Raw genomic sequence first — 57,671 nt, 5'->3', positions numbered from 1 at the left:
AATTATCTAGAATCCGAAGGGCAAGGATTTGCCTTTTCCCAAGCCCAAGATATTAGCGATCGCAAAAACCATGAAGAATACCTTGAACGCACCAATGCAGAACTGATTCGCGCCACCCGCCTGAAGGATGAGTTTCTCGCTACCATGAGCCATGAACTCCGTACGCCCCTCAATGCCATTTTGGGAATGACAGAGGGTTTACAAGAAGAAATTTTTGGAGATATTAATCCTAAGCAGCTTAAAGCTCTGAACACGATTAATCAGAGTGGTACTCACCTACTCACTCTGATCAACGATATCCTTGATCTTTCCAAAATTACAGCAGACAAACTCGAACTTACCCTAGCACCTACAAATATTGTCCAGCTTTGTTATGCCAGTTTGCAAATGCTTCAACCACAGGCGCAGAAAAAACGGATTCAGTTTCAAACTAGTCTTCCCAATCAACTGCCATCTCTGCTGATGGATACCAATCGGATCAAGCAAGTCCTTATCAATCTGTTGAGCAATGCTGTCAAATTTACGCCAGATGGTGGACAGGTTTCTCTCTGTATCGATGGGCAATCCTTACCCGATCCAACAATGAATTGTCCTCAAGGCTTCCTTCGCATTACCATCAAAGATACTGGCATCGGCATTTTACCTGAAAATCTCGATAAAATCTTCCAACCCTTTACCCAAATAGACAGTGCGCTCAATCGCAGGTACGAAGGGACGGGTTTAGGCTTGGCTCTGGTTAAAAAAATTGTAGAACTTCACAAAGGCTTTGTGCAGGTTAATAGTGAAGTTGGTGCTGGTAGTTCTTTTATCATCAATCTACCTTGGCTGACCGAAATCCCTTCTTCAGTGGAGGAACTGCATTCCCAATCAGATCAAACAGATCAACTCTCTGCTCCCTTAATTCTACTGGTTGAGGATGATGCAGCAAATGTGATGACCATCTCAACATATCTTGAGGCAAAAGGCTACCGTCTAGCTTTCGCCGAAAATGGTCAAGAGGCGATCGCTTTGGTTCAATCACTCCGCCCTAATGTCATCTTAATGGATATTCAAATGCCAATTATGGATGGTATCGAAGCGACCAAGCGGATTCGTCAAGACTTGGGGATTGGGGATATTCCCATTATTGCTTTGACTGCCTTAGCAATGAAAGATGATCATGAGCGTTGCTTAAAAGCTGGTGCTGATGAGTATCTCAGCAAACCTGTGAGATTAAGTCTTCTAACAGAGATGATTCAAAAATATCTGTGAGCGATAATTTGAAATTAAGTAGGGTGTGTTTGCGTAGCGTAACGCACTCAAACATTTAGTATTAGAACATTGCATTAAAGTACTCTAAGCGATCTAAGGAAAATTTTTGTAGAATCCTTCGCGACTCTCTATTTTGAGGATTTCAATAACTTCTCCATCCCAGAAAATTCCAATACGATAGCTATAATCGAACCTAATGCGATAGTATCCCGAAAATCCTTTTAGTGGCTCAAGATCGGGAATTTCGGACAGTGTTTGAGAAGTTGCAATTGATTCAATACATTTTCTAACTTTTGCAAGAATTTTGCGATCATTGATTTTGTCTAAATCTTTTTTGAAGCGTTTAGCGATTTGATATTTCATTGAGGCAAACTCTCCAAGAGAGATTGTGACTCTAACTCAGATAAAAAGCCTTCATTGCGGGAGTTTTCACAAGCTAAATATAGGATAGAGTCCTCTAATTCGGCGGAATTATTTTGAAATAAAAGCTGTAGAAAGCCTTGTCGGATTTCTAATGGTAAGGTTTGAAATAGGCTATAAAAGCCTTTGCTAGTTAGCAAAGATTCTGTAATTTCTGCTTGGCTCACAATATTTGTTTCCTTCTCTATACATCCATATATAAATTATATAGCCATTAATCTTTCAAAGAAAATCAGCGATCGCACCACAAGATCGGTGATCACACTGTAATATCGGATTTCTCAATGACATTAGCAAGAATCTGATCTTCTAACCAGTCAGAAAAATCTTCTGGAGAAGTAATGTTTTGGAATCTAGGGTCAATACATAAACGTTGAATACAACGTATGGATATAAATTTCATAGAATTTAGCTCTAGGTCAGTTATCTCATACTTTCCATCATGAACGAGCTTTGAGCGTAGATTGTAAAGTTCTCTTACAGCATTCACTACTTCTTTTCGATTCTTTGGGTTACTTGTAATCAGATGAGCAATTCGTATCCGCAAACGATAACTCAACTCAGCTTTTTCGTTGTCTACTAATACAATACTTTCAAGTGCAATAGCGTAAAAGAGAAATGCATCCTCTCGTCTATTAGCGATAACGGCTCTTCCTATCCACTGTATAGCGGTAATCAAAGCTTGTTCAAATTTATTTAGATTGTTTTTCTTTAGAAGATTGTTAATATGACTAAAGCCAATATTGTCTTTTTCATCTGATTCTATAATTCTTAGGATTTCAAGTTTCTGTAACGAACCGAGCCGCTTTCTACCAATATTTAAACTGACTCCATCATCTTCATTTAGTATAATTGTTTCAAACAAATGTGATCCTGAGTCTCCCGACAAGTATGCCCAAGCATCAGGATTGTATGGAACTAATGCGCTAAAAAAATTAAGTATGTCTAGAATTTTTCGTGTTTTTTTGATTGCGATTACTTGTGCTGATTCATAATCTTTTGCTTCTACAGTGACTACACTAAATACTTTTTCATAGAAACTCGTATCAATATTATTTTTAAGCGTTTTCCATTTATCTTCTTTTTGAATTGGATGTTTTGCCACTATTTCTTGGAAATGATTGACAAGAAGATCGTCAAAAACAATAAATTCAATTTGTCCTATTGATAAAGGTAGACCTCTCTCACTTATTCCGCATATTGGAATATAGCAACGGTATGTAATTCGTTTAGCAGTAATTTTTTGCTTCAAATTTTGTAGGATTTCACTAATTCTTAAATCTTCAGAAATAGAACTAGTATTCACGCATAGTGCTTTTAATAAAGTCTCTTGAAAAGCATTTTCTACCTTCTTTAGGCTTAAGTCATTGTCTTTAACTGAATTTTTTATTAGATTCCTTAGGCACTTATGATAACGTGAAGCCTCTTCATAATCTAAGTGCAAGCTGCCTAGTTCGTGACGTTCAAAATATAGTGAAAGTATTTTTTCCGTAGGAGCTTCAGTTCTCGATTTCAAAAAATCAATTAGTGATCTTATCTCCTGAAAAGATTCATCGATTTTACTCTGTGCCATATTGTTTTTAGTATTCTTCATTTAGTGTTGCGATTCAGTTTTATTGCCACTAAATCTATGAGTTAAGCCTTTGCCGACTGACGTTTCACTAATTGCAATGTGGAAGATCTAAATCTGTCAGCATAGATTTAGATCTTCCACATTGCAATTAATTCATTAACAAGCACTTGCAATTGTTTTGTAGGTTCATCAAGATTAGGCATTAGATAGCCATGTATGAAGCGATCACGTACAGTTTGAATTACTCTTACTTGATCAAAATGTTCCATCGAAAGCTCGCCTTGAGAATACAAATGATTAATCAAAGAGTTAGCAGGAAAGCGTTCTATCGGAATTGCAACTTGCCTAGCTTGACGACGCATGGCAGCTTCCAAAACTCCCCATAAATACAAAAAGGCAACTTCCATTTCTCCGATCGCTAAAAACTTTTGAGCCTGTTCTTGGCGTTGCAACATCTGTTCCCAAGTCATCAATTCACTATCATTTTGGGGATCTTCCGAAGAGACATCTTCTCCAGTGATCAATAAAAATCTCCAACCGTGATGCTGAGCAACTATTTCGGCAATTTCTCGATAGCGATCGACTGAGATTTTAGCAATTGAGTTTTTAAATTCAATTATATAACCTTCATCCGATCCCTTTCTTGCAATAAGATCTGGACGATAATTTCCTAAGTTAAAAGGAATCAAGGTTTTAGACGGCTCGATTACAACTTCAAATCCTTGCAATCTATACTTTTCTGCAATTCCTTGCAATCTATCTTTTTCTGAAAATTTAGTGCCTAAACCCTTTTCCACTAATTGAGAATCAACAGTCATAAGTAGTCCTCCAATGGTTTAGATTCAGAAACTCTAACATATACACATTCTATGCCTGATATTATGCCTTGAACAAGAGGAGTTGGGCATAGGGTTAGGTCAAACACTCCATATAGTGAACGACGGTGGGCTTCTACATCTGTAATCAGTAAATCATCTGCGTAAATCAGCCCAATCAATGCGTCTTGGATTGGTTTAATGATGTTGTCAGTATCAACAGGATCGCTATCATAAAGATAAATCAATTTTAGGTAAACATCTTGATTCGCAAAAATTTGACCTGTCCAAGTTTTTGCAGCTTCGGTGCGAACATATTGTTTCCATGCTTGTAAATTTGCGGTTTTTCTTGTTTGCAAAGATACGGGGCGTTTAGGAATAAGGAAGTCGAAATACATAGCTATATAAGCTCATTGATCCTTCTTGCTACTAAATTTCTGAGTCAAGCCTTCACCTACTAGCGATAAACCGATCGCCATAAAAGTAATCGCCAAACCAGGGAAAACCGTTGTCCACCAGATATTTTCGCCAGTCGAGAGCGCATCGAGAGCTTGCTTGAGATCGTGACCCCATTCAGGGACATCTTCGGGAATGCCTAAACCTAAAAATCCTAAACCTGCCAGAGTCAGAATTGCATCAGCAGCATTGAGAGTGAAAATTACGGGTAAGCTTTGGATCACATTAGGCGCGAGATATTTGATCAAGATCGTTTTCGTGTCCGCACCGATCGCTTGAGCAGCTTCGATATACACCTCGGTTTTCGTACTTACGGTTTGATTGCGGATTACTCGAAAATACTGAGGGATATAGGCAACACTGAGAGCGATCGCGGCATTCCAGACACCCGCACCGACTACAAAGGCGATCGTCAGCGACAGCAATAAACTGGGCAAGGTGTACAGCGCATCCATGAGAAAGACTAACCCGCGATCCAGCCAGCCTCCTTTGTAGCCGCTTAGCATCCCCAAGGGCACGCCGATCGCTAAGCTAATTACCGTTGAGGCGATCGTTACTTGCCATGCCACACCAGCACCAGCTATCGTCCTTGTAAATACATCATGCCCCTGTAAATCTGTGCCAAACCAATGTTGTGGTGATGGTGGCTGATGGATCGGATTGCTGAGAAATTCACTGGGATTAGTTAACACCCCTATGGCTTGCAGGAACGGCGCAAGAATCGCCATCAGCAAAAAAACAACGCTAATCACGATACCAATAGACATTAACTGTTGCGATACTGACTGCTTAGGCGATTTCATAGGGGACAGATTTTGAGTTTGGCAAATATTTAGATAAAAACTGAACAAAAACCAATTTATCGGTTTCTCGCCATAGACGAAACCAGTTTTTGACTGCGCGGCTCCGCTGCGCCATCAAAAACTGGTTCCTGATCTTACGGTAAAGCCATAAATTTGTTTTTCCTAGATTTGTACTATACCGCGATCGCTAAATCTAGCTAAAATAAGCTTCTGGGATCGTAGGTAAAAATTATGGATGTAATTCCCGCAATTGATATTTTAGATGGACGCTGCGTTAGGCTCTATCAGGGGGATTATCAACAATCAGAAGTATTTGGTGAAGACCCTGTAGAGGTTGCCCAACGCTGGTACAGTCAAGGCGCTAAGTATTTGCATGTAGTTGATTTGGATGGTGCAAAGGAAGGCAAGCCCAAAAACTTGAAGGTAATCGAGGCGATCGCCCGTTCAATTCCAATGCGTGTGCAGATGGGTGGTGGCTTACGCGATCGCGCAAGTATCGTTTCAGTGCTGAACTCTGGCGTGAGTCGAGTGATCTTAGGAACGGCAGCGGTGGAGAGTTCGCAATTGATTGCCGAGATTTGTGCAGAATTTCCTGAGCAAATCATGATTGGCATTGATGCCCGTGATGGCAAGGTGGCGACCAGAGGCTGGCTGGAAACCTCAGAGATAATGGCAGTGGATCTTGCCAAACGGATGACTTCTGTGGGTATCGCAGGAATTATTTACACGGATATTCATCGCGATGGCACGATGCAAGGACCCAATATCGAAGCACTGCGTCAACTTGCCGAAAATGTTGATGTGCCTGTGATTGCGTCAGGTGGGGTTAGCTCGATTACGGATTTACTAAATTTGGTATCCCTAGAGTCTGTGGGTGTGACAGGGGCGATCGTTGGTAAAGCGATTTATACGGGTGATATTCAACTTAAAGAAGCGATTCGGGCTGTTGGTAACGGACGTTGGCAAGATGTAATCGATGGATCGGCGATCGCCTAATTAAAAGGAGTCGCAAAGCGACTCCTTTTAATTAGCGGGGCAAAATGAAATGCGCCCAGACATCGCCATCAACACCACACATGTCGCGCATGTAAACATAGGGATAGCGCAAACTTTTCCCCTCAGTCTGGCGATAGCCTGTGAGGGCGTTGCCATAGGGATCGTGGACAATGTAGCCAAATTCATCGAAGCCAATAATACAAATGATATGTCCGCCGTGGGTGAAGTAGCCACCGATCACAACGGGGCGATTTTCGATGAGTTCTTGTTTGATTTGTGACCATGTGCGAGTTGTACTAAAGCCCCCACCAAAGCCATAGGCTTGATACAGCTTTTGCATAACTGAATTGTCAGTACGCGCTTGTCTACCGTAGCGATCGATGATCCATTGATATAACTCATCCTCTAGTTGTTGGCGGGGATTGCGCGATCGCCTGCCATGAAAAGCTAACACCATCGCGATCGAAGTAACATTGCAAGTTACAAAAGGATCACGGGGATTATCTAATTGCGAAAAATAGGGAACACCTAAAACCTTGCGCTTGGGCGTAAACTCGATCGCCCTATTGCCTTGCCTGAGATTGACATGCCCCGCAAATACAAATCCAGACTTTCCTAGGGGTGGTACGTCTTCATTTAAAGTGACTTGAAAATGGATGTCGGTGAGACTATAGCTATCTACCCCAAAAACATCGCTTGCGGTGAGAGGTGCTAACTCACTAGCTGTTAACTGGCGCGAATCGATGGGGCGTTTTTTGAGTACCGTATTTTGTCTAATGGTCAGCGTTTTCATATCTGGATCAAAGGCGATCGCTTTGCCATTTTTGGTAATGCTGACATGTCGCGCATAGAAAAAGCCCACATCGCCAATGGGCGCGACATCTGAAGTAAACTTCACGCGAAAATGACCATTAACCGCAGCATAGCCACTAATCGGATAGGTCGTACCCGCCTTGACCATGATTTTTTGCGAGTTGGAGAGTCTACTTGCATCCTGTGAAGATGCTTTCAAAAAAGTGTCAGTGATCACCGTGGCGATCGCGCCCTTGATCTGAATATTGCTAACATCCTCAGGATCAGCAAAATCGAGGGATTCACCTAGTTTTGATAATTCGACATGGGGCAGAAAAAAGAACCCATCCTGTCCAACGGGGGCTAGCGGTTGCGCTAGTTTGACTCGAATATGGTTATCTGCGATCGTGTAATCCCCATTTAACAAAAACTCTGTGCCTGCTTTTACCTCGACTTTTTGAGTAAAGGGCAAAGCTTGTGAAGCTGCTGTAGAAATCTTGAAAATCGTGTTTTGCTTGACTGTGAGCGTAATTGGCGCAATCAAATCCACATGCAGTCCATAGAAATAACCAAATTCTCCGACAGGGGCGATCGGCTGCTTGAGCAAAACCTTAATATGTCCATCAACAGCACCATAACGCAACACTTCAAAGGTTTGCCCAGCCATCACTTCGACCTTTGCATTGGGTGGTAAGGTCGAAGAATCCGCAGGTGAGGTTTTGAAGAGAGTCCCTTGCTTGGTGACCAGTGAAATTGTCGGCAGCTTGACTAAAATATTGACGATTAACTCTGCCAAAAGTTGATTGTTTGCGCCTATAGCCCTTACCCGTAAGTATGTCGCTGAGGCATTGGGCAAACCCGCCGCAATTTTTGCTTGCCAAGTTCCTGTTGTGGTATTAAGTTGCACCGCAACGGTAGCCTCGTTGGGTAAGGTGACCAGAATCTGTGAAACTTGCGAAAAATCTGCTGTTCCTGCGATCGCAATTTCACGATTGATCAGCACTTCGTCAGGTGCTTGGGTAACAGCGATCGCTGCCTTAACTACAACATCAACAGGTAAATCAACAGGTGAATTATTAGAAGCGTCTGTCATTGTTGTTCACTGTTTACTACTGTCTTTATTATCTAACAGCGCTTCGCGCTCAGACCCAAACCAAGAAAATTTTTGAAAGTGTTGCTTTGCAACACTTTCAAAAATTTTCTTGTGGTTCGTTTGCTCGTTAATTGCAAGAGTTAGCAAAACCCAAGAAGCGAGTGGCGGCGCTTCGCGCCGCCACTCGCTTCTTGGGTTTTGGGTTGTAAGAAAAACTTGCTTTGCTATATAAGTTAAAGCCATTTTAGTTAAGCCCTAAAAAGTAAAGGCGGCGCATCGCACCGCCTTTACTTTTTAGGTTTTGTCTCCCCTTTGCATGAGAAAATAGCACAAACGTCTCTAGAATTAACTAGATAAGAGTATTGTTATGGGCTTTGCTGATTATTCGATCACTGAGATCGCGGAAGACTACAAACTCACCGTTGAGTCTGTTTTTAAATTATGCGATCGCCTTGGGATTGCATACCAAGATGCCGAAACCAAACTCGCTTTGGAAGACGCAAAAGCCGTAATCATGGCATCCGAAGCCCAAAATTCTAAAATCTCTTCCAAAAATCCCTAAAAAATCTAAAGAGTAATCGCGATCGCAAAATCGCAATAAATCTTTGAGATTAGGTTAAATTCTTTTAGATAAACTTAGATAAATTAAGTTATGTCCGTAATTATGAACAAAAATTCTTTTAAATATTTAGCGGTGGCGATCGCATTCGTAATGCTAGCCTTCCAGCTTTTTACTTCCAGTGTCAGCGCCGCCGATATTCCCATCGAACTGCGGACTGTTCCCCTTAACGAAACTACCAATATTGTCTTGACTCAAAAAGACATTTCTAAGGGCAAGAAATTATTCTCTAATGCCTGTGCTACTTGTCACCTTGGCGGTGCAACTTTTACCAATCCTAACGTTAACCTTTCTCCCGAATCCTTGGCTGGAGCTAATCCTGTCCGTAACAACGTTCTCGGTTTGGTGGATTTCATGAAGAAGCCTACTACCTATGATGGCGTAACTGAAATCTATGACGTTCACCCAAGTCTCAAGAGTACCGATCTTTTCCCCACCATGCGTGGACTTACCGACAATGACCTCAAGCTAATTGCAGGTTATATCCTCTACGAACCTAAGGTCAAAGGTATCGGCTGGGGCGGCGGCAAGGTATATTATTAAACTAGAAATCTGTGCTTTTAGTCGAGTCACGGTCTAGTTAAATAAAAAGCTAATTTTATTAGCTTTTTCTCTACGTGTTTTAGTTGCTTTAGTTCGAGTCGAGTCGAATTAGTGCAGGTCAAGTTGAATTTTAGTCGGTAGTTAATTATGAATATTTCTTCCTTTGCGAAAAAGCTAGGTCTAGCGATCGCTAGCCTTTTGTTTGTTGTTGGTAGCTTGTTCATCACTGCTTCTCCTGCGTCGGCGGATACCGTCACTGTGAAGATGGGTTCTGATGGTGGTCAGCTAGTATTTGATCCTAAGGTAGTCACAATCAAAGTTGGCGACACTGTTAAATGGGTTAATAACAAAGCTTTCCCTCACAACATTGTGTTTGATGGTCATGAAGAACTTTCTCACAAGAAGTTAGCTCAAAAGCCTAAGGCTGAGCTAGAGTCCACCTTCAATGAAGCTGGTGAATTTGCTTACTACTGCTCTCCTCACCGTGGTGCTGGTATGGCAGGCAAAGTGGTTGTCCAATAGTCCAATTAATAACTGAGCTTATTTGACAAAAAAGAGGAGCAAACATTGTTTGCTCCTCTTTTTTGTTTGAGTTTATTTGTACACGAGCGATCGCTTTGAGGTAATCGATGTGGACTATCATCCTATCTAAATGTCATAATTATCAAAGGTAGCTTTCCAGAAAATTTCATTCAGCATGATTAACTGTCTTTGTCTTGCTTGCGATCGCTTAAACCCAATAACAACCAAATTTTGTACTCAATGCGGCGCTAAGTTACAAATTCAAGAGCGTTATCGCGCTTTGAAGGTAATTGGACAGGGGGGATTTGGTAAGACTTTCTTGGCTCAGGATGAGTCGAAGCCATCACAGCCGCGTTGTGTGATTAAGCAATTTGCTTTTGAAACGATTAATCCTAATGCGAGTCAAGGAACTTTGGATGTCGCAGTCAGGTTATTTGAGCAGGAGGCAAAGCGGCTCGATGATTTGGGTAAGCATCCCCAAATTCCTGAACTTCTATCTTTTACAATTCATGAGGGGAAGCAGTACCTCATCCAAGAGTTTATCGATGGTGAGACTTTGGAGCAGGAACTAGCGCGAGTTGGTGCTTTTAGTGAGCAGCAGGTGCGGGATGTGTTGGTGGAGGTGCTGCAAATTTTGGAGTTTGTGCATGGCAAGTCGGTAATTCATCGCGATATTTCGCCAGACAATATTATTCGGCGGCGCAGTGATCAAAAGTTGGTGCTGGTAGATTTTGGGGCGGCAAAGCACGCAACGGCGACGTTATTGGCAAAGACGGGGACGGGCATCGGAAAGCCGAGTTATGGCGCTCCTGAGCAAATGTTGGGTAAGTCGGTGTTTCAGAGTGATTTGTTTGGGTTGGGCGTGACTTGTTTGCATTTGCTCACGAATGTGGAACCGTTTACGCTCTATGACGTTTTGGAAAATGAATATCAATGGCAACAGTTTTTGCATGGAAGAACCGTTAGCGATAATTTTGGGAAGTTATTGGATCGACTTACTGCTTATAGGGTAAAGGAAAGACCAACTTCTGCTACAGAGATTTTGCAGGAATTAGGTATTAGACAGGTGGTCTCAATTACTGGCAATACTTCTGGCTTCTATAGTTTTAAAGCGTCAGAATTAAAAACACAGAATCGAGTATCAATTTCTACTACTCCAAATCAACAAACAGCAAAAACAATATCTTCTAATAATCTTGGAACAAGACAAATAATTTGTCTGGAAAATTCTTGGAAAGAGACAGAACGCTGTATATCTGGAATTGACATTAAAACTGGTAAATGGGTACGTCCCGTATGTGATGATTTGTACCCTGAAGATGGTCGAGTTTCACGAGAAATTAGACTTATACAAGGAAGAGAACCAGAGTTACTAGACATATTAGAAATTCCTCTAGCTAATACAGGCAAAGACTTTGGATTTCAATCAGAAAACATTTCAATCTCATCTGGTAAATGGAAATTATTAGGAAAAGCAAGTCCAAGCGATCTACTTGCTTATTATAAAGACTTTCCTTATATACTTCATAACTCTTTAAAATATGTTAGTCCTTCTGAGATAAAAGCTTTGCCAGCAGAGAAACGTCATACTGTACAACTAGTTCAGCCTAAAAAATTTTCTGTGTTCTCTAGTGGAAATAGTAACCGAAAATGGAAAGGTTCAATTGAACTTGCTAATGGTCAAACATCAGAAAATATGACCATTACAGATCCAGTTTTTATTAAGAAGCTAGATGAAGGTTATTTACCCAATGAAAACTGTCTTGTAGTCGTAAGTTTAAATATGCCTTGGGCAGCTCCAGACTGGAAAGGCGAGAAGCGTTGCTGGAAATTAATTGCAAGCGTAATTGATCTAACAAATAATAAGTCTTCGCCTAAGTCCTCACCAAATCCAATTAATGCTACTCCAACAATAAAACAAACTATTCCTAAATGGCTGAAAATAGGTAGCTTTGTATCTATTCCAGATTACGCTCAAGGTATTGGACAGATTATTGATATGGATGACCAACGACTGATTGCAAGGTTTGATGGATATTCGATACCTATACAAGTCACTGATTGGCAAAAAATATTACAAGATGGAAGAATATTTTCAGTTGTACAAACTAAAGTAAATCAGTCTAATAATATACCTGCTAAAAATAATAGAGTAAGTTCAATATCTTCTACAGTAAATTCTAATCAAACAATTTTACAAAAAGAAAACTATAGAATTTACCCTGCTACTCGCCCCAATGCTGGACATATCCCAACAGTTAAATTTTGGAATCACATTTTTCCATCAATTTTATTGGTGTCTATAGATATATTTGTTGGCAGTAATTTCATTGTTTATGTTGCGGCTTTGTGGATAGGTGTTTGGATACGCCATAAGTTGTTTTATAAAAAATTTAGTATGTCTATTGTTTGTCGTGCTAAAGGCTGGCAAATTAGTAAAGGCAGAGAAATTAAAATTAATAGTCACTTGATAGGAGCAGGAGAGGATGAGCTATATAACAAAATTTTAAATTCGGAGCTAGAAGTATTACGTCAAGTTAAAATTGACAAATACTATAAGGCTGATTTCATATGTTTCAATCATGAATCTAAAAAATTATGCGTTGTAGAAGTAGACGGGCATCAACATTTTAATGATCAGGAACAAATTGATAAAGATAATCTTAGAATGAGTCAAATTGCTAATCTTGGAGTTCCTACTATTCGATTTTTTAATGAATATGCAAAGAAGAATCCAATGGTTTGTACTAAATTAATTGCTGATCTCCTTAAATAAATGATTTTACTTTAAGCGATCGCGATTTTTATGGAGAGATTAGCGATCGCCATGAATATTATTTAGACTAAACACGGTGAAGAGCGATAACAACAATGGCAGCAAAAGCGACCAGACGACATTACCCACTTTGCTAAAATAAAGACAACCAATGCTTTTAACTTCCATGCAAGAAGCTATCACTCTAAACTTACCAGCCGATGTCAGAGATTCACTCGAAGCGCGATCGCAGATTGAAGCAATCTCATCTCTCGAACTCATCGAACGCGCAGTTCGCGAATATCTTTTAGTGCGTAGATTGCAAACATTACGCGAAAAAATGCTTAAACAAGCTGACCTGCAAGGTGGATTTACTGATGAAGATATCTTTGAAATGGTGTCATGAGAATAGTTCTTGATACCAATGTTTTAATAGCATCACTGATCTCTAGAGGTAAATGTTATGCACTTGTAGAAAACTCGCTCAAAGTTCATGAAATTATTTCCTCCAAATTTATACTGGATGAACTCGCAGAAAAACTCCAAAAGAAATTCAAGTATAAGACAGAAGATATAAATGAAGCTTTATCAATATTTTGCTCAAAGATGGAAATAGTTATCCCATCTCCATTAGAGCAGCAAGTATGTCGAGATATTGATGATGATTGGATTTTGGCAACAGCTTTGGCAGGTAAAGCTCAATGTATCGTTACGGGAGATAAAGATTTGTTAGCGATTGCCCGATTCGAGAATATTGATATTATTGCCCCTGTAGATTTTCAAGCCTATGAAGAAAGTTCACGGATTTAGGGAAAATTTTTGGGCAAGCACTCATCAAGCAGCACTTTCATAATCATGTGCCAAATAATATTTGATTGATAAATTCAAAAACTTCACTACTTTTTCTTTCTGCACAGTTGGGAAGTCATCTAAAAATTCTTCCAGAGAGTCTCCTGCTTCCAGATAATCAACCAAGTTCTTTACAGGAACTCTAGTTCCCTTAAATATAGGTATTCCAGAGAGAATTTCAGGATCTCTTACAATTAATTGATTTTCCATTTTGTTACCTCAATGTTAGATCTCTCATAATTTAGATCTTACAATGAAAATATGAAATCATGAATATTGTGATTGTGTGGGATTTATTTCTTAGCGATCGCCTTTTTCGTGGAGAGATTTGCGATCGCTAAATAACTTAGCCTTATCTTCGCGCAACCCATTCCCAATATAAAATTTTAGCAACGCATCTATCGACATATCTCGACTTGCCGCAACCATCGCTTAACCTACGCCAGCAATAACCTGTCCAATATCTTGAGGAGTCGCACCAGTCGCCAACATTGCCCTAATCAATAACTCAATAGAAACAGAAGCATCACCATTTTCAGCTTTAGCGATCCGAGGCTGACTAGAACTCATCTTAGAAGCAAGTTCACTTTGAGTCATCAGCTTTTGCCGACGCTCCTTCAAGCTTTGACTAAGAGCCAACTTAATTTCTACCAAAACAGATTCTTCAGGTGTTAACTCTAAAAAATCTGAAACTGTACCGACCTTCCAGCCCTTAGACTCCAAACGTGCTCTTTTATCTAAATCCATCGCATTAATCCTGCTAGTCAGCATCGTATTTACTAAGGCGTTTTTTGCAAACTTCAATCACATTCTTGGGAGTCGCTCTCGTTGATTTGTTAAAAACCTCCACAATTAGAATTGCATCATCATCAATTCGATAAATGATTCTCCAGTTTTTATCAGCATCTCTAATGCGTAACTCATGACAGCCTTCTCCGAATACTTGGCATAGGACGAGAATGAGGTAATCCGAGAGACAATCCTTGCTGCAATTGCCTAAGTAGAACACCTGTTTCTACCCGTATTTCTTGACTGAAAGGCGGAGTCTTAACTTCTCCATGCAGCCACACTAAAGGTTTACTTTGATTGTCCATATTGCTTTATATCACATTTGATATATTAACATGGATTAGCCTTGCACTAAATTCTGAATAACCCCTACTCATCCTAATTTGCTGCACTACTTTGCAGGACTTGCGGAAACAACTGCCTATATTCGCGATCGCCTAGCCAAAATCCCACACCTAAAAAACTCTAGAGGTAGCGATCGCGATAACATGAAAAAAGCCATGTTATACAAAGTCAAGTTAGAAATTAAGTTATGTCGAATATTTGGGAGTTAGATTTTTATTCCCGTCCCTTACTGGATAGCAATAATAAAAAAGTTTGGGAATTGCTGATCTGCGATCGAGATCGCCAGGTTGAATGGGTGCGCGAATGCCCCTCCACAGAAGTGAACTCCGAATGGTTAGCCAAGCAACTCACCGACTGCGTAAACAGCACAGGACAAACTCCGATTAAGATCCGCTTTTTCCGTCCCAGCATGACGAATATTATTATGCGTGGTTGTAAGCTCGCAGGAATCACTGGACAAGCCACTCGTCGCGTATTTACGATGTCAGCTTGGTTAGTGGAGAGAATGGCGAGCATTTATCCTAACCGTGATGGATTTCAAGCCGTTGATCCTAATCCGTTGCCATTGAAAGTATTAGCAGCCCAAGATCCTAAGCCTGTTCCCGACGCACTGACGGGCGAACGGTGGATCTTGGTGTCGCTGAAGGCAGGGGATTTTGCCGAAGCAAAGGAATGGTCGATGGACTTTAGCGAACTGCTTGATATTAGCCATCTTGATCCTGACACAATTATTTCAGGGATTATTATTATTTCGTCAAGGGCGACGGCTCTAGCAGCTTGGATGTCAGGTGTTGATCCTGTATTTATCAAATTTGAGCGCAACTTACTAGGCGATCGCACCCAGATGCAATTAGAAGCAAGTGCTGATGCCCAATGGGTTTTGGCTAATTTGCTAGCACCCAAGGATAAAGAAGCGATCGCCCAAGGAGCCACCTTTGAGAAAGCTAAACAAAATTCTCAGGGATTTCATTTCTTAGCAGTCCAAAAAAATCCTGATGAAGAACATTTTGCGGGATTTTGGATGCTAAAAGAGGTGGTTTAGGCTGTAAAATAAGAAAAGCCTGATAGTTTTACAGGATATTGCATGAAAGGCAATTGGCTATTGCAGAGGGGAATCGCTCAATATATTATTCTGAATCTGTTAGTAGCAATTGCCTATGCTTATGGGGTAAGGATTAGTCATGACTTTGCGACTTTGCCTGGTACAGTCGCTTCTGTTTGGTTTCCTTCAGGGATGACTTTAGCCCTAGTTTATTTACTAGGCGATCGCGTCATTTTAGGCATTATTGGTGGCTCTACCTATGCCCTGACATCAGGTTTACTAAAAATCCCTTCCTTATCGTTTTTTAATCTCGTATTAATTCTGATTGCTTGTGCTTGTGGAAATGTTCTACAGCCCATGATTGCCACCTATCTAATTAAAAGGTTTTCACCCCACAAACAAATCTTTAGTCATGTGAATACAGTTGTCCTATATATTATGGCAGCAGTTTTTGCACCAACTATATCGGCATCGTTTGGGATTACTAGTCTCTGCATATCAGGAATCATCCCATGGACGAGTTATGGCATTAGCTGGATGACTTGGTGGCTCGGTAGTGCACTGCCACATTTAATCTTTACCCCGACTATATTGCTATGGCAAAACCTTTCTTACAAAGAGATCTGGACTAAATCTTGGGAAATAGGTCTGGGACTGAGTATATTTTTAGGTGTTAGTTGGATTGCTTTTGAGAGCGGCTATCCCTTAGCTTATCTATTTCTGCCAATTCTGATTTTCATAGTGTTTCGGTATGGTAGTTTTTTTGCAAGTTTATTAGTGAGTATCGTTTCCCTAATTGCAATTTTAGCTACGGCAAAAAATCATGGACTCTATATTCCCAATGAACCCAATGCATCTTTATTACTATTGCAATCTTTTATGGCAGTGCTGGCTTTGACATCGTTAATCCTTTCGGCAGTCATAGATGAAAAAAATGCAGCCCAGCTATCTCTCAAGCAAGCAATGGAGAATCTTGAATTACAAGTAATTGAGAGAACTACAGAATTACAACGCAGTGAAGATCTTCTCAAACAAGCAAATTTAGAATTAGAAAAGTTGGTGAATATTGATGGATTGACCCAAGTGGGTAACCGTCGCTGTTTTGATGATCGCCTAAAAATGGAATGGGAAAGACTGAGCCGAGATTTACAACCAATCTCTTTGATCTTATTTGATATTGATTATTTCAAACTCTATAACGATCTCTATGGACATCAAATGGGTGATGATTGTCTAACGGCGATCGCCCAAACAGCTAGACAAGTTTTATCTCGTCCTGCCGATTTGGTGGCACGCTATGGAGGTGAGGAGTTTGGAGTGATTTTACCTAATACTGATCTCAAAGGAGCGTTTGTAGTTTCAGAGCAGATTCGCATTGCGATTACCAATCTAGAGTTGGCTCACCAAAATTCGGATATCAACGATATAGTTACGGTTAGTCTTGGCGTGGCTAGTATGTTACCAAGTCTGCATCAAGAGCGATCAGTACTGATTAAGCAAGCCGATATTGCCCTTTATCGTGCTAAACAGCAGGGGCGCAATCAATCTGTAGTTTTCTCTGATGGCGCTTAGCACTCAAGCCTAAGTTAGAGTATTTGAAAGTCTTGCTTCGCAAGACTTTCAAATACTCTAACTTAGCTATAGATCTAGGATTATGTGGTGATTTGCCCTGCCGATTCTAAAACCCTAACCTCGTAAATTGCTATGTCACATCTTCGCCAAAACGTGATTACTAAAGACTGGGTGATTTTTGCCACAGAGAGATCGAAGCGTCCCCATGAATTTGTGCGATCGCATGATGATATTCCTCCAGAATTGCCGATTTATAGACATAGCTGTCCTTTTTGTAAGGGCAATGAAAACCCATCGGAAACCGAATATTTTCGCGTAGAAGATGAACGCGGTTGGCGAGTAAGGATTATCCCTAATAAATATCCTGCGCTTTCTCCCATAGGCGATCGCATTCGTCATAGTGAAGGTATTCATCGCTCGATTACAGGTGTCGGCTATCACGAAGTCTTGATCGAACATCCCGATCACAATGCCACGATCGCCTTAATGGAAATTGATGATGTGATCAATATCCTCAGTGCTTATCGTCAGCGCTATAACGTTATTAGTGAAGATAAGCGCATTGAGAGCATTATCATTTTTAAAAATCATGGTGAGAGTGCAGGGACATCTTTAGAGCATCCCCATTCACAAATTACCGCCACGCCCGTTGTGCCTTCCCAGATTCGCTATCGGATGGTCGAAGCAACTAGTTATTTTGATGATATGGGCGAATGTTTATTCTGCTATACGCTCCGAGACGAGCTAAAGGCAAAGGAGCGAATTGTTTTAGAAACAGAGCATTTTGTCACTTTCATTCCCTATGCGGCACTTTCGCCTTTCCATCTATGGGTATTTCCTCGGAAACATGTTTCCTGCTTTGGTGACATTTCCGAAGCCGAATTAGTGGATCTTGCCTATAGTCTAAAAACAGTTCTAGCTAAGCTTTACTATGGTTTAAATAATCCTGCGTACAATTATACAATTCGCTCTATGCCTACCGATGAGAGGCAATCTGACTATTTCCATTGGTATTTAGCGATCGTGCCGCGTGTAACTAAAGCCGCAGGATTTGAGTTAGGTAGTGGCATGTATATTAATCCAGCGATGCCAGAGGATAGCGCTAAATTCTTACGAGAGATCGATGTATCTTCTCAAATTTAAAAACCTGTGCTGTCTGCTGAAAGTGTGTTTGAGAAGTCAATGTACACACATTTTTGAGCTAAAGCCAATGTTTTAGCCCCCTAAATCCCCCAATTCTGGGGGACTTTAATCTGGTTCCCCCCAGAATTGGGGGGCTAGGGGGGCTAAAGTAAAACTTCTCAAACACGCTTTTCTCTAAAACCGAAAAGAGAAAAGGCGGCGCGAAGCGCCGCCCTTTCTCTTTTCGGTTTTAGAATTTGATTTGATAGTTGGTAATACCTGTAGTTCTGGCTACGGTCAAAAGTGCAACCGATGGACGCTGAGCTAGATAATCAACAATTTGTTTAGCATCGCTGAGCGGTGTGCCATTTAATCCAATCAAGCGATCGCCACGTTTTAAACCCATAAGACTAGCCAGAGAGTTAGGGCGCACTTCATAAACAGTGAGGCTCGCTGGATTGAGAATCACTCCTAATTGAGGTCGTTCCGCCAATGTCGTAGATGGTGGAGCTGAGGCGATCGCTGGAGCCTTGGTCTGGGGAGATAGGGCAGGTGCTGGTTTCGTCTGAGAACTAGGAAGACTGGCGACAGGATTCGGCTTGATGAGCGCCGCGCTACGGGTGAGAAATTCTTTGGCGATGGGGGCGCTTATGGCAAAGCCAATTCCTGTATTGGAGCGTCCATCGGGGCTAAGAATCGCTTTATTTACACCAATCATTTCACCACGAGAGTTGAGCAAGGGTCCCCCAGAATTCCCAGGATTGAGTCTAGCATCGGTTTGTAGATCGCCATTGGTTGCGACACGGCTGAGAATGCCTGTGGTGAGCGTACCTGACAATCCAAAGGGACTACCGATCGCAAATACTCTTTGACCAACCAGAATATTTTCGCGATCGGCAAATGCTAAGGTCGGAAAGCGATCGCTAGAGTTAATCCGCACTAAAGCCAAATCATTTTTGCGATCAACCGTAAGAACCTGTCCGTTATAGGTTTTTCCTTCAGTATTAATAATTTTGACCAGCCCATTTTTTGCGTCACGAATGACATGCTCATTAGTAATTACTAAGCCTTCAGGGGTAATGATGCTGCCTGAGCCAGTGCTATTCGCGGCTTTGATGGTTACTACCGCAGGATTTGCTGACCGATAGACTTCCATTGTGATTTTTTCTTCAGGCTCAAAATCCTTGGGTGCGGCGGATAAGGAGGCGACCCTGCCAAAGCTGGGAATGCTAACTAGTAAGGCGGTTATCACGCTCAAGGCGATCGCTCTGGTTTTCATTGGCTTCTCTGCTGTCCGTATAATTCCTGTTCTGCCAATTTTGACGCGAGTTGCGATCGCACAGTTCCGATTAATGTTTAAGCCATTTGTCGCAGATTACAGCGCTTGGCGCTGTAATCCCAAATTGTGAAGGTGGCGCGAAGCGTCGCCCTCTGTTGTGAATTTAAAGGAGTAGAATATAGATACAAGCAACTTCCTATTAGGAGGTGATGCAATTGTGTTTGGCAAGAACAATCTCCTCAAGTTCTGTGGCGTGATTTTGATAGCTGTCTCTATGGGTTTATTCCTCTCTAATGACAAAGCTAATTCTCAAAATGCGATCGCCACGCTATCAAATGGCAACTATCAGTTTTGTAGTCAACCGAAACCTAATGATTGGCGCAGTGGTGCGGGAGTCTGTTTTAATTTTGTCAAAACAGGCGATCGCGTGGATGGATATTATGGCTACCCCCATACGGATGATTTGATCTGTGTTCGCGGTGAAGTGAGAGGTAGTCTGGTTACAGGCGAAGCTCTAGCAATGTCTTGGGGTGGTAGTCAATGGATGAGTATTCCAAACACTGAATTTAACTGGGATCAAGAAGGGCGCTTGTCTCTCCAAGATGGCAAAATCATTCGTACTGCTATGGATCGAGGTGGAAAGACAGAATGGATTTTGTTTAATGATGCAAAGCTGAATACTGAGGGGTTTTATCAATATCAGCAGTCACTCATGACTTCTCCCACACAACTGTGTAAATGGAAATAATTTACAGCAATTTTCATGACCTAATTAACTCCAAGATTTTGTTGTCATCAAGCGATGTGATGAGTCGATCGCGTAGTTAACTTTTGTAATGACATTAACAGCATTCTCTTGGGAACTTGTAGGTAAATCTATAATGGAATAGAAAGATAAATTGATTTTAATCTTTCGCAAAAAATTTGGAGATTAAAGCAATGTATGTAGAATGGCAGGGCTTTACGGAAGGCAGTTGGACAAGAGAAATTAACGTTAGGGATTTTATCCAAAAGAATTACACTCCCTATGAAGGATCTGCCGAATTTCTAGTTGCGCCAACCGCAAGAACACAGCAGCTTTGGCAGGAAGTCTTGGAACTAATGAAGCTAGAGCGCGAAAAAGGGGTATTGGATGTTGATACAAAGATTCCTACGGCGATCGCGGCACATGATGCTGGATATATTGATCGTGAACTAGAACAAATTGTGGGTTTACAAACTGATAAACCTCTAAAACGCGCCATCATGCCCTATGGCGGTATTCGTGTGGTTAAGGCGGGACTGGAAGCCTATGGTTATCAACTTGATCCCCAAACGGAAGAAGTTTTTACTAAATATCGCAAAACCCATAATGATGGTGTGTTTGACGCTTATACCAGTGAAATGCGAAAGGCAAGGAAATCAGGGATCATCACTGGTTTACCTGATGCCTATGGACGGGGACGGATCATTGGTGACTATCGCCGTGTAGCTTTATACGGGGTCGATCGCCTGATTGATGACAAAAAGACTCAGAAAGAATCTCTCGAATTAGATGTAATGGACGAAGAAACCATTCGTCTGCGTGAAGAACTATCCGAACAAATTCGCGCTTTGTTTGAGCTAAAGGAAATGGCGGCTAAGTATGGCTTTGATATTGGTCGCCCTGCATTGACCGCAAAAGAAGCTGTGCAATGGCTGTATTTTGGCTATCTAGGTGCGGTCAAAGAACAAAATGGGGCTGCGATGTCCCTCGGTCGAGTTTCAACGTTTTTAGACATATATTTCGAGCGAGATTTAAGGAATGGTCTAACCACAGAAATTGAATTGCAAGAACTGATTGACCATTTCGTAATGAAGTTACGCATGGTACGTTTCTTGCGTACTCCTGACTACAACGACTTATTCTCAGGCGATCCCACATGGGTAACCGAAGCGATCGGTGGTATGAGTGCCGATGGTCGGACTTTGGTTACCAAATCTAGTTATCGATTTTTGCATACGCTCTCAAATTTGGGTGCGGCTCCTGAGCCTAACTTAACGGTGCTTTGGTCAGAACATTTGCCTGAAAACTTCAAACAGTTCTGCGCCAAGATTTCCAGCGACACAAGTTCCATTCAGTATGAAAACGATGATCTGATGCGCCCCATCTATGGTGATGACTATGCGATCGCCTGCTGTGTGTCAGTAATGCGAATTGGCAAACAGATGCAATTCTTTGGGGCGAGGGTTAACCTTGCGAAGACTTTGCTCTATGCGATTAACGGTGGTAAAGATGAGAAGTCTGGGGAGCAAGTTGCTCCTAACTTTGCCCCGATCACGGCTGAATATCTCGATTACCAAGAAGTCAATGAACGCTTGCAGCAAATGATGGGCTGGCTTGCTAAGGCGTACATCAATACGCTCAATGTCATTCACTATATGCATGACAGGTATTGCTACGAGCGGATCGAAATGGCGCTACACGATCGCGATGTCTATCGAACGATGGCTTGTGGAATCGCTGGTTTATCTGTGGTGACGGACTCGCTCTCGGCTATTAAACATGCCAAGGTGAAAGTGATTCGCAATGAGCAAGGCTTGGCAGTAGATTACGAAACCGAAGGCGAATATCCTAAATATGGCAATAATGATGATCGCGTAGATAATATGGCGATCGACATCGTGGCAAGGTTCATGAATGAAATTCGCAAACATCCTACCTATCGCCATGCAGTGCCTACTCAATCCGTGCTGACCATTACTTCCAATGTGGTCTATGGCAAGAAAACGGGTAACACTCCCGATGGACGTAGGGCTGGCGAACCCTTTGCTCCTGGAGCTAATCCGATGCATGGACGCGATAGTTGCGGCGCGATCGCCTCGCTTTCATCGGTTGCCAAACTGCCCTACAGCGATTGTCAGGATGGTATCTCGAATACTTTCTCGATTGTGCCAATGGCTCTGGGTAGACAGGAAAGCGATCGCACCAATAATCTGGTTGGTTTGTTAGATGGCTATTTCCATGATGGTGGACATCATATTAATGTGAATGCTCTGGATCGCAATACTTTACTGGATGCGATGGATCACCCTGAGAACTATCCACAACTGACGATTCGGGTTTCAGGCTATGCGGTGAACTTCATTAAGCTCACCCGTGAGCAGCAATTGGATGTGATTAAGCGCACGTTCCACGAACGTGTCTAATCTATAAAGAGTGCTGCAAAGCAGCACTCTTTATAAAAATTACTTAGGAAATTCTATGTCGGGAATTGGACGCATTCACTCAATCGAAACCTTCGGTACAGTGGACGGCCCTGGAATCAGATTTATTGTCTTTACTCAAGGCTGTCCCCTACGCTGTCTCTACTGTCATAATCCAGACTGTCGCAGCGCCCATGATGGCAAAGAAGTCACCGTTGATTATCTAATTGACGAGATCAAAAAATGTAAATCTTTCATTCGCAAAGGTGGCGTAACCGTCAGTGGCGGCGAACCTTTGATGCAGCCTGAATTTACAAGGGAAATATTTAAGCGTTGTCACGAGCTAGGTTTGGATACTGCCCTTGATACATCAGGTTACTGTGCGATCGAGGCAGCAAAATCAGTTCTCGAAGAAACCGACTTGGTTCTGCTGGATATCAAATCCTATATTCCTGAACTCTATTACAAAGTTACCAATGTTTCTATTGAGCCGACGCTAGCTCTAGCAAAGCATCTCAGCGAAATTGGTAAACCAGCATGGATTCGGTTTGTATTAGTGCCACATCTTACAGACAATGAGGAAAACATCACGCAACTTGCTGATTTCATAGCTACTTTGAAAAATATAGAAAGATTGGAAGTGCTGCCATTTCATAAAATGGGGGAATACAAATGGGAGCAGCTAGGCTTGCCCTATTCCCTCAAAGACACACCACCAGCAACACCTGAACTCGTAAAACAGACGGTTGATATATTTCGCGATCGCGGAATTAATGCACTGGGGGCAGTGGGGCTTTAGCTTTTGGCTTTTGGCTTTTTAGTCTGGTAATGGGTAATGGGTGATTGGTGATTGGTAGCGGATTTTTAAGTCTAGTGTGGCTAACAGCTAACGGCTAAAAGCTAAAAAATAAAAAATAAAAATGAGGAGTATTTACAAATGAAAGTCACAAATGTCGAAGAATTGGAATTGTTGATTCAGCGGGTGAAAGTTGCTCAAGCTGAGTTTGCTGCTTTTACCCAAGAGCAGGTCGATCGCATTTTCAAGCAGGCGGCGCTGGCAGCAAATGCTGCGCGAATTCCTCTGGCGAAGGCGGCGGTCAAAGAATCGGGCATGGGTGTGATTGAAGATAAAGCAATCAAGAATCACTTTGCTTCGGAGATGATTTACAACAAGTATAAGAATGATAAAACTTGTGGTGTGATTGAGTCGGACAAGCATTTTGGCTATGAACGTATTGCTGAACCTGTGGGGCTGTTAGCGGGAATTGTGCCTGTCACTAATCCCACTTCTACCACCATCTTTAAGTCTTTGATTGCGCTGAAAACCCGCAACGGAATCATCTTCTCGCCGCATCCCCATGCTAAGGACTGCACGATCGCTGCGGCAAAAATTGTTCTTGATGCAGCCGTAGCCGCAGGTGCGCCTCCCGATATTATTGGCTGGATTGATGAGCCGACCGTACCGCTATCTCAGGCTTTGATGCAAAATCCGAATATCAAATTGATTTTGGCTACGGGGGGACCGGGGATGGTCAAGGCTGCCTATTCTTCAGGACATCCTTCCATCGGTGTTGGTGCGGGAAATACGCCTGCGATCATTGATGAAACCGCGCATATTCAGATGGCAGTAAGTTCGATTATTCTGAGCAAAACCTTTGACAATGGCACGATTTGCGCTTCTGAACAATCAGTAGTAGTAGTTGATGCGATTTATGATGCGGTGAGAGAGGAATTTATCAAGCGTGGTGCATATTTCCTCAATGAAGTAGAGCGTGACCAAATTCGCCAAGTAATTATCAAGGATGGCAGACTGAATGCCGCGATTGTAGGACAGCCAGTGCTAAAGATTGCCGAGGTGGCAGGATTTGAGATTCCTGCAAATACCAGAGTATTGATTGGTGAAGTGGAGAAGATTTCTCAGGATGAACCCTTTGCCTTTGAGAAATTGTCGCCGATCCTTGCGATGTATCGTGCTGAAGATTTCCATGAAGCGGTGGATAAGGCAGAAGCATTGGTTATATTTGGTGGACATGGGCATACTTCGGTGTTGTATACCGCGCCTAATAATCAAGAGCATATTCGCTATTTTGAGAATAAGTTAGAAACTTCGCGAGTGTTAATTAATACACCATCTTCTCAGGGTGCGATCGGTGATCTCTATAACTTCCGACTCGATCCTTCGCTGACACTGGGCTGTGGTAGTTGGGGCGGTAACTCGATTTCCGCAAACGTGACTCCCCATCATTTACTGAATATCAAAACCGCCGCCGAACGACGCGAAAATATGCTCTGGTTTCGCATCCCACCAAAAATTTACTTCAAAGCTGGCTGCTTGCCTGTCGCTTTGCGGGATCTCATGGGTCGAAAACGCGCGTTGATTGTTACCGATCGCCCTTTGTTTGAACTGGGCTTAACTAAAGAAGTCACCGATAGCTTAGAAGAAATCGGTATCGCCCACTATACTTTTTATGATGTCGAACCCGATCCTTCGCTTGCCACAGTCCGCAAAGGTTTAGCGATCTGTAACAGCTTCCACCCTGATGTGATTATTGCCTTTGGTGGTGGTTCGCCAATGGATGCCGCCAAAATCATGTGGCTGATGTACGAACATCCCGATATCGAATTTGAAGGCTTGGCGATGCGATTTATGGATATTCGCAAACGGGTGTATGAACTTCCTCCTTTAGGCGCAAAAGCGATGATGGTGGCAGTTCCCACCACATCGGGAACTGGTTCTGAAGTTACTCCTTTTGCAGTTGTCACCGATGAGAAAACTGGCATTAAGTATCCTCTCGCGGACTATGCCCTAACCCCTAATATGGCGATCGTCGATCCTGAATTGACGATGAATATTCCCAAACGCTTAACGGCTTATGGCGGTATTGATGCCCTCACCCATGCGATCGAGTCTTACGTTTCCGTACTTGCTTCAGAATATACCAATGGCTTAGCCCTCGAAGCGATTCGTTTGTTGTTCAAATATCTACCCAGCGCTTATAACAATGGAGCCAAAGATCCTAAAGCGAGAGAAAAAGTGCATTATGCTGCCACGATCGCAGGGATGGCTTTTGCTAATGCCTTCTTAGGTGTATGTCACTCGATCGCTCACCAATTAGGCGGCACTTGTCATATTGCTCACGGGCTAGCTAACGCGCTGATGATCTCCCATGTGATCCGTTACAACGCCACCGATACGCCCTTTAAGCAAGCGATTTTCTCTCAAAACAAGTATCCCAATAGTAAATGGCGCTATGCCCAGATTGCTAACTATCTAAACTTGGGTGGTGATACCGATGATGAGAAGGTGGAATTATTGATTGCGGCGATCGAAGATCTCAAACGTCAAGTGGATATTCCTGCCACGATTAAAGATGCTCTCTTAGAGCAGGGTACGGGTGAAGAATTTTTCATGACCCATGTAGAAGATATGGCTGATCAGGCGTTTGATGATCAATGTACGGGTGCGAATCCTCGTTATCCCTTAATAGCCGATCTCAAGCAGTTAATGATCCAAGCCTATTACGGCTAATACCAACTCACAAAAGTGTTGTCACACTTTTGTGAGTTGAAAACCAAACCCAGCAAGGGATTAAAGCAAAACTCAAAATGGTGTAGCCATTTTGAGTTTTGCTTTAATCCCGATCTTCTTCGATGCGACTTGCACCTTTTTCATAGAGCTTACAAATACCGCGACGACTATTCTTGATGAAACTACAAAATAATTGAATATCAGGATTATTGGCAAATTCGGGAGCTGACTCTAGAAATTCGATCGCTTGAGTACGATTGCGATCGGACTTATAGATCACCTCATAGGCAGAGAGAATAGAACGGCGGCGATCGTGGCTAAACCCATTGCGACGTAGACCAAGGCGATTGAGGCCAAACACCATATTTGTATCCACAGCCATGCAATAGGGTGGTACATCCATGCCAAGGCGAGTTTGACCACGAATCATCGCATAGGAACCAATGCGCGTGAATTGATGTACTACTGAGTCCCCACCCATAAAGGCATAGTCATGTACTTCCACATAACCCGCTAGCAACACATTATTTACTAAAATTACGCGATCGCCGATCGCACAATTATGAGCTACATGAGCACCTGTAAAAAATAAATTATCATTGCCAATGGTTGTCGCTGAGCCTTCCTTAGTGCCACGATTGACCGTCACATATTCACGCAACACATTGCGATCGCCGATTTCTACAAAACTAACTGCGCCTTTGTAAGAGGTATCCTGAGGCTCCGAGCCAACGATTGCGCCATAGCCAATTTGGTTGTCATTGCCGATCTTAGTATGCCCTGTAATGATTGCTCTAGCGCGAATCTCGCAGCGATCGCCAATCTCCACAAATTCGTCAATAATGACATCGGCTCCGATGGATGTACCCTCACCAATTTTGGCATGGGGATGAACGATGGCGCGAGGATGGATCGTGATATTAGGATTTGGTTTGGTGTTTGGCATTGAAATAGCGGTCTATATGCTGGGGCGCTAGAAAACAATCAATAGTCTATCGCAATCATTGGCAAAGTACCCAGAATTTGAAGGATTCGCCACGCCTACGGCGCGGCGAATGTTGTCAAGACTCCCAATTTATAGAGTCTTTGGACAATTTCTTCTAGCAGTTGAGCGTAACTATAATTAGTCTTTTGCAGGATTTTTTGGAATGATCCACTTAGACGAATGCAGTCTGCATTCGTTAAATCTTTAGCGGTGATAATAATAACTGGAATTGGTGGAGTGTTATATCGCAACCTTAGTAAATGAATTAATTCAAAGCCATCGACATTGGGCATCATCAAATCAAGCAGAATTAACTGCGGCATATGCTTTGTCATTACTTCTAAGGCTTCATGTCCGTCTTGAGCTTCAGAGACAATACAACCCTCTTTTTCTAGCATCCGTTTCAACATTGCTCTAGTATTGAGGTCATCTTCAATTACTAATACTGAAAGCTCAGACTTTTGCTCATTGCGGTATTTATCAATGATCGTAAGCAGGCGATCGCGATCAATCGGCTTAAACAAATAATCATTTGCTCCAATCTCACAGCCTTGATAGATCTCGTCATTATCATTGATTGTCAGCAAAATAATCGGAATTCCAGAAGTTAAAGGTTGTGACTTTAATTCCTTAAGCATTTCCCATCCACTCATAGAGGGAGTTTGCATATCTAAAATAATCGCATCAGGTAAAATTTGGTAGACTAATTTCATGCCATTCTCTCCACTTAGGGATGAGTAGATGGAAACTCCCAAATGATTAAGAGAAGCATGGGTACTTTGATGGATCAACGGATCGTCTGCAATCACTAAAATCGAAGGATGTTTTTGCTGTGGATTATCTGTCTCCTGTGGTAGGGATTGAGGCAACTTTGATAAATTGGGCAAGGAATTTTGTGCATTTTTTTGCGAGTTTTTGGCTACACTTTCGCAATCGACAGGTAAGCAAATCGTGAAAGTCGAACCTATTCCTAATTGACTAGTTACCGTAATATCTCCACTCATCATTTGGCAAAGACGATGACTAATGGCTAGCCCTAGCCCTGTTCCTCCATATTGTCTGGTCGTGGAGCTATCAGCTTGGTTGAAGGGTTGAAACAGTTTTTGCAGATTTTCGGGACTAATGCCTATGCCTGTGTCACTAATCGTGAAGCAGAAAAATTCGCCTTGAATATAATTTTGGCGATTTACCTGAATTTTAATTTCACCTGATTTCGTGAATTTACAGGCATTACTTAAAATGTTTAAGAGAACTTGGCGTAGGCGCGTCATATCGGCGCGAATCTCTCCAAGTTGGAGATCACATTCTATCTCTAGATGATTATTGTTTTTGAGCAACAATGGCTGAATTGTTCTACTGGTATCGAATACCAGCATTGGCACATCAAAATCATCGTAATAAATTTCCAATTTACCAGCTTCAATTTTGGTCATATCCAAAATGTCGTTAATCAAATCTAGGAGATGCTTTCCAGAGCGATGAATTTTTTGGAGATCATCTTCAAAATCATCTAATCCCAATAAAGCTGCATCTTCCTGCAACATCTCGCTATAGCCGATAATCGCATTGAGAGGGGTGCGTAATTCATGGCTCATATTAGCGACAAAGGTGCTTTTAGTGCGATTTGCTTCTAGGGCGCGATCGCGTGCTAGGGCAAGTTCTTCATTCATCAAGCGGAGTGTTTCTTCATCTCGCTTACGGCGCATCAATACCCCCAACTGCATGGCGATCGCCCCAATTAAGCCCACTAATTGCTGATCGCGATCGTTGGGAGATCTGGTAAAAAAAACCATGATGGCGACCACATTAGTGTCGGCACTGACGGGAATTGCCAAACCCGATCGCAAACCACATTCTAAAGCAGGATATTTGCGTAAGAAGTGGGACTCTGCCTCCAGAGAAATGTCCCAAATCCATTCTGGGCGCTGGTTTCCCCAAACTCTTCCTGGAAAACCAATTCCCATGGGGAAAGAGATTCTCTCACTCACCCGACGAAAATCTTCTAAACCCTCAATACTGCTGTACCATGCAGGGCTACATGTCAAAGATTCTTCCCCCGCTGGTATCCATGCTTCGCCATAGTCCCATCCCGTAAATTGACAAATTTTGGTAAGGACTACTTCTAGCGCCGTTTGAAAATCATTAGCAGCACTAATTTCTAAGGTCAAGCATTGTAATAATTGTGATTCTTCTTCAGCCCGCTTGCGCTGGGAAATATCCTGTACAGTACCTTCAAATCCGATTAGATTGCCATCAAAATCCCTGACTGCACGCACATTTTCTGAAATCCAGATTTTTGTGCCATCGCGGCGATAAACCTGCGACTCAAAATTAGAAACCGTGTCATGGGTACGCAAAACATTAATAAATTCTTGACGACGTAATGGGTTGACATAAATCTGATTGGCTATATTCGTGACATTACTAATCAGAGACTCCGTAGAAGGATATCCATAAATCTGGGCAAGCATGGAATTAGCGATCAGATAACGTCCATCAATTGTCGTCTGAAAAATCCCCTCGATCGCATTCTCAAAAATGCTTTGATACCTAGCTTCGGCATTTTCAAGATCGTTACGCAGTTTGGAAGTTCTTAATTGCAATAATTTATAGATTTCGGTCGCCTGTTGGACAACTTCCTCTAATTCTTCTATTTTGTAAGGCTTAGTAATGTATTTAAAAACTTTGGATTGGTTGATTGCTTCCACCAAATCATGCACATCGGTATGAGCGGTCAGAATGATCCGCAATGTGTCAGGATAACGCTCGGCAACTTGACTTAAAAACTCCGTCCCCGACATCATGGGCATTCGCTGATCGGAGACGATCACGGCAATATCTGGCTCCTTGGCTAAGATTGCCAAAGCCTCAAACCCATTCTTAGCCCGCAGGATTAGATGACTTCGATGAAAAATACGTTGAAGTAAGTCTAAGTTGTCTTCTTCATCATCAACGATCAACAGTTTGTTGCGAGACTTTTGGCTTTGTTTATTTTCTGGTGAACTATGCATGTATGTGGTTACGAAGATGTTTTCACATTAAAATAAGCGACTAGTCTTGGGCTGATGTCTCTAGTAATCTAAACAAAAATATATGATGAAGATTGTATTAACGGGTGCTACTGGGTTTGTTGGTGTGAAATTAGTTGAGCGATTACATGCTTTAGGTAATCGCATTGTCGTCTTAGCTCGTAATTCTCAAAAAGCAATCCGTCAATTTCCCCAAGATACTTTTCCCAATGTTGAAGTAATTAGCTACACGCCTTTTAAATTGGGTGATTGGGCGAAGGTGATATCTGGTAGTGATGCGGTAATTAATCTGGCTGGCGAACCCCTCGCTGGTGTGCGTTGGACTGATAAACGTAAGCAAGAAATCCGTGATAGTCGTATTTTAACTACAAAAGTGTTAGTTGAGGCGATCGCCCAAGCCGATGTGAAACCACAGTTATTAATTAGTGGTTCAGCGATCGGTTATTACGGTACAAGTCTAGATAAATCCTTTGACGAATATAGTAATGCAGGTGATGACTTCTTAGCGAATGTTTGCAAGGAGTGGGAAGCTGCTGCCGATGTTGTTACTGGCTTAGGCGTGCGCCTAGTCAAGCTAAGAACGGGAATTGTGTTAGGTATGGGTGGGGCGATCGCCAAAATGTTACCGATTTTTCAAGTTGGTGGTGGCGGCAAAATTGGTACTGGCAAGCAATGGTTTTCATGGATTCATCGCGACGATCTGGTGGAGCTAATCATTTATGCTTTGAGTAATAATCAGATTACAGGCGCACTCAATGGGACTGCTCCTAAAGCTGTCACCAATGAAGATTTTACGGTTGCCTTTGCTAGGGCAATTAAACGTCCTGCCTTTTTGCCTGTTCCTGCGGCGGCGTTGATCTTGGTATTTGGCGAAGGTGCAACGGTATTGCTAGATGGTCAGAGAGTTGTGCCACACAAAGCTGAGATTAATAAATTTGCTTTCCAATATCCAGATATTGATAAAGCACTCGCGCAAATCTTTGCTTAAGACACAAAATGGCTACGCCATTTTGTGTCTACCTGTATCAGCACAAATCAAAACCCAAATAGTGTGAGGCGGCGCTTCGCGCCGCCTCACACTATTTGGGTTTTATGTCCTAACAAGAAAGGCGACAGCTATAGCAAAAAAAGAGTTAGCTAGTACAAACCAAAACCCAAGAATCAAGTGGCGGCGCGAAGCGCCGCCACTTGATTCTTGGGTTTTATGTCCTAAGCAAAACTTGCTTTGCTATATATAAGAGATTTCCTATAAAAAAGGAAAATCGGCACATCGTGCCGATTTTCCTTTTTTATTCGTCGTCATCTGGTTCAGGTTGATTGTTGATCAGTAAGTCTAAAATGCGACGATTTTCGGTTTGTAATCCTTTAAGAATGCGTTGATGTCGGTCTAGTTGTTTTTGTTGCTTAGCAATCATCTCTAAAACTGCATTGCGCTCTTCTCGATCCATTGCCATCTGCTGCAACATAGCCTCTACCGCACGAGCATTTGAGTTAGCGATCGCTTCAGTTTTTTTAGCTTTTTCTGAGATGTCAAGCAAGATATTTTCAATTCTGTCTAGTCTGTCTGTCATAGGTTTAATCCTGATTGGCTAGCCATTTTTTAAATATTGCCTAAAAAAAAAGGCGGTAATAATGGTCATTGATGGTCTTTGACCATTATTAACCAGCATACCAGCCGTTTTTTATTTAGATGGGCCGAGATGGATTTGAACCAACGTAGCTTACGCAGCGGATTTACAGTCCGCCCCCATTAACCACTCGGGCATCGACCCTTTGCTTAGTTGTTTTCCAAGCGAATCTAATCATATACATTTATTGCACTACTTGCAATAGGAATTTTCATAAAAAATAAAAAGAGGCTTAGCCTCTTTTTATTTTTTATGAAAGCCGATCGCGATCGCACTTAAAAAAATAATTCCCATCACACCTGCGATCGGGTTGCCACTAATACCCGTTACCCACTCAGGCACAACGCCTGTTGGTTTTAGCCAATGGGTCGTATTGACAATGTAATAACACCAAACTAAGCCACCATGTAAGCCCACTGAGATCCCTAATCTGCCATCACATCTGCGTCGAGCTAGGACTAGGGCAACACTGAGCATCACTAAACCGAGAAATTGGCTCCATGTTTCGAGAATTACATTTAGGGGCTTGATAAAGTGCAAAATCGCAAATACGAGACTGCAACCCAGTAAAGCTGTATTTTTGGAATAATCACGCTCTAGCTCCGATAGCACCCAACCACGAAATAACATTTCCTCTGCAAATCCCACACCAACAGAAGTCAACAGCCCAGGTAATATAGCCCCTTGCCAATCGACAAAATACACGCCGATCGCTGGTAAGAGATTATCTGGTAAGGGCTGCTGCCAAGTGACAGTTTGTACTGCTAGCCAACCCAGACTTACCTGTAGTCCAAAGAAAATAATCAGGGTCACACAGCCTAGTCCCAAGCCAAACAAAAAATCGCTGCCATTTTTGCGAGTAAATGACAAACCGTAATAGCGATAGGGATGCGAATATTTAGCAATTTTGCGTCCCCAGAACCAAATTAATCCCAAAAATCCGCAATACAACAAAATTGTCAGGGCTACCCCAACCGTCTCCCCCCAAATTAAATACATTGGTGCGGCGATCGGTAGCCATAGCACCAACAAAGTTAGTAAAAATAGAATGATGCGGGCTGGTGCTGGATAGGAATTTAAGCGATCGAGATTCACAATAAAAGAACAGGTAGGATTTTGTTAATAACAATCCTACCTGTTCTCTACATTTAGCGTTTGGTAATGCGATCGCAAAAAAGGAGTGCTAAGCGCTCCTTTTTTACTTATGATTCAGGCTCAATGGTGCTAGTTAAACCTTTACTTTGTAGTCCTTCACAATAAAATTCGGCATGTTCTTGCACGCAGGTAATTACTAAGGCACAACCACTCGCATGAGCTGCCATCATAATATCGACAGCTTGCGGCTGCGTAAGCCCATTTACGACTTGCATTAAGGTTTCAACAACATATTCCATTGAGTTGTAATCGTCGTTATGTAACAAAACCCGATATCTTGGTGCAATTTTGCGTATGGTTTCGGGACGTTGAATAGTTTCGGTAGACATATTATTAGGTAGCCTCCAACAAAGGTTTGCAAGCAGGAGAATTTATGTTTTTAGATAATTGCGGTATTTAGTTTGGAGTATTAAGTAAGATGAAAGTTTGGGCAGATCTACTTTGTAGATAATACCAAAACACAAAATGGCGTAGCTATTTTGCGAATTAAAACCCTTAATGGGTTTGGTTTTTAATTCACAGAAGTGTCTTCACACTTTTGTGAATTGGTAGTAAGACAGTAATAATACTTAATGCTCACTTACATTATAAGTACGAACCCAAAAAATGTGAAGTGGACGGCTTTTGTCCAAAAAAGAGAGGGGAGCGCGTTGCGCCCCCCTCTCTTTTTTGGGATCGGTTTTGGGTCGTTTTTTAATCTGTAAGTCGATCGCTATAATATACGCCACTGCCTGAGTCAGGGACAAATATACAAGCCTTTTGAGAAGTAAAGAAGGATTTCCAGATTGGCACGTTGGAAACTCGGTAATAGGAGCCTAAAACTGGTTTGATCGCTTCAGTAGCAGTCTTAAGATGATAGTGAGGAATGCCAATAAAGATGTGGTGGGCAACATGAGTGCCAATATTGTGATGGATATCGTTGAAGATTCCATAATCACGATCAATAGTGGAAAGCGCTCCCTTCAAAAAGTACCAATCTTTACCGCGATACCAAGGAATATCAGCTTCGGTATGGTGTAAGTAGGTGACAAGATCAAGCCACACTACAAAGATCAGATAGGGAACGATGTAAAACTTAAACAGAAATAGGAAACCATAGGTAAAACCCAACCATCCTAAAAACCCAACCATCACTGTAAAGAGGATGCTGCTGGTGAGAATATCATTAGTCTCAGATTCACGGAAAAGATCATTGTTGGGAACGAAATGCGAGGCTGTGGGACGCGCAGGCGATCGCTTAAATAAATACAAAGGATAAGCAAACAACAGGGCATCAAAGCGGATGAATTTCCCAATCCAGTCCATCGCCTTGTATTGACTTTCAGTAACTGGATACCAACTTTCATCGGTGTCAATATTACCTGTGTTTTGGTGATGAGTGCGATGGCTGATGCGCCAGCCATGATATGGCACGAGGATCGGAATATGGGTCAAGTGTCCGATTAAGTTATTTAGCCATTTAATGCGTGAGAAAGAGCCATGTCCGCAGTCATGACCGACCACGAAGAAAGCCCAAAACATTGTCCCCATAGCAAACCAAAAAATTGGATAAAACCACCATGCATCTAAGTAAGCAGCAGTGGCGTACAAACCCACAATAATTGCCGCATCGGCAAAAAAATAGGCGAGCGATCGCCATACATTAGGAGCAAAACATTCAGCAGGAATCGCAGATTTTACATCTTGGAAGGTAAACGGAAGCTCAGTTTGAGATGTCGAAGATGTATCGGTAAGCGGATTGTCAAGATTGATCCGATGAATAGTCGAAGACGACACGTATATTTCCCTGTTGTTAAGAAAAATTAAGTTAGCTCTTAGATCTTAGCAGTAACTTGGATTCTTCCTCAAAACCAAAGTTATCAAGTAAAAAAGCCCAGCGATCGCCTTTTACACGGCTATAAGCTTGCATTTGAGAAACTTTGCTTTGATCCCCCATTTGTTGTTTTAGTTTTTGTTGCTGGTTATGTAAGCTATGAATTTCATAAACAAAAGGTGTTTTCCATGTGAGATGACCTGCACGATGCAATAGCCCCAGCGCGATCGCCGCATCAGAATGTATTTTGGCAACTTCCGCGAAATTCCCTTGTCGCGGTAGCTTTGGCAAAAGAGCTAGAGCTTGTTGTTGAATTTTTTGCTGCTGTTGCAAGAAAAAATTTACCCTTTGGCGATCGCTATCATCAAGTAATCCTGTTGGTTCACTGACTAGCATCAACGCCTCCGCAGGTTTGTCGTCGCGTCCTGCTCGTCCAATTTCTTGGATATATTCTGAAAGTGTTAAAGGCGGATGAAAATGCAAGACCCAACGGGTGTCTGGTTTGTTAATGCCTAGCCCGAAGGCTGAAGTGCAGATTACAAAGGGATATTGATTAGTCAGCCATTGCTGCTCGATATGCCGACGCTCTTGGGGTGGTAAGCCTGCATGATAGGCGGCGGTTTTAAACGAGTTTTCTTGTAACCAAGTGGCTAATATTTCTGCATCACGGCGACTACGCACATAGATCAATCCCGATTGCCCCTTGCGATCGCGGATAAATTTGAGGGTGCGGGATTTACGTCCTGCGGGTGTCCATGCGATCGCCACTTGGAGACTGAGATGGGGACGATAGGGGCTAGTACGCACAATCTGGGGATTCTCTAGATTCAAACAAGCCTGTAACTCCGCAGTCGTATTGCGATCGGCGGTGGCTGTAAATGCTGCTAGAGCTATGCGTGGGTGATGATCGGGCTTTTGAGCGATCAGAGCCGATCGCACGGCTCCTAATCGACGATAGCTCGGTCGAAATGAGTCTCCCCACTGCACCAGACAATGGGCTTCATCAAGCATTAGTCCTGAAATTTTTAATTGGTGATCGCTGAGTTTTTCCCAGACAGGCTCACTCAAGAGGGTTTCTGGTGAAACATAAAGCAAGCTCGTGCTTGAGAGATTACGCAAAATCTCACGACGCTCCATTTGCGATAAATTGCTGTGTAAACAAGCGGCGGATAGATGTCGCGATTTACAGTCCCGTACTTGGTCTTCCATCAGGGCAAGTAACGGAGAAATCACCAAAGTTAATCCTTCATTGATTATTGCTGGTAATTGAAAACAAATAGACTTGCCACCTCCTGTCGCCATAATTGCCAAACTATCTTGTCCTTCCAATAAGCTGGTAACTACAGCACGCTGAGATGGACGCAAATCGTCATATCCCCATATTTTCTGAAATGTTTGCTGAACTTCAGTCCATGTTCTACAGGTTTCTGACATTGTTTTTTGGCATTGGTATTAAGGGCTGATTAATGCCAACATTTTATATGGCAATAAAAAAGATATCTCGAACAAATCCAAACCCAAAATAAAAGTGGCGGCGCTTCGCGCCGCCACTTTTATTTTGGGTTTTGGGACAAGAAAATAAGATTCTTTCAAAGTCCCCAAGAATTGTGGCACTTAGGGGGCTTAGATAACGTGAGTTCGGGATAAGCTACAAAATTTTAAAAGCCAAAACAGTAAAAGCCTCGCTTCGCGAGGCTTTTACTGTTTTGGCTCCTAGAGAGGGTTCGCGCCGTGAACCCTCTCTAGGAGCTAGTTTGTAATTAACCCGAACTGAGCTTAGATATAGCTGTCGCCATTCTTGTTAGGACACAAACCCAGAAGACGAGTGGCGGCGCGAAGCGCCGCCACTCGTCTTCTGGGTTTGTGTAAGTGACTATAGGTATACATCGAAACGTAGACAGTTATACCAATTCACAAAAGTGAGCCAACACTTTTGTGAATTAAAAACCAAACCCTTACAGGGTTTTAAAACTAAAAATGGCGGAGCCATTTTTAGTTTTGGTATTAGACGTGTGTACACGGTAGATTAGATGGGGGGAGGTTTTGCCATTTGCGCTCAAACCTAAGCCAAGGTATTTTTAGAAACTATTTTGCATCCGCACTTGCCAAAAATATCCTATAGTTCGTTAATCTACTGATTTATCTAAAATCCCTCAAAAATTACTTGGAAAGCCGTAAATTTACTAGTATTCACTTCACAAACGCTAAATCTAGTTGTATAACCGTAAGTTAAGTGACTGTTTTCAACTCATAAATTTATATAATTAGACTTAATATCCTTAAAGCGAGTAATCTACAAAAGTAAAGAAATTCTTAGATTAAGAAATACATGTGCTTAGAACGTTTTTCACTCAAGTGAAATGCTAATTTTTGTTAAAACTATCGGTTAATGATACTTTTAACACAGATGTAATAGTTTATATAACTGCCAATCCTTCTAAAGCTCGTTGTAAAGGGACATTATTCAGGTGAGACCAGAAGAGTCATCCACTCTTGAGATCAAAGAGATGCTTCATCACGTAATTACGGTTGAAGATCCACAAGGTTTTCGCAATTTTCTCTTGAATAATATGACTTATTCATTAGGACGAAGCTTGGGTAATTCGATAATTCTGCGGTCTAATCTTGTATCGCGTCAACATGCAACTTTATTAGCTGTAACTTCTAAAAAGTCTTCAAGCTTTTTCCGAATAATTGATGGCAGTGTAGAAGGAAAACGTAGTACAAACGGAATTTTAATTAACGGCAAAAAGAGATTTTCGCATATATTATCCCATGGTGACGAAATTCTATTTAGTAAAGATACTAAGGCGGTATATCAGGTAATCAGTGCGATTACTAACATCCCTAAAAGTAATAACTATCAAAATCAGATTACTCAAAGCAGCTATCCTTATCTGAATAATTCGCCCTTTGATGAGACTGAGCTATTTCGATTTTCGCCTTTACTCTCTATTGCTGATCAAGATATATCTGCTCATATCCATAAGACCGTTAACCAATTCATTTCATCGCCTGAGCTAGATCCCCAACCAATTATTGAGTTAAATCTTGTTGGCAAAATCCTTTATCTTAATCCTGCGGCTTTATCTCAGTTTCCTAATCTTGAAGAGAAGCGAATTAGTCATCCCTTGCTTCAAGAACTGTTGGCTCAGTTAGTGCCATTGGCGAATCCTGTCCGCAAATTCTTTGTGCGAGAGGTGATGATTGATGACAAGGTATTTGAAGAAATCATTCATTTTATGCCTTGGAATGAAGTCATTCGTATCCACATAGCGGATGTGACCAAACAAAGACAAGCCGAAGCGATCATCGCCTATCAAAGTCATCATGACACACTGACAGGTTTGCCCAACCGAAAATATTTGCATGAACATTTGGTTGAAGTTATCAACAAGTTAGAAGATAAAGAACAACAATTTGCAGTTTTATTTTTAGATATTGATCGGTTTAAGTTAATTAATGATTCTCTAGGGCATAATGTTGGTGATTTATTGCTAAAAGCCGTTAGCGATCGCCTCAAGAGTTTGCTGAAACAGGGTGATTTAATGGTGCGTTGGGGCGCGGATGAATTTGCGATCGTGGCTATGGATATTCATTCTACAGATGCCGTTGTCCAAGTTGCTGAAGCCATGATTCAGGCTTTGACTTTACCTTTTAACTGTGGTGGTCATGAACTCCATATCACCACTTGTATTGGTGCAAGTATTTATCCAGATCATCATACTGAAGTTGAGGGGCTAATTCGGAATGCAGATATGGCTATGTATCGGGCTAAAGCTGAAGGACAAAATAGCTTTCAGTTCTATGTTCCGAATATGCAGGAGCAGAGTTTTCAGCGCTTGTCCATGGAAAATAATCTGCGAAGGGCGTTAGAAAACAACGAATTACTGACCTACTATCAACCTCAAGTCGATATCCTCACAGGCAAAATTGTGGGGTTAGAAGTCTTGCTGCGCTGGAAACATGTTTCTTTAGGTTCGATTCCACCGAGTCAATTTATTCCCCTTGCCGAAGAAACAGGGCTAATTACGGCGATCGGATCTTGGGTATTGCGACAAACTTGTTTACAGGCGATCGCATGGCAAGATAAGGGACTACCGCCAATTCAAGTTGGCGTAAATTTGTCGATCAAGCAACTCCAGCAAAAGGACTTTCTATCTTGTTTACAACAAATTCTTGAAGAAACAAATCTTGATCCGCATTTTCTAGAACTAGAAATTACCGAGGGGATCATGATGGATAATGTGGAAGAAAAAATTATCTTGTTAAATGAATTCCGTCAAATGGGCATTCAGTTGTCAATTGATGATTTTGGAACTGGTTACTCGGCTCTAAGTTATTTGAAAAATTTGCCAATTGATACTCTAAAAATTGATCGTATCTTTATCGAATACGTTACTCACAGTGAGCATGATCGGACAATTGTGGCTTCAATTATTAATTTAGCCCATAGTTTGAGTTTAAATGTGATTGCTGAAGGTGTGGAAACGATCGAGCAGGTGGATATATTGCGATCGCTTGGCTGCGATCAGATCCAAGGTTATTTTTTCTATAAGGCTCTACCTGCCGAAGAAATTGAGGTTTTGTTAAGGGCGCAAGGGGTAACTAAACCGAATCATAAAGAATAGAATCGGCGCTTTGCACCGATTCTATTCTTTATGATTCGATGCTAAGCCACAATCTTAGGTTTAGCTCTTGGTTGGGTGACGGATTGGTAATTTGGACTAGATCAAAATGATTACAGATGGGAGCTTGCAAAGTAACTTCAACCGTCTGTAGTAAGTCTTGCTGGAAAGTGGTAACGGCGATCGTTTCACCAGATACGTAATCGCGGAGGCGATCGCTAAAGTTTTCTGCTGTGACTCGAATTCCTGCGATCGCGATTACCATGTCACCTGTGCTAAGCCCAGCTTTTTGAGCAGGTGAGCCAAACTCAACCTTCTCAATTTCTGCAAGCCCATTTTTAGTTTTCAGCGTCATCCCCGTAAAGGGAATATCTTGGCGAGATGTGCGTAATTCTAGCCCGAAGGGTTCGAGATAATAGTTATAGTCCAGTTCTTTAGTGCCGTAGAGATAATCATTCCAGAAATTCGATAGGTCAACACCTGCGACTGTCTCGATGACTTCATGGAGTTCTGCTTCGCTAAAGCCAATCTCTTCTTTCCCAAAGCGCTCCCACATAATCTGCATGACCCGATCAAGCGATCTCAAATTATTAGTTTTAGAACGAATTAGTAAATCTAGCAGCAGCGATACTAATTCCCCTTTTAGGTAGTAGGAAATTTGGTTGTTATGGGTATTTGGATCAGGACGGTAGAGCTTAATCCATGTGTCAAAACTAGAATCATAGAGGGATTGAACATTTCGTCCAAAGGTTGTTTGCAGACGGGTGATCGCCTTGCTAACTAGTTTGAGATAATGCTTAGCATCGTACAGCCCAGCCCGAAGCGGGAAAATTTGGTCATAATAACTGGTAGTTCCTTCGCTAAACCAAAGTGAACTTGTATAATTCTCATTGTCGTAATCAAACTTTTCTAGGGCTTTAGGACGAATCCGTTTTACATTCCATGTATGGAAAAATTCGTGGGCGACGAGATTCATAAATTGGAGATAGCTCTCTTCTTTGCGAAAGCCCAAACGGTTGTAGAGCAGGACGGTGCTGTTTTTATGCTCTAGTCCGCCAAAACCGTTGCCAGCATGAAGAATAAAGTCATAGCGATCGTAGGGTAGTCCCCCAAATATTTCCGCTTCCACGGCGACGATCGCTGCCGTATCTTTCACAATCCGCTGCATATCCGCATTATGTTGCCCCCAGACGACAAAGCTATGGGGTTTATCCAAAACTGTGAATTCATAGCGCTGATGCATCCCAATCTCAAAGGGACTATCAACTAAAGTGTCAAAATCCTTGGCATAGAAAGTATGCGTAGCGTTCTCAAGTGCTGGTAAAGCTGTCGCAATTTGCCAATTATCTTTGATCTCGCCAATCTCGACTGTATAGGGTTTCTGCTGATGTTCGGGCACGTACATAAATACGGCTGCACCATTCAAAAAGGCATGGGTGCGATCAATATGATTAGTACGGACGGTTAATTCATTACAGAAGATGCGATAACGAATTTTGATGGTTGTATCTTTGGGATGATTGCTATTACTTGCATATTTCACCTGCCAATGATTTTTACTGATTTTTTGCCACGATAGAGGATTTCCCGTAGCATCAGTTGCCTCAAAATCTTGCAGATGTTTAGCATATTCACGCACCAAATAGGAACCAGGTGTCCAGACTGGCAACTTCAGATCGATAAATTCAGCTTGCCAATCAGCGATCGCTAGTTCAACTTCTAATAGATGATTTTCTGGCTCTGGAATCGATAGACGGTAGTTAAATTGGCTACTAGAAAGGTTTTTCATGTTTTTTTAATTTATCGTTAGCATACGACTATATCAAATCATCAAGTTCTGCATAGTCGGGCAGAGTAGTATCGATCGCCTTGCCATTTCTAAACACAGTGCGATCGCCTTGGTGGCGAGAGAGCAACTCATTATAGCTACGTGCTTTAAATAGAACCAAATCTGCAATTTGTCCAATCCCAATCTTACCAACATCGGATAAGCCCATCAAAGCCGCAGGGCGTGAAGTCACTGACTCGATCCAGTTGTCATAGGGTGTATCTAAATGCGAAATTTTTGTTCCCATGCTGAAAACCTCCAATAGATCATGATCCCCAAATCCATAAAAAGGATCACGGCAGTTATCACTAGCTAGAGACACGGTTACACCTGCATCATTAAGCTCCCGCACTAGTGTCACCCCACGCCAGCGAGGTGTGCGATCGGCAACGCGATCTTGTAAATACAGATTACACATTGGCAAACTAACGATGCCGATATTTGCTTCTTTGATGAGGGCGATCGTGGCGTTGGCGGTATCTTCCTCTTGCACTGCCAAACTACAGCAATGTCCGCAGACTATTTGCGAACTAAAATTATTTCTTAAACCTGCTTCGGCAATATGATGCAATGTGCGTGACTCAGGGTCATTATTTTCATCGGCATGGAAATCAACACTGAGGTTACGTTCGACAGCCAAGGTCAGAATCCGATCTAAATGTTGATCTAGTTCTGGAGCCATATGGGCAATGCCGCCAAGAATGCAACCTAAATCGGCGATCGCATCCGCAAATTGTTCTCCTTCCGCAGTCGCAAAATAGGAAAGTTGCACTAATGACACAGCTTGAAGAGTGATTTTCTCCTTCCATTTCTCGCGCAATTCTTGAAACACTTGCAATGTCGTTTTCACCTGATGCGGTGGACAATCTAAATGCGTCCTTATTGCTTTTGTGCCGTGGGCGTAACTACATTTCAGCCCAAATTCCATGCGGCGATAGAGGTCTTCATAGTTCCAATTGCGTTGTTCTGTGCAATCTAGATACACGCCTTTGAGTGCGCCTTGAAATGTGCCATCTAAATTCGGACTACGTTCCCACATATGTCCTTTGTCAAGGTGGGTGTGTAAATCTGCAAAGCAAGGAATCAGGATTCCTTGCTTACCATCAATGATTGGTAAACTCTCGGTCGGGATTTGTGAAATTTGAGAGTTCGGTAAAATATCTGTTATTTGACCATTCCGAATTTCGAGGTGACAAGGGAATAGGCGATCGCGTTGTAATGTTGGCTTGAGTCTAGTTTCTAGATTCTGCTCAAGAATCTCACTATCGATAAAACAATTAGGAATCCGAACATTAACAATCCAATAATGCGAAGGTTCTGACATAGCGAGGATGATTGTATCTTTAGCTAAATATACCGTGATGTGTAATATAGCTGTTAAAACCCAAATAGTGTAGGGCGGCGCGAAGCGCCGCCCTACACTATTTGGGTTTTAACAGCTATATCCAGCAAGGGTTTTAACAGCACAAAATGGCTACGCATTTTGTGCTTTGGGATAACTATTTCTAGTCCGTCAAGTAGTCGTTGATTTTTTTGACTAGCTGCTTTAGTGACACTGGTTTACTGAGATAGTCATTTGCGCCCACGGCGATGCACCGATCGCGATCGCCTGCCATCGCCAGTGCGGTTAATGCAATGATTGGCGTATCGACTAACTCAGGTATTTGGCGAATGTGCTGGATCGCTTCCAATCCATCCATTTCTGGCATTTGAATATCCATTAAAATTAAATCAGGGTGGGTTTGTTGTGCCAAGTCGATCGCCATTTGTCCATTGTGGGCAATGACTAAGCGATAGCCCTTGAGACTCAAATAATCAGCAAACAGGTTGATATTCGACTCATTATCCTCGGCGAGTAAAATTACTGGTGCGCCCTCGATTTCAGGTTTGATCGCCTCGGAGTTAGACGGAAGTGCAGGTTCTGTCTCAACGGATAATTCACAGAATGGCGAGTTCGGAATCGCGATCGTAAAGCAACTGCCCACACCTAATTCACTGGTTAATCTGACTTCACCGCCATGCAGCTCAACCAAGCGCTTGACGAGGACTAAACCCAGTCCCGAACCTTCGTAGTTACGATTGAGGGCGCTCTCAACCTGTACAAACGGTTGGAATAACCGTTTGATCTGATCTGGCGCAATCCCAATGCCAGTATCAATGACGCTAATCTCTAGAGTGTCACATGCTCGGCTCTGCACGATTTCGGCATTATTCAGAAACTCGATATAGTTTACCTGTAGGATGATTTTGCCGCCGTTCGGTGTGAATTTGACAGCATTATTGAGCAGATTAATCAGAACTTGACGAATTCGCCGTTCATCAAGGTTGATGGTAGGCAGGTTGGCGGGAATCACTGACTCTAGTTGAATATTTTTGCTGAAGGCTTGTTGCTTAATAAAGACTAAACTTGATTGACAAAGCGTTTCTACATTACTAGGTTGACAAGATAGATGAATTTGCCCCGCTTCGATTTTTGCCACATCCAGAATATCGTTAATCAATTCCAGTAGGTGGTTGCTACTTTTCTCAATGGTTTGGAGAGATTGCATTTGCCGATCGTTTAAGTCACCAAAAATCTCCTCCTGAAGGATTTCCGTCATGCCTAAAATGGCGTTGAGGGGAGTGCGTAATTCGTGGCTCATATTGGCAAGAAACTCATCTTTGAGGCGAGTTGCTTTGATCAGTTCTTCATTAATGTGTTGCAGTTGCGCTTCTGCCTGTTTGCGATCGGTAATATCAATGTTTAATCCAATCGTTTTTAAAATTTCACCTTGGGCGTTATATTGTTTGAAAGCGTAGGAATCGATAAAGCGGATTGTGCTATCTGGGCGAACAATCCGAAATTCGACGCGACATTCTCTAGCTCCTTGATGGGCTTGTCGTTCAGCCTGCTGAACCCAATCTAGATCATCGGGATGAACGCGCTGAAGCCAGTCCGTATATTTACCAGAAAACTCCTCTGATGAAATTCCATAAAGGCTTAACATGCGCTCATCCCAGATCAAGCGCTCTTCATTCATTTGATATTCCCAAATACCAATATTGGCTCCTTTAAGAGCAAATTCTAGGCGATCTGATAAGTCTTGAAGTGCAAGTTCAGCGTTTTTACGATCGCTAATATCAATATTCACGCCTACCGCACGCACTAATTCTCCCTGATGGTTGCGTTGTTTGCAGGAGTACGACATAACCCATCGGACTGTACCATCGGGGCGAATGATGCGGAATTCTGTGTTGTAAATAGCTTGCTCCTCTAAAATGTCGGGCTGGGCATGGGGCAAGTCATCGGGATGCACACGACTACTCCAGTCCTCGTAAGTGCCATGAAATGCTTCGGGCGATACGCCATGAATAGCCAGCATCCGTTCGTCCCAAAACAGGCGATTATTGGAGAAATCAAATTCCCAAACGCCAATTTGAGCGGATTGAATTGCTAGTTCTAATCGTTCGGATAGCTCTTGCAATTTCTGTTCAGCCTGTTTCTGCTCAGTAATATCCGCCGCAATTCCCACCGTTCCCGCAATGTTTAGCTGATCGTCCCGAAAGGGTGTTCTGGTCGTTTCAAACCACCCCAAAGTGCCATCAGCGCGTTTGCTATGCTCTACAACCACTTTGCGTTGACCAGATTGCAATACCTCAGCATCACCGTTATGATAAACTTGCGCTAAGTCTACTGGACAAACATCAAAAGCTGTTTTCCCGATTAATTCTTCAGCCGAAACTCCAAAGGCTTGGGCTAAGGGTTCATTTACCGCAATAAGCCGACTTTGTTCATCCTTAATCCAAGCATGTTGGGGAATATTGTTCATCAGCGCTTCGAGATGCTTTTGTTTAAGCATCAGTGCTTTCTCAGCAATTTTGCGATCGCTAATATCAATCACCACGCCATCCCAAATAACATCGCCATTCTCTTGGAGATCGGGCTGAGCACTAATCTGTACCCATTTCATCCGCTCTCCCAACAGGAGTATACGCGCTTCGACTAAAAAGGGGTGCAGAGAGTCAGCCGAACTCTCAATAGCCATTTTCATCATCGGAGCATCATCCTTATGAACCTTCGCCCAGAGACAGCTAATGTCCTGACACACCTCTTCAGGGGTGAGTTCATAAATCTGCTGTACTTGGGGGCTGACATAGACCGCTTCATCACGACCATCAAGATGCAAAACATAGCGAAAAATCATCCCTGGTACACTTTCTGTCATGCGGCGGAATTGGGCTTGACTTTCTTGGAGGGCGAGTTCGATATTTTTGCGATCGGTAATATCGGTCAGCGTGCCGATGTAGCCCACTACGTTGCCATCATCATCGAATTCCTTCGCCGCTTGGATATAACACCAAGTTGTAGTGCCATCTGGACGGAGATGCCGACCTTCGCTGCCATGAATGACTAGATCTTCAGAATTAGATTGGGCATAGTATCCCGCCCATTCGGCAATGCGTTGCTCTCTGTCTTCGGGATGCACTGACTCCATCCAACCATGTCCCAAGGCTGATTCCATCGGTCGCCCACTCAGAGCACTCCAGCGTTCGTTGACATAAACACAGTTGAGTGGCTCATCAAAGCGGAAAATAGCGACTGGAGCCGCCGCAGCGAGACTGGCATAGCGGCGCTCACTGGCTTTTAACGACAGCTCCATCATTTTAAGCTCAGTGATATTCGCCGCAATCCCCACGGTTCCTGCAATGTTTAGCTGATCATCCCGAAAGGGTGTTTTAGTCGTTTCAAACCACCCCAAAGTGCCATCAGCCAGTGCGCCACGCTCCACCACCACCTTGCGTTGACCAGATTGTAAGACCTCAACGTCATCGTCATGATAGGCTTGAGCCAAGTCTGCTGGGAAAATATCATGAGCTGTTTTACCGACTAATTCCTCAGATGAAACGCCAAAGGCTTGGGCAAAGGGTTCATTTACTGCAATAACCCGACCTTGTTCATCCTTAATCCAAGCAAGATGGGGAATATTGTTCATCAGTGCTTTGAGATGCTTTTGTTTAAGCATCAGTGCTTTTTCAACAGCTTTGCGATCGCTGATATCAATCACCACGCCATCCCAAATAACATCACCATTTTCTTGGCGATCGGGCTGGGAGCTAACTTGTATCCATTTCACCCGTTCATTCGGCAGGAGTAAACGTCCTTCAACTAAAAAGGATTGGAGGGAAACAGCCGAATCCTGAATGGCACTTTGAATCATAGGAATATCTTCTGGGTGAAATCTCGCCCAGAGACATCTCATATCCTGAAGCACCATTTCAGGAGTCAATTCAAAAATCTGCTGCACTTGAGGGCTGACATAAACCAACTCATCACGACCATCAGGATGCAAAACATAGCGGAAAATCATCCCTGGCACACTTTCAGTAATCCGTCGGAATTTGGCTTCACTGGCTTGCAAGGCAAGTTCTACGGCTTTGCGATCGCTGATATCCATCACTACCCCATCCCAAGTAATGTCGCCGTTCTCTTGGCGGGTGGGTTGGGAACTACTGTGAATCCATTTCATCCGATTTCCAGACAGGAGCAAACGTTCTTCAATGAAAAAGGGTTGTAGAGAAACAGCCGACTCCTGAATTGCACTTTGAGCTATAGGAATATCTTCTGGGTGAACTCGCGCCCAGAGACAACTCATATCCTGAAGCACCACTTCAGGAGTCAATTCAAAAATCTGCTGCACTTGAGGGCTGACATAAACCAACTCATCACGACCATCAGGGTGCAAAACATAGCGATAAATCATCCCTGGCACACTTTCGGTAATCCGTCGGAGTTTGGCTTCACTGGCTTGCAAGGCAAGTTCTACGGCTTTGCGATCGCTGATATCTTGGTAAGTCCCTAACACACCGATCACTTCACCTTGGAGATTGCGGAGGGGAAGCTTATTAGTTTCCAACCAAATGGTTTGACCATTAGCATGGTGCAAAGTTTCCACAATCCCCAGTTTGGCGGTTTGACTCTCGATCACCGCTTGATCGTCGGCTCGGTAAAGATCGGCTTCCGTTTCCCCCCAAGGCATTTCACGATCTGTCTTGCCAATAATCTCCGCGATCGTCTGAAGCCCTGCATCGTCCAGAAAATTCTGGTTACATCCCAGATATACCGAATTAACATCTTTCCAGAACACCGAAAGGGGGAATGTATCCAGTACCGTCTGCAAAAATTGTTCCCGTTCTTGCAATTCCTGCGTTCGTACCTGCACCCGATTTTCCAGTTCGTGATTTAGTTGCTGCAAAGCTTGTATGGCTCGATCTCGCTCGATCGCTATACCTGCAATATGGGCAGCCTGAGCGATCCAGTCTAGCTCCTGAGCTTGAGGCGCTTTCTGCTCGCGATAGTAAATGCCAAATGTACCTAATAAAGTGCGATCGCTGGCAAAAATCGGCATGGACGAACAGGCTTGTAAGCCATAGCAGAGGACAAAGGCTTTGTCATTCTGCCATAGTGGATCATTCTCAATATCCGTCACCACAACCAATTCGCGCCGAAACGCCGCAGTCCCGCAGCTACCCACGCCCTCCGCGATCGGTAATCCCATTTCAGAGACTATCCTTGCATATTCTGGAGGTAGGCTATGGGCGATCACATCTCCCATTCGTCTATCATCCATACAGAGTGTAATCGAACAACTACTACCCCGCAGATAGGTTTCCATCGTTTGCAGCAAATCCACCAATACATCTTTCAGTGGTTCTGCCTTGGCAATTCGTTCATGAATTTTTTGTTGAATAGCAAAGAGCGAAGCAGTGGCTTCGTGAATGATGGAATCTCTCAGACGTTTGAGAGATTCATGCTGGAGTACACCAACCAGTTGTTCTTGCGCGTCCACGATCGCTAAATGCGTAATTTGTGACGACTCAAAATAGGCGATCGCGGCGTTAATATTACGCAAATTCCTTAAGTCAGATTGTGAAATTATGAGGCTATCTGATGGCGATCGGTGCTGTTTTAAGAATTGCCTAAGCGTCAGTTTGGCGATCGACCTCTGTTGAGTTACTAGACGCATCACGTCTTGTTGTGTCAAGATGCCTAAAACTTTTAGCTCTTTGGATATAATCACTACACAGGTTGATGATCCATTGTCCCCATCTATCTCCTGCCTACTCAGGTTACTCATCTGTTCCACTGCTGAAAGCACAGTTGCTTCGACCAATGCAACTAGAGGGTTTTGCACAATCGCCGCTTCCAAATTGCTTAGCATAGTGAAGTGAACCCTTAAGTTTCAGACAGGAAAAATATAGAGCAAAAAAAGCTCTTTGTTTGCATCATGAGTTGCTCTTAATTTTAACGGATTTATTGACGTTACGCAGACAGAATTAATTCCTTCTGTAAACTAATTACCTACCTCTTTCAAGACGATCAATCGCATTTTCATACAATAATTCTTCTGACTTATCGGGATTACGAAGATGTTCATATTCAACAATCCGTTTAAGTGTAGATTCATCACCATGCACCAATTTTAATAATCGTTTTCTTTTAATATTTAATTTACTTTGAAGTTTCTGTCTGTATAATTCACGAAGTTTGAAGACATATTGATTAGCGAACTGATACTCAGCATCTGTTATAGCTGTCGCCAAGTGTATGAGGACATAAAACCCAAGAAGAGAATGGCGGCGAGAAGCGCCGCCATTCTCTTCTTGGGTTTTTCTTTAAATAACCGAGACGATAGCAACACACCTAAAACCAGCCAAATTATTTCCATGACTAGTTTGTTATTTCAACAACAGATCCAACTAGAGGCGGCGCAAAATTATTGTCTTTACTATATCGGTTTTAAATGATTCACTAATGCGCGTAAGCCTAAACGATAGCTCTCCGCGCCAAACCCACAAATCTGCCCAATCGCGATCGGTGCAATAAATGAATGATGGCGAAATTCCTCGCGCTTATGAATATTGCTGAGATGTACTTCGACGGTAGGAATATTCACTGAGGCGATCGCATCTCTAAGCGCCACACTCGTATGCGTAAGCCCACCAGGATTGATCAAAATTCCTTGCTGTACCTGAAAAGCAGCATGAATTTTATCAATTAGCACACCCTCATGATTGGATTGCAAAAAGCTCAACTCTGCGCCTAACTCTATTGCATCTTGAGTTAGGCGATCGTTAATTTGTGTCAATGTAGTGCTGCCATATACCTCTGGCTCTCGCAAGCCGAGCATATTGAGGTTTGGTCCATGCAAAACCAGAATTTTCATTCTTTAAATATATTTTTCCTTTTTTCCTTTTCCTGATTAACGAAACTGCTCCATAGCTTCGCTAAATTGCATAGTCTTAGTAATTACTTCGACATTGGCATGGGGACGAGGAATTACAGTAGCCGACAAAAATAGAGCCTTATCCTTGGAACTCAAGACTTCAATTTTTTTAGCTGCTTCTACACCTGCGGCGACAGCTTTTTGGACATCGCCAACTGGTCCACGGATGATAATGGTTAGGCGTGCGCCGCTTACTTTCTCGTAGCCCACAAAAGTTACATTCGCGGCTTTGACCATTGTGTCAGCGACGGAAAGTGCGGGAGGATGACCCAGTACCTCAACCAAACCAACTGCGATTCCCATAAGATTTCCTTGAGCTTGTAAATAAGCTAGTTAAATAATCAAATAACGGTTTTTTATCAATATCAATCATAAATCTCAATGGTATCGATTGAGTGATATGCATTGTTTATTTGCGATATAACAAAAGATAAAGAGCGCACAAAGTGCGCTCTTTATCTTTCCTAAGATTATTGGGATAATTCTACTGATTTTACAGCAATGACTAGTGACGTGAATCCTCAGAGATACTGTAAAAGTGTTGTTTTGCAACACTTTTACAGTATCTCTGAGTTTGGGTTTTCAAAAAACAAAATGGCGTAGCCATTTTGTTTTTTATTAAGCAAGTTGGGTGCGAATGGCTTCAACGCGATCGCGGTTGACTCCAAGATCCGACTTACCTAGACGAGAAGCTGAACGTACCTCAATAATACCTTTGTCAGTATTGAGGTAAAACTCAACATCATCGACATAACCCATGAAAGCACTAGTAAATTCAGCGTAAATATAGTTACCTTCGGCGGTAATAATTTTGGTGCGGGGCATGTTTTCAATTACCGCCTTAAGATCTGCTAACGCCTTAGCAGGATCGCCTGTGTAAGTTAAAGGTGCGATCTTATGTTCTGCGTCGGTGCTTTGGCTAGAGACACAGTTGGGAGAATCGGGGCAAGCAAGCAGTTTGCCATCGGTTACACCGATATTTGTAGGACGTGTGCCAGAAAAAGAAAAAATTGCCATAGGTGTTGCGATCGCAGAATTTAGAGAATAGTTGAGTGTATGTGCCGAAGCAGCAGGGACAAATCCGAAATAAGCAAGGGTAACAAAGTATAAGCTCGCGGCGATCGCGACAAGTTTAGACATATAGATATTGTTAGTTTCGCTGAGTATTTATACGCAAATGATTATGACACCTATAGACTCTTTCTATCCATCCATCAATAGGAACAAGGGGCTTAAGCCCCTTGTCTGATAACGCTTGCCTACTCACAAATAGCTCTGCAATCAAGTGCAATTACCAATTAAAGCCCTTAAAGTTGCGCCCCGCAGGGGCGCAACTTTAAGGGCTTTGGCAATTTGAAACAGTTTAATTGAAAGTATTTTTTAGTCCACTTCAGTGGACTTGAGCTTTTAGCCAAGAACTTGAGTTCTTGGCTATTTTAACCAGCAAAGAATAGTCCCTGTACAAGGTTAAAAAGTGTGCCAAAGAGGAGAGCAAGGGTCGATAAAGAAGCGATCGCATTTCCTGCGGCGCGTTTGCTGGCTTCAATATAATATCCCCACGCATAGGCGATGCGTCCCACAATCCATACAGCACCTAAGATTGCCCCCACATTTGGGTTCACAAAAATACTGAATAGCCATAGGGCTGGCAGAAAAATTACAATTTGCTCCAATGTGTTTTGGTGAGCGCGATAGACTCGCTCGAAGTCTTCGTTGCCTGTAGTTTGGGGAGGCATAATTTTGTATTTAACCCGCGCTACGCCCACACCGATACCTAAGCCAAAGTAAAGGAGCAATGCACCGATCGTAGCGATCGCAGGAAATACGAGAGTTTTGATGTCCATTTAGTTAAGATAGTGGCGATATGTCGTTTTATGTTATGCCAAAGTTTCAAACCTATATCGGAATTTTCGCGATCGCGGGATTGCTTTTTAGCTGTCAGCAGACTCCAGTGACTAGCCCGACTGCACCAACTAATAATCTTGCGACTGAAAAAGCAATTAGTTATTTGCGATCGCAGCTTAATCTGTCGCCTAATGTAGCGATCGTGGCAGAGTCTCAAAAACCGCAGCTAGCAAATATTAGCGATTTATGTCAAACCTCGGCTCCGACTCAAGAGGGATTGGAAATCAAACTGATTGCTGAAGATATGCGCTACACCTTGCAGACCAATCAAGATGCTAGCAAAATTGAGATTTGCGGTTCTGAGGATGCTAAACCCGAAACAACAGGAAAATACACAGGTACAGGTTATACCCTCCGCTATCCTGCCGACTGGCAAGCGATCGATCTCGGTTTAGAAACTTCAGGGGCAAGTACAGTAATTTTTACACCTAGTCGAGATATTGCTAAGGGACTAAATAAAAATGATTTAGTGAAACAACTACAACAAAAACAGCAAATCTATACGGTGATATCAAGACAACCGATTGATAGCAAAGCGATCGCCTCTAATAGTGCTGAAAATATCACAGATCTAAAAGAAGTTCCTTTTGATCCCAAAGTCAAAGGGGCAAAGTCTGGCTCGAAAAAGGAATTCACCCAAAAATTTGCAGGCGAGACTGGTGATTCGTCCAGTAACTCCACAGGCTGGAAAGTCAAAGTATTAACTCTGGAAGCCAATAAATTTATCTATACAGTCAGCTATTTCCAACCTGATGCTCAAAATGCTTCTAATAGCCCAAATTCCACAGCATTTGACCAATTTGCCAATAGCTTCGCTCTCATTCCCACAAATTAGGATTTAGATGGTTATTACAGCGTCCGTGCTGTTGGACAGCGATATCGCATAGTTTATGCTGATGATAGGCAATGCGATCGCGGCGAGTTGGTGCGATAAAGTGAGAAACTTATCTTTGGTGAATTGCAAACATTTGAGCTACGAGTTTGAAACAACGATCTTTAGGGAAATCTTCAAAGCGCTCTTCCTACTGGCAGATGCGAGATTACGTTTATCCCCAACGTTTTCTCATTGCTAAAGCATTTTTATGCACGTTAGTCTTTATCGGTACAATGCCTCTACTTGCTGAACTTTTAGGGCGAGTTGCTCAAGCTTTAGGCAAGGGGGATGTCAATGCGATTATTCAGATCGCCATTTTCACCGTAGTCATGTTTGTGTTTCGGGGCTTGGGGCAGTACGGACAGGACTCGATGATGGCTCAGGCAGCTTTGAATGCAGCAAGAGATTTGCGTGTGGATGTGTACTCCCATTTGCAAACCCTTGATTTGGATTATTTTGCGGAGTCGCGTACTGGAGATTTGTCCTATCGATTGACTGAAGATATTGATCGCATTGGAGAAGTCATCGGCAAGTTTTTCCATCAATTCATTCCGTCAGTCTTGCAATTGATTTTTGTACTGGCGTACATGATTTATTTGAACTGGATTTTAACCCTGACTACGCTTGCCGTTGCACCCCTAATTGCTTTGTTAATTGCATGGTTTGGCGATCGCATGTTGAGCCTCAGCCGTCGCAGTCAAGATCAAGTTTCCAATCTCGCTGCCTTACTATCTGAAATTTTTAGCGGCATTCGTCTCGTTCGTGCCTTTGCCACAGAATCCTATGAAGTCGAGCGTTTTAAGCAAGAATCAGAACAAAATAGCCGTCGTAAATATGCCGCCGATCGCGTCAGAGCCATCCAATATCCTGTAATTGGCTTTTTGGAAGCCGCAGGCATTTGTTTTCTGTTTCTACTTGGTGGTTGGTTGATTTCTAATAAATGGTTGCTTCCTGAGCAGTTTGTTGCTTTTGGCGCAGGGGTCGCACTGTTGATTGACCCGATCGCAAATACCACTGGAAGCTATAACGAAATCAAACAAGCTGAAGCTTCTGTTGATCGCATTTTCGAGATTTTTGAGATTCAGCCCGTTGTTACGGAAAAGCCTAACGCGATCGCTCTACCTGAAGTCACAGGCAAAGTCGAATACGTTAATGTGGGATTCCATTATCAAAGCGATCGTCCCGTTCTCACGGATATTAATCTTGTGGCTAATCAAGGCGAAGCGATCGCCCTAGTCGGTGCGTCAGGCGCAGGGAAATCGACGCTGATGAATCTATTGATGCGTTTCCATGATGTCAATACTGGCAAAATCTTAATCGATGGCTACGATATTCGTGATGTCCAAATCAAAAGTCTCCGTCAGCAACTAGCCCTCGTTCCTCAAGAGAATATTCTCTTTTCAGGAACCGTTGCTTCTAATATTGCCTTTGGACAGAAGGCTTACGATACTGAATCTGTAGAACAAGCGGCAAGAATTGCCAATGCCCATGACTTTATTATGGAACTTCCCCAAGGTTATGATACTTGGGTAGGAGAGCGCGGAGTTAATCTTTCTGGTGGTCAGCGTCAACGCATTTCCATCGCTAGGGCAGTTCTCCATAATCCCAAGATCCTGATTCTCGATGAAGCAACTTCTGCACTAGATGCTGAATCCGAAAGCCTTGTCCAAGAAGCATTACAACGTCTAATGCAAGGTCGCACTGTATTTATCATCGCTCACCGTTTGGCGACGATTAGAAACAGTGATCGCATTATCGTTTTAGAACAAGGTCAAATCGTGGAATCAGGAACCCACGATGAACTTCTGCAAAAAGCAGGACGTTACGCTCAGCTACATTCTCGCCAATTTGATACCATAGGCTAAAGGCTCATAATGTTGTGTAACGGTAATTTGCCATGATCTTCAGCTAAAGCTAAACAACAGGGTGTCCAGCAAAGCACTATTGAAATAGCTAGAAAAATGTTGAATCTCTTGGAAGATCTCACAATTTCTCAAATTACTGGTTTATCGATCGCGGAGTTAGAAGCTTTAAAAGCCTCAAACCTTTAGCGTAGTATGATTAAAACCTTGTGATTTCACAAATTTATAGTTAACAAAAATTTTAAGTAACATTTTAGAATGTCTCAAAGCCAACCCAATTTAGCGACCCTTTTAGAAAGAGGCGTTGTCGAAATATTTCCTAATAGCGAATCTGACAACTTGCGCGATCGCATCCAAAAGAGCGATCGCCCCCTTCGCATTAAACTAGGGATCGATCCCACCCGTCCCGACTTGCATCTCGGACATACCGTTGCCCTGCGGAAACTGCGTCAATTCCAAGATGCTGGACATAAAGCAGTCTTAATCATTGGTGACTTCACTGCCCAAATCGGTGATCCCACAGGTCGCTCAGAGGCGCGTCCTCGTCTGACACCTGAAGAAGTTGCTTACAATGCCGAAACCTATCTTGAGCAAGCAAAAAAAATTCTCGACTTTTCCAGCGATCGCTTCGAGTTGCGTCGTAATGGTGAATGGCTAAATAAACTTGATTTGCAGCAAATTATTAACTTGCAGGCAAGTATGACCGTGGGGCAAATGCTGGCTAAAGAAGGATTTAGCGATCGCTACGAAAAAGGCAATCCTATTTACCTGCATGAATTTCTATATCCACTTTTACAAGGTTATGACTCCGTAGCGATCGACTCGGATGTGGAGCTAGGCGGTACTGATCAAAAGTTTAATGTTCTCGTTGGGCGCGATCTGCAACTAAAAGATCCAAATCGCCAAGGCAAACCTGCTCAGTTTGGATTGTTGCTGCCTTTGCTAGTGGGCTTAGATGGCGTACAAAAAATGTCTAAATCTCTCGGTAATTATGTGGGTATTACCGACGAACCACTTTCGATGTATTCCAAACTTGAGAAAGTCCCCGATGCTCTTGTGGATAAGTACTTTGAGTTACTCACCGATATTGATCTCGCAACTCTCCCCGAAAATCCTCGCGAAAAGCAAAAACAACTAGCTTTAGCGATCGTTGGTCAGTATCACAGCCCTGAAGTAGCGCGACAAGCCCAACAGGATGCTGAACAAATTGTCCTTGCAGGTAATACCACCGATCTCGGTGATATCCCTGAATTTGACCTATCCCAAATCAATTTTCCTGCACCCTTGCATTATCTGGTTAAAGCATCAGGACTTTGCAAAAGCAATAGCGAAGCTCAAAGCCAAATCAAAAATGGGGCGGTGAAACTTGATGGTGAAAAACTAGGCGATCGCACATTTGCAAATGTTGAAGAATTATCAGGCAAGGTCTTACAAGTCGGAAAGAAAAAGTTTCTACGCTTAACTTAAAAGAATGACGGCGCATTGCGCCGCCATTCTTTATCTTGAGGAATTATTTCAAGTCTTTGGAGATGGCGGCTAAAGTTGTAGAAAGTGTGGTGACAGTTGCATCGGTGGACATTGCCTTTAGAGCTTCTAGGGCTTGTGCTGCTGCAACAGCATCAGAACCATTAGCTGTGTTCGTAAGTCCATTGACGATCTGATTAAATGACTCAATCGCTAGAAATAGTTTACTGAGGTCAATGCTCTGAGATTGTCCTGATTCACCATTAAAATTACCAGAAACCAGCCCAGTTAAGGCGTTAATCAAATTTGAAGCAGGTGAGCCACTATCAACATTAAGTCCTAAACTCGCAAATTGATTGCTCAAAGCGCTTTGAGCCGCAGCAACACTAGTACTATCTCCATTACCATTGCTCAAAAGTACAACTATATTGCGAATATTAGGGTTGTTTTCAGATGCATTTAACAACGATGTGATCGTATTGTTGATATTAATGCTTAACGAATTGCCTTGAGAGCTAGAAGGGATATTCAACAAAATAGGACTGCTGGAGGTTTGACTCCCTGCTTGGACTGGTACAGTACCAGCAAAAACAGGTGATATCGCCGCAAATGAGATCACAGAAGCGAGAATTGACAAAAATATTTTTTTCATAGAAATTTGGCAGCTAGGTGGTTTTAGAGCGATCGCAACTTAATACCAAAACTAAAAATGGCTACGCCATTTTTAGTTTTAAAAAACCTTACTGGGTTTGTTTTTTAATTCACACAAATGTTGTTCTACTTTTGTGAATTGGTATTATCCGATGAGTTAACATTTCCCAAAGGTTAACTCAAACTTACCTACGTCCAGAGTAGTTAAAGCCATAGCTGATACCAAAGATGACTTGAGTGCCTGCATTACTATTGTTAGTAACATCAGAATATGTCAGGGTCAGGTTTAAAGGGAAAGTGACATCTGGTAAAAAGCCCAACCCGAAGTTTAGCCCTTGTCCAGACCATGCTGTACTCACACCCCACTGAGGATCAAATTGATAGCCAACATTAGCAAAAATGCCGACTCCATCATTGCTAGTAGACTTGCGATAAGTGCCACCACCAACACCAATAGTTGCGACTAAAGGCTTAGGACTTTCAGCATTAGTTGGATCAGTCAATTGAGAAATAGTTGCTGCTCCGTACACTGAGGAAGGAGTACCACCTGCATTTGATCCATAGTTGGCGAAGTTGGTCCAACCAACAGCAACAGCCGCTTGAGTGGCGGAATCTTGATAGATAGAACGATGCACTTTGAGATCAAAGGAGCCGTTAGAACCAAAGTTCCGAATACTATTGATATTGAAAACACCTTCTACTGCAAAATACTGATTAGCATCTCCTAGTCCAGTCCCGACAGAGATACTGCCATCGACAGTGTCTCTTGCTCGACCAGCAGTTGAGCCTAAAACACTGATGAAGGCATCACCTGTTTGCAGACCGAAAGCAACAGGAGTACCAGCATTCAACGAAGGAGTATAAATTTGTCTGAATACGTTCGGAGATGGTGGTTGAATTGGTCGAATCAGTAGTTGTTGCCGAATGATGTCTGGAGAGTTGGATGTCGCATTTCCCGTTTGGGCGATATCTGTACTAGCTTGGGCAATTTCTACAAGATTAACATCAGGTTTTGTGGAGATGGAGATAGAAGAACTCCGATTGAATGATGGGGGGATAGCCACAACATCTATCCGAGGTTTTAGATCCTTTGCAGTATCAGGTAACTTGTTTTGGAGAACTGGTACTTTGGCTACGCCCGTTTTAGGAGTTTTCTTAGCAGTTGTAGAGCTTCTTGTCCCATTCTTAGAAGTATTCTTAGAAGTATTCTTAGGCGTTGTGGAGTTGTTTACTTTGCCTTTAACAACTTGCGAAT

General features: G+C 42.6%; 53 protein-coding genes and 1 tRNA gene (2 of these 54 cut by a window edge). 22 read left to right on the top strand and 32 right to left on the bottom strand.

All coding sequences use genetic code 11. The features are described 5' to 3' along the window. Positions 1-1,251: the final stretch of an AAA family ATPase gene (locus H6G05_RS08195; protein ID WP_190577703.1), read on the top strand. The gene continues 5,217 nt to the left of window position 1, outside the view; the window shows 1,251 of its 6,468 coding nt (coding positions 5,218-6,468); the start codon falls outside the window, past its left edge; it ends in the stop codon at positions 1,249-1,251. 93 nt (positions 1,252-1,344) lie between these two features. On the opposite strand, the gene H6G05_RS08190 is transcribed toward H6G05_RS08195, so the two are convergent. The 6 genes from H6G05_RS08190 to H6G05_RS08165 form a co-directional block, all read right to left on the bottom strand. Continuing rightward, positions 1,345-1,614, bottom strand: coding sequence for a type II toxin-antitoxin system RelE/ParE family toxin (locus tag H6G05_RS08190; RefSeq protein WP_190577702.1), 270 nt, complete (start codon positions 1,612-1,614; stop codon positions 1,345-1,347). Further along, the gene (locus tag H6G05_RS08185) at positions 1,611-1,838 is read right to left on the bottom strand and encodes a hypothetical protein (protein WP_190577701.1); all 228 of its coding nucleotides are present in this window, start codon (positions 1,836-1,838) and stop codon (positions 1,611-1,613) included. Before H6G05_RS08185 ends, H6G05_RS08190 begins: the two co-directional genes overlap by 4 nt. 92 nt (positions 1,839-1,930) lie before the next feature. After that, entirely contained in the window at positions 1,931-3,265 is a 1,335-nt protein-coding gene (locus H6G05_RS08180) for a HEPN domain-containing protein (protein ID WP_190577700.1), read from the bottom strand. Positions 3,266-3,372: 107 nt separating this feature from the next. Further along, on the bottom strand, positions 3,373-4,062 hold the full coding sequence (locus H6G05_RS08175) for a hypothetical protein (RefSeq protein ID WP_190577699.1): 690 nt from the start codon (positions 4,060-4,062) through the stop codon (positions 3,373-3,375). Continuing rightward, positions 4,059-4,457 carry a RusA family crossover junction endodeoxyribonuclease gene (locus H6G05_RS08170; RefSeq protein ID WP_190577698.1) on the bottom strand — a complete coding sequence of 133 codons (399 nt, stop codon included), beginning with the start codon at positions 4,455-4,457 and terminating at the stop codon, positions 4,059-4,061. The genes H6G05_RS08175 and H6G05_RS08170 overlap by 4 nt, the downstream gene beginning before the upstream one ends. 12 nt (positions 4,458-4,469) lie before the next feature. Further along, positions 4,470-5,318 (bottom strand): ABC transporter permease, encoded by an 849-nt coding sequence (locus H6G05_RS08165; protein WP_190577697.1) that lies wholly within the window; start codon positions 5,316-5,318, stop codon positions 4,470-4,472. A 231-nt stretch (positions 5,319-5,549) separates the two neighbouring features. On the opposite strand from H6G05_RS08165, the gene hisA reads away from it, so the two are divergent. After that, positions 5,550-6,314 carry a 1-(5-phosphoribosyl)-5-[(5-phosphoribosylamino)methylideneamino]imidazole-4-carboxamide isomerase gene (gene hisA / locus H6G05_RS08160; RefSeq protein WP_190577696.1) on the top strand — a complete coding sequence of 255 codons (765 nt, stop codon included), beginning with the start codon at positions 5,550-5,552 and terminating at the stop codon, positions 6,312-6,314. A gap of 31 nt (positions 6,315-6,345) precedes the next feature. Here the strand turns inward: hisA and H6G05_RS08155 are convergent, their stop codons facing one another. Further along, positions 6,346-8,199, bottom strand: a complete 1,854-nt coding sequence (locus H6G05_RS08155) for a C39 family peptidase (protein WP_190577695.1) — start codon at positions 8,197-8,199, stop codon at positions 6,346-6,348. Positions 8,200-8,205: 6 nt separating this feature from the next. Then, on the bottom strand, positions 8,206-8,442 hold the full coding sequence (locus H6G05_RS08150; protein WP_190577694.1) for a hypothetical protein: 237 nt from the start codon (positions 8,440-8,442) through the stop codon (positions 8,206-8,208). A gap of 124 nt (positions 8,443-8,566) precedes the next feature. Here H6G05_RS08150 and H6G05_RS08145 point away from each other — a divergent pair, with 124 nt between their 5' ends. From H6G05_RS08145 to H6G05_RS08130, 4 genes are all read left to right on the top strand, one after another. Then, the gene (locus H6G05_RS08145; RefSeq protein WP_190577693.1) at positions 8,567-8,761 is read left to right on the top strand and encodes a translation initiation factor IF-2; all 195 of its coding nucleotides are present in this window, start codon (positions 8,567-8,569) and stop codon (positions 8,759-8,761) included. Between the two features lie 102 nt (positions 8,762-8,863). Beyond that, positions 8,864-9,361, top strand: a complete 498-nt coding sequence (gene psbV, locus H6G05_RS08140) for a photosystem II cytochrome c-550 (protein ID WP_190577692.1) — start codon at positions 8,864-8,866, stop codon at positions 9,359-9,361. Between the two features lie 147 nt (positions 9,362-9,508). Further along, the gene (gene petE, locus H6G05_RS08135) at positions 9,509-9,883 is read left to right on the top strand and encodes a plastocyanin (protein ID WP_199310381.1); all 375 of its coding nucleotides are present in this window, start codon (positions 9,509-9,511) and stop codon (positions 9,881-9,883) included. A 175-nt stretch (positions 9,884-10,058) separates the two neighbouring features. Beyond that, positions 10,059-12,659 (top strand): dual OB domain-containing protein, encoded by a 2,601-nt coding sequence (locus tag H6G05_RS08130; RefSeq protein WP_190577691.1) that lies wholly within the window; start codon positions 10,059-10,061, stop codon positions 12,657-12,659. 39 nt (positions 12,660-12,698) lie between these two features. On the opposite strand, the gene H6G05_RS25595 is transcribed toward H6G05_RS08130, so the two are convergent. Then, positions 12,699-12,827: a hypothetical protein gene (locus H6G05_RS25595; RefSeq protein WP_277874747.1), complete on the bottom strand. Its 129-nt coding sequence runs from the start codon at positions 12,825-12,827 to the stop codon at positions 12,699-12,701. Between H6G05_RS25595 and H6G05_RS08125 the strand changes: the two genes are divergently transcribed. Both H6G05_RS08125 and H6G05_RS08120 read left to right on the top strand, forming a co-directional pair. Then, complete coding sequence (locus H6G05_RS08125) at positions 12,826-13,044, top strand: hypothetical protein (RefSeq protein WP_190577690.1); 219 nt, start codon at positions 12,826-12,828, stop codon at positions 13,042-13,044. The genes H6G05_RS25595 and H6G05_RS08125 overlap by 2 nt on opposite strands. Beyond that, a complete protein-coding gene (locus tag H6G05_RS08120; protein WP_190577689.1) occupies positions 13,041-13,448 on the top strand; it encodes a putative toxin-antitoxin system toxin component, PIN family in 408 nt (135 codons plus the stop codon). Before H6G05_RS08125 ends, H6G05_RS08120 begins: the two co-directional genes overlap by 4 nt. A 24-nt stretch (positions 13,449-13,472) precedes the next feature. Here the strand turns inward: H6G05_RS08120 and H6G05_RS08115 are convergent, their stop codons facing one another. The 5 genes from H6G05_RS08115 to H6G05_RS25310 form a co-directional block, all read right to left on the bottom strand. After that, positions 13,473-13,697, bottom strand: a complete 225-nt coding sequence (locus tag H6G05_RS08115) for a DUF433 domain-containing protein (protein ID WP_190577688.1) — start codon at positions 13,695-13,697, stop codon at positions 13,473-13,475. Between the two features lie 90 nt (positions 13,698-13,787). Then, on the bottom strand, positions 13,788-13,916 hold the full coding sequence (locus H6G05_RS25590; RefSeq protein WP_277874746.1) for a hypothetical protein: 129 nt from the start codon (positions 13,914-13,916) through the stop codon (positions 13,788-13,790). A 3-nt stretch (positions 13,917-13,919) separates the two neighbouring features. Next, a complete protein-coding gene (locus tag H6G05_RS08110; protein ID WP_242025331.1) occupies positions 13,920-14,258 on the bottom strand; it encodes a helix-turn-helix domain-containing protein in 339 nt (112 codons plus the stop codon). After that, positions 14,248-14,400: a type II toxin-antitoxin system RelE/ParE family toxin gene (locus H6G05_RS25970; protein ID WP_408962468.1), complete on the bottom strand. Its 153-nt coding sequence runs from the start codon at positions 14,398-14,400 to the stop codon at positions 14,248-14,250. Before H6G05_RS25970 ends, H6G05_RS08110 begins: the two co-directional genes overlap by 11 nt. A 7-nt stretch (positions 14,401-14,407) precedes the next feature. Further along, positions 14,408-14,581 carry a hypothetical protein gene (locus tag H6G05_RS25310; RefSeq protein ID WP_242025336.1) on the bottom strand — a complete coding sequence of 58 codons (174 nt, stop codon included), beginning with the start codon at positions 14,579-14,581 and terminating at the stop codon, positions 14,408-14,410. Positions 14,582-14,659: 78 nt separating this feature from the next. On the opposite strand from H6G05_RS25310, the gene H6G05_RS08100 reads away from it, so the two are divergent. The 4 genes from H6G05_RS08100 to galT all read left to right on the top strand — a co-directional run bounded on the left by H6G05_RS08100 (position 14,660) and on the right by galT (position 18,378). Then, complete coding sequence (locus tag H6G05_RS08100) at positions 14,660-14,830, top strand: hypothetical protein (RefSeq protein ID WP_176453058.1); 171 nt, start codon at positions 14,660-14,662, stop codon at positions 14,828-14,830. Then, positions 14,809-15,663, top strand: a complete 855-nt coding sequence (locus H6G05_RS08095) for a Tab2/Atab2 family RNA-binding protein (RefSeq protein ID WP_190577687.1) — start codon at positions 14,809-14,811, stop codon at positions 15,661-15,663. The genes H6G05_RS08100 and H6G05_RS08095 overlap by 22 nt, the downstream gene beginning before the upstream one ends. A 42-nt stretch (positions 15,664-15,705) precedes the next feature. Beyond that, the gene (locus tag H6G05_RS08090) at positions 15,706-17,235 is read left to right on the top strand and encodes a sensor domain-containing diguanylate cyclase (protein ID WP_190577686.1); all 1,530 of its coding nucleotides are present in this window, start codon (positions 15,706-15,708) and stop codon (positions 17,233-17,235) included. A 132-nt stretch (positions 17,236-17,367) separates the two neighbouring features. Next, positions 17,368-18,378 (top strand): galactose-1-phosphate uridylyltransferase, encoded by a 1,011-nt coding sequence (gene galT, locus H6G05_RS08085; RefSeq protein WP_190577685.1) that lies wholly within the window; start codon positions 17,368-17,370, stop codon positions 18,376-18,378. Between the two features lie 229 nt (positions 18,379-18,607). On the opposite strand, the gene H6G05_RS08080 is transcribed toward galT, so the two are convergent. Beyond that, positions 18,608-19,513 carry a S1C family serine protease gene (locus H6G05_RS08080; RefSeq protein WP_242025329.1) on the bottom strand — a complete coding sequence of 302 codons (906 nt, stop codon included), beginning with the start codon at positions 19,511-19,513 and terminating at the stop codon, positions 18,608-18,610. 1 nt (position 19,514) lies between these two features. On the opposite strand from H6G05_RS08080, the gene H6G05_RS25305 reads away from it, so the two are divergent. The 5 genes from H6G05_RS25305 (at position 19,515) to adhE (ending at position 26,330) form a co-directional block, all read left to right on the top strand. Beyond that, positions 19,515-19,766 (top strand): hypothetical protein, encoded by a 252-nt coding sequence (locus H6G05_RS25305; RefSeq protein ID WP_242025328.1) that lies wholly within the window; start codon positions 19,515-19,517, stop codon positions 19,764-19,766. Between the two features lie 87 nt (positions 19,767-19,853). Beyond that, positions 19,854-20,384 (top strand): hypothetical protein, encoded by a 531-nt coding sequence (locus H6G05_RS08075; RefSeq protein ID WP_190577683.1) that lies wholly within the window; start codon positions 19,854-19,856, stop codon positions 20,382-20,384. A gap of 191 nt (positions 20,385-20,575) precedes the next feature. After that, positions 20,576-22,804, top strand: coding sequence for a formate C-acetyltransferase (pflB, locus tag H6G05_RS08070; protein WP_190577682.1), 2,229 nt, complete (start codon positions 20,576-20,578; stop codon positions 22,802-22,804). A gap of 55 nt (positions 22,805-22,859) precedes the next feature. Continuing rightward, positions 22,860-23,600, top strand: a complete 741-nt coding sequence (gene pflA / locus H6G05_RS08065) for a pyruvate formate-lyase-activating protein (RefSeq protein WP_190577681.1) — start codon at positions 22,860-22,862, stop codon at positions 23,598-23,600. Positions 23,601-23,708: 108 nt separating this feature from the next. Then, positions 23,709-26,330 (top strand): bifunctional acetaldehyde-CoA/alcohol dehydrogenase, encoded by a 2,622-nt coding sequence (adhE, locus tag H6G05_RS08060; RefSeq protein WP_322096342.1) that lies wholly within the window; start codon positions 23,709-23,711, stop codon positions 26,328-26,330. A 103-nt stretch (positions 26,331-26,433) separates the two neighbouring features. Here the strand turns inward: adhE and lpxA are convergent, their stop codons facing one another. Then, positions 26,434-27,276 carry an acyl-ACP--UDP-N-acetylglucosamine O-acyltransferase gene (lpxA, locus tag H6G05_RS08055; RefSeq protein ID WP_190577679.1) on the bottom strand — a complete coding sequence of 281 codons (843 nt, stop codon included), beginning with the start codon at positions 27,274-27,276 and terminating at the stop codon, positions 26,434-26,436. A 95-nt stretch (positions 27,277-27,371) separates the two neighbouring features. Then, positions 27,372-30,326 carry a response regulator gene (locus H6G05_RS08050; protein WP_190577678.1) on the bottom strand — a complete coding sequence of 985 codons (2,955 nt, stop codon included), beginning with the start codon at positions 30,324-30,326 and terminating at the stop codon, positions 27,372-27,374. A gap of 82 nt (positions 30,327-30,408) precedes the next feature. Here H6G05_RS08050 and thyD point away from each other — a divergent pair, with 82 nt between their 5' ends. Beyond that, positions 30,409-31,332 carry a thylakoid membrane protein ThyD gene (thyD, locus tag H6G05_RS08045; protein WP_322096340.1) on the top strand — a complete coding sequence of 308 codons (924 nt, stop codon included), beginning with the start codon at positions 30,409-30,411 and terminating at the stop codon, positions 31,330-31,332. Between the two features lie 301 nt (positions 31,333-31,633). On the opposite strand, the gene H6G05_RS08040 is transcribed toward thyD, so the two are convergent. The 6 genes from H6G05_RS08040 to H6G05_RS08015 all read right to left on the bottom strand — a co-directional run bounded on the left by H6G05_RS08040 (position 31,634) and on the right by H6G05_RS08015 (position 36,374). Continuing rightward, on the bottom strand, positions 31,634-31,915 hold the full coding sequence (locus H6G05_RS08040; RefSeq protein ID WP_190577677.1) for a hypothetical protein: 282 nt from the start codon (positions 31,913-31,915) through the stop codon (positions 31,634-31,636). A gap of 120 nt (positions 31,916-32,035) precedes the next feature. Next, a tRNA-Tyr gene (locus H6G05_RS08035) sits at positions 32,036-32,116 on the bottom strand. Positions 32,117-32,215: 99 nt separating this feature from the next. Then, a complete protein-coding gene (locus H6G05_RS08030; RefSeq protein WP_322096339.1) occupies positions 32,216-33,067 on the bottom strand; it encodes a CPBP family intramembrane glutamic endopeptidase in 852 nt (283 codons plus the stop codon). Between the two features lie 107 nt (positions 33,068-33,174). Beyond that, positions 33,175-33,456, bottom strand: a complete 282-nt coding sequence (clpS, locus tag H6G05_RS08025) for an ATP-dependent Clp protease adapter ClpS (RefSeq protein WP_190577676.1) — start codon at positions 33,454-33,456, stop codon at positions 33,175-33,177. A gap of 364 nt (positions 33,457-33,820) precedes the next feature. Continuing rightward, complete coding sequence (locus H6G05_RS08020; RefSeq protein WP_322096338.1) at positions 33,821-34,903, bottom strand: DUF3474 domain-containing protein; 1,083 nt, start codon at positions 34,901-34,903, stop codon at positions 33,821-33,823. Positions 34,904-34,934: 31 nt separating this feature from the next. Beyond that, a complete protein-coding gene (locus H6G05_RS08015) occupies positions 34,935-36,374 on the bottom strand; it encodes a RecQ family ATP-dependent DNA helicase (protein ID WP_190577675.1) in 1,440 nt (479 codons plus the stop codon). A gap of 1,073 nt (positions 36,375-37,447) precedes the next feature. Between H6G05_RS08015 and H6G05_RS08010 the strand changes: the two genes are divergently transcribed. Beyond that, entirely contained in the window at positions 37,448-39,571 is a 2,124-nt protein-coding gene (locus H6G05_RS08010) for an EAL domain-containing protein (protein WP_190577674.1), read from the top strand. A gap of 28 nt (positions 39,572-39,599) precedes the next feature. On the opposite strand, the gene H6G05_RS08005 is transcribed toward H6G05_RS08010, so the two are convergent. The 7 genes from H6G05_RS08005 to H6G05_RS07975 all read right to left on the bottom strand — a co-directional run bounded on the left by H6G05_RS08005 (position 39,600) and on the right by H6G05_RS07975 (position 51,504). Next, a complete protein-coding gene (locus H6G05_RS08005) occupies positions 39,600-41,357 on the bottom strand; it encodes a M61 family metallopeptidase (protein ID WP_190577673.1) in 1,758 nt (585 codons plus the stop codon). 28 nt (positions 41,358-41,385) lie between these two features. Then, positions 41,386-42,720 (bottom strand): cytosine deaminase, encoded by a 1,335-nt coding sequence (locus H6G05_RS08000; protein ID WP_190577672.1) that lies wholly within the window; start codon positions 42,718-42,720, stop codon positions 41,386-41,388. Positions 42,721-42,901: 181 nt separating this feature from the next. Further along, the gene (locus H6G05_RS07995; protein ID WP_190577671.1) at positions 42,902-48,595 is read right to left on the bottom strand and encodes a PAS domain S-box protein; all 5,694 of its coding nucleotides are present in this window, start codon (positions 48,593-48,595) and stop codon (positions 42,902-42,904) included. 567 nt (positions 48,596-49,162) lie between these two features. Next, a complete protein-coding gene (gene aroQ, locus H6G05_RS07990) occupies positions 49,163-49,600 on the bottom strand; it encodes a type II 3-dehydroquinate dehydratase (RefSeq protein ID WP_190577670.1) in 438 nt (145 codons plus the stop codon). 36 nt (positions 49,601-49,636) lie between these two features. Further along, a complete protein-coding gene (locus tag H6G05_RS07985) occupies positions 49,637-49,963 on the bottom strand; it encodes a BMC domain-containing protein (RefSeq protein WP_094528709.1) in 327 nt (108 codons plus the stop codon). A gap of 315 nt (positions 49,964-50,278) precedes the next feature. Beyond that, positions 50,279-50,800, bottom strand: coding sequence for a DUF1499 domain-containing protein (locus H6G05_RS07980; protein ID WP_190577669.1), 522 nt, complete (start codon positions 50,798-50,800; stop codon positions 50,279-50,281). 296 nt (positions 50,801-51,096) lie between these two features. Beyond that, positions 51,097-51,504 carry an MAPEG family protein gene (locus H6G05_RS07975; protein WP_190577668.1) on the bottom strand — a complete coding sequence of 136 codons (408 nt, stop codon included), beginning with the start codon at positions 51,502-51,504 and terminating at the stop codon, positions 51,097-51,099. 35 nt (positions 51,505-51,539) lie between these two features. Here H6G05_RS07975 and H6G05_RS07970 point away from each other — a divergent pair, with 35 nt between their 5' ends. From H6G05_RS07970 to tyrS, 3 genes are all read left to right on the top strand, one after another. Further along, on the top strand, positions 51,540-52,400 hold the full coding sequence (locus H6G05_RS07970; RefSeq protein ID WP_190577667.1) for a hypothetical protein: 861 nt from the start codon (positions 51,540-51,542) through the stop codon (positions 52,398-52,400). A 197-nt stretch (positions 52,401-52,597) separates the two neighbouring features. Continuing rightward, positions 52,598-54,304 carry an ABC transporter ATP-binding protein gene (locus H6G05_RS07965; RefSeq protein WP_190577731.1) on the top strand — a complete coding sequence of 569 codons (1,707 nt, stop codon included), beginning with the start codon at positions 52,598-52,600 and terminating at the stop codon, positions 54,302-54,304. A gap of 255 nt (positions 54,305-54,559) precedes the next feature. Further along, the gene (gene tyrS / locus H6G05_RS07960; protein WP_190577666.1) at positions 54,560-55,768 is read left to right on the top strand and encodes a tyrosine--tRNA ligase; all 1,209 of its coding nucleotides are present in this window, start codon (positions 54,560-54,562) and stop codon (positions 55,766-55,768) included. A 43-nt stretch (positions 55,769-55,811) separates the two neighbouring features. Here tyrS and H6G05_RS07955 read toward each other — a convergent pair whose 3' ends face one another. Together H6G05_RS07955 and H6G05_RS07950 are read right to left on the bottom strand one after the other, a co-directional pair. Next, entirely contained in the window at positions 55,812-56,417 is a 606-nt protein-coding gene (locus H6G05_RS07955; RefSeq protein ID WP_190577665.1) for a hypothetical protein, read from the bottom strand. A gap of 184 nt (positions 56,418-56,601) precedes the next feature. Further along, a protein-coding gene (locus tag H6G05_RS07950) for a hypothetical protein (protein ID WP_190577664.1) crosses the window boundary here: on the bottom strand, positions 56,602-57,671 show its 3' portion. The gene runs 115 nt beyond the window's last position; the window shows 1,070 of its 1,185 coding nt (coding positions 116-1,185); its start codon lies off the right edge, out of view — the gene reads right to left on this strand; it ends in the stop codon at positions 56,602-56,604.

It is taken from the genome of Phormidium tenue FACHB-1050, assembly GCF_014696925.1.
Lineage (GTDB): Bacteria > Cyanobacteriota > Cyanobacteriia > Pseudanabaenales > Pseudanabaenaceae > Pseudanabaena.
Note: the sequence above shows the minus strand (reverse complement) of the source record. Positions and strands in the feature narration are given on the sequence as shown.

What these genes read in the sequence shown, in the direction of transcription:
- H6G05_RS08190 (WP_190577702.1), bottom strand. Translation starts at nt 1,614, where the DNA reads ATGAAATATCAAATCGCTAAACGCTTCAAAAAAGATTTAGACAAAATC.
- H6G05_RS08180 (WP_190577700.1), bottom strand. Translation starts at nt 3,265, where the DNA reads ATGAAGAATACTAAAAACAATATGGCACAGAGTAAAATCGATGAATCT.
- H6G05_RS08175 (WP_190577699.1), bottom strand. Translation starts at nt 4,062, where the DNA reads ATGACTGTTGATTCTCAATTAGTGGAAAAGGGTTTAGGCACTAAATTT.
- H6G05_RS08170 (WP_190577698.1), bottom strand. Translation starts at nt 4,457, where the DNA reads ATGTATTTCGACTTCCTTATTCCTAAACGCCCCGTATCTTTGCAAACA.
- H6G05_RS08165 (WP_190577697.1), bottom strand. Translation starts at nt 5,318, where the DNA reads ATGAAATCGCCTAAGCAGTCAGTATCGCAACAGTTAATGTCTATTGGT.
- hisA (WP_190577696.1), top strand. Translation starts at nt 5,550, where the DNA reads ATGGATGTAATTCCCGCAATTGATATTTTAGATGGACGCTGCGTTAGG.
- H6G05_RS08155 (WP_190577695.1), bottom strand. Translation starts at nt 8,199, where the DNA reads ATGACAGACGCTTCTAATAATTCACCTGTTGATTTACCTGTTGATGTT.
- H6G05_RS08150 (WP_190577694.1), bottom strand. Translation starts at nt 8,442, where the DNA reads ATGGCTTTAACTTATATAGCAAAGCAAGTTTTTCTTACAACCCAAAAC.
- H6G05_RS08145 (WP_190577693.1), top strand. Translation starts at nt 8,567, where the DNA reads ATGGGCTTTGCTGATTATTCGATCACTGAGATCGCGGAAGACTACAAA.
- psbV (WP_190577692.1), top strand. Translation starts at nt 8,864, where the DNA reads ATGAACAAAAATTCTTTTAAATATTTAGCGGTGGCGATCGCATTCGTA.
- petE (WP_199310381.1), top strand. Translation starts at nt 9,509, where the DNA reads ATGAATATTTCTTCCTTTGCGAAAAAGCTAGGTCTAGCGATCGCTAGC.
- H6G05_RS08130 (WP_190577691.1), top strand. Translation starts at nt 10,059, where the DNA reads ATGATTAACTGTCTTTGTCTTGCTTGCGATCGCTTAAACCCAATAACA.
- H6G05_RS08125 (WP_190577690.1), top strand. Translation starts at nt 12,826, where the DNA reads ATGCAAGAAGCTATCACTCTAAACTTACCAGCCGATGTCAGAGATTCA.
- H6G05_RS25595 (WP_277874747.1), bottom strand. Translation starts at nt 12,827, where the DNA reads ATGGAAGTTAAAAGCATTGGTTGTCTTTATTTTAGCAAAGTGGGTAAT.
- H6G05_RS08120 (WP_190577689.1), top strand. Translation starts at nt 13,041, where the DNA reads ATGAGAATAGTTCTTGATACCAATGTTTTAATAGCATCACTGATCTCT.
- H6G05_RS08115 (WP_190577688.1), bottom strand. Translation starts at nt 13,697, where the DNA reads ATGGAAAATCAATTAATTGTAAGAGATCCTGAAATTCTCTCTGGAATA.
- H6G05_RS25590 (WP_277874746.1), bottom strand. Translation starts at nt 13,916, where the DNA reads ATGGTTGCGGCAAGTCGAGATATGTCGATAGATGCGTTGCTAAAATTT.
- H6G05_RS08110 (WP_242025331.1), bottom strand. Translation starts at nt 14,258, where the DNA reads ATGCTGACTAGCAGGATTAATGCGATGGATTTAGATAAAAGAGCACGT.
- H6G05_RS25310 (WP_242025336.1), bottom strand. Translation starts at nt 14,581, where the DNA reads ATGGACAATCAAAGTAAACCTTTAGTGTGGCTGCATGGAGAAGTTAAG.
- H6G05_RS08095 (WP_190577687.1), top strand. Translation starts at nt 14,809, where the DNA reads ATGTCGAATATTTGGGAGTTAGATTTTTATTCCCGTCCCTTACTGGAT.
- H6G05_RS08090 (WP_190577686.1), top strand. Translation starts at nt 15,706, where the DNA reads ATGAAAGGCAATTGGCTATTGCAGAGGGGAATCGCTCAATATATTATT.
- galT (WP_190577685.1), top strand. Translation starts at nt 17,368, where the DNA reads ATGTCACATCTTCGCCAAAACGTGATTACTAAAGACTGGGTGATTTTT.
- H6G05_RS08080 (WP_242025329.1), bottom strand. Translation starts at nt 19,513, where the DNA reads ATGGAAGTCTATCGGTCAGCAAATCCTGCGGTAGTAACCATCAAAGCC.
- pflB (WP_190577682.1), top strand. Translation starts at nt 20,576, where the DNA reads ATGTATGTAGAATGGCAGGGCTTTACGGAAGGCAGTTGGACAAGAGAA.
- pflA (WP_190577681.1), top strand. Translation starts at nt 22,860, where the DNA reads ATGTCGGGAATTGGACGCATTCACTCAATCGAAACCTTCGGTACAGTG.
- lpxA (WP_190577679.1), bottom strand. Translation starts at nt 27,276, where the DNA reads ATGCCAAACACCAAACCAAATCCTAATATCACGATCCATCCTCGCGCC.
- H6G05_RS08050 (WP_190577678.1), bottom strand. Translation starts at nt 30,326, where the DNA reads ATGCATAGTTCACCAGAAAATAAACAAAGCCAAAAGTCTCGCAACAAA.
- thyD (WP_322096340.1), top strand. Translation starts at nt 30,409, where the DNA reads ATGATGAAGATTGTATTAACGGGTGCTACTGGGTTTGTTGGTGTGAAA.
- H6G05_RS08040 (WP_190577677.1), bottom strand. Translation starts at nt 31,915, where the DNA reads ATGACAGACAGACTAGACAGAATTGAAAATATCTTGCTTGACATCTCA.
- clpS (WP_190577676.1), bottom strand. Translation starts at nt 33,456, where the DNA reads ATGTCTACCGAAACTATTCAACGTCCCGAAACCATACGCAAAATTGCA.
- H6G05_RS08015 (WP_190577675.1), bottom strand. Translation starts at nt 36,374, where the DNA reads ATGTCAGAAACCTGTAGAACATGGACTGAAGTTCAGCAAACATTTCAG.
- H6G05_RS08010 (WP_190577674.1), top strand. Translation starts at nt 37,448, where the DNA reads ATGCTTCATCACGTAATTACGGTTGAAGATCCACAAGGTTTTCGCAAT.
- H6G05_RS08005 (WP_190577673.1), bottom strand. Translation starts at nt 41,357, where the DNA reads ATGAAAAACCTTTCTAGTAGCCAATTTAACTACCGTCTATCGATTCCA.
- H6G05_RS08000 (WP_190577672.1), bottom strand. Translation starts at nt 42,720, where the DNA reads ATGTCAGAACCTTCGCATTATTGGATTGTTAATGTTCGGATTCCTAAT.
- H6G05_RS07995 (WP_190577671.1), bottom strand. Translation starts at nt 48,595, where the DNA reads ATGCTAAGCAATTTGGAAGCGGCGATTGTGCAAAACCCTCTAGTTGCA.
- aroQ (WP_190577670.1), bottom strand. Translation starts at nt 49,600, where the DNA reads ATGAAAATTCTGGTTTTGCATGGACCAAACCTCAATATGCTCGGCTTG.
- H6G05_RS07985 (WP_094528709.1), bottom strand. Translation starts at nt 49,963, where the DNA reads ATGGGAATCGCAGTTGGTTTGGTTGAGGTACTGGGTCATCCTCCCGCA.
- H6G05_RS07980 (WP_190577669.1), bottom strand. Translation starts at nt 50,800, where the DNA reads ATGTCTAAACTTGTCGCGATCGCCGCGAGCTTATACTTTGTTACCCTT.
- H6G05_RS07975 (WP_190577668.1), bottom strand. Translation starts at nt 51,504, where the DNA reads ATGGACATCAAAACTCTCGTATTTCCTGCGATCGCTACGATCGGTGCA.
- H6G05_RS07970 (WP_190577667.1), top strand. Translation starts at nt 51,540, where the DNA reads ATGCCAAAGTTTCAAACCTATATCGGAATTTTCGCGATCGCGGGATTG.
- H6G05_RS07965 (WP_190577731.1), top strand. Translation starts at nt 52,598, where the DNA reads ATGCGAGATTACGTTTATCCCCAACGTTTTCTCATTGCTAAAGCATTT.
- tyrS (WP_190577666.1), top strand. Translation starts at nt 54,560, where the DNA reads ATGTCTCAAAGCCAACCCAATTTAGCGACCCTTTTAGAAAGAGGCGTT.
- H6G05_RS07955 (WP_190577665.1), bottom strand. Translation starts at nt 56,417, where the DNA reads ATGAAAAAAATATTTTTGTCAATTCTCGCTTCTGTGATCTCATTTGCG.